Source organism: Streptosporangium subroseum, assembly GCF_900188345.1.
GTDB classification, from domain to species: domain Bacteria; phylum Actinomycetota; class Actinomycetes; order Streptosporangiales; family Streptosporangiaceae; genus Streptosporangium; species Streptosporangium subroseum.
The window spans coordinates 271140-326783 of the sequence record NZ_FZOD01000004.1 but is presented as its reverse complement, the minus strand read 5'-3'; the positions used below and the strand labels follow the sequence as shown (position 1 = coordinate 326783).

Below are 55644 nucleotides of genomic sequence, written 5' to 3'. Positions count from 1 at the left end.
CCGCGCTGGCGGCGCGGGCGGCGGAGCTGGGGGTGGGAATCGGGGCGATCAACTCCAACGTGTTCCAAGACGACGCCTACATGCTGGGCAGCGTGACCAACCCGGATCCGCGGGTGCGGGCCCGGGCGATCGATCATCTGCTGGAGTGCGTGGACATCATGGACGCCACCGGCTCATCAACGTTGAAGCTGTGGTTTTCCGATGGCACCAACTATCCGGGGCAAGACGACATCCGCTCCCGGCAGGATCGGCTGGCGACGGCGCTGGAGCGGGTGTATGCCCGGCTGGGGGAGCATCAGCGGTTTTTGCTGGAGTACAAGTTGTTTGAGCCGGCGTTTTATGTCAGTGATGTGCCGGACTGGGGGACGGCGTATGCGCATTGCCTGCGGTTGGGGGAGCGGGCGCAGGTGGTGGTGGATACCGGGCATCATGCGCCGGGGGTGAATATCGAGTTCATCGTGGCGTTTTTGCTGCGGGAGGGCAAGCTGGGGGGGTTTGACTTCAACTCGCGGTTTTATGCCGATGACGATCTGATGGTGGGGGCCGCGGATCCGTTTCAGTTGTTTCGGATCATGTTCGAGGTGATCGGTGGGGGTGGGTTGGAGGCGGACGCGAATGTGGCGTTCATGTTGGATCAGTGTCACAACATCGAGCCGAAGATCGCGGGGCAGATTCGGTCGGTGATGAATGTGCAGGAGGCCACGGCGAAGGCGTTGCTGGTGGATCGGGGTGCGTTGGCGGTGGCGCAGGCGGCGGGGGATGTGCTGGGGGCCAATGCGGTGGTGATGGATGCGTATAACACCGATGTGCGGCCGTTGCTGGGGCAGGTGCGCGGTGAGATGGGGTTGGATCCCGATCCGATGGCGGCGTATGGGCGGTCGGGGTATTTCGAGCGGGTTCGTGATGAGCGGGTCGGCGGCGCCCCCGCCGGCTGGGGCGCCTGACCCCCGGTCTCCGAGTTCGGGTCGTCCGAGCGTGGGCCGTCCGGACCGGGCCGTCCGGACCCGGGTCTCACCGGAGCCGGCATCCGGCATCGGCCAGGGCGAGATGGAGCGCGCCGTTCCTCGGCGCCTGTGGAAGGCAAGCAACTAGTGAGTGGGAGATGTCATGAATTCGGCTGTTGAGGAGCTTCTCCAGCGGTCGCGTGCTCTCGGTTCCGATCCGCGTAACACGAACTACGCGGGGGGCAACACCTCGGCCAAGGGCTCGGCCCCCGACCCGGTCACCGGGTCGGACACCGAGCTGATGTGGGTGAAGGGCTCGGGCGGGGACCTCGGGACGCTCACCGAGGGCGGCCTGGCCGTACTGCGGCTGGACCGGCTCCGGGCACTCGCCGAGGTGTATCCGGGGGTGGAGCGCGAGGACGAGATGGTCGCCGCGTTCGACTTCTGCCTGCACGGCAGGGGCGGCGCGGCGCCGTCGATCGACACCGCGATGCACGGCCTGGTGGACGCGGCGCACGTGGACCACCTCCACCCGGACGCGGGCATCGCGATCGCCGCGGCCGCCGACGGCCCCGAGCTCACGGTGCGGATCTTCGGTGACCGGGTGGTCTGGGTGCCGTGGCGGCGGCCCGGATTCCAGCTCGGCCTGGACATCTCCGCGATCAAGGCGGCCAACCCGCGGGCGATCGGCTGCATTCTCGGCGGGCACGGCATCACCGCCTGGGGCGACACCTCGGCCGAGTGCTCGGCCAACTCCCTGGACATCATCCGCACCGCCGAGACCTACCTGGCCGAACACGGCAGGCCCGACCCGTTCGGCCCGGTGATCCACGAGCCTCTGCCGGAGACCGTACGGCGGGAGCGGGCGGCCGCGCTGTTCCCGCTGATCCGCGGTCTGGCCTCGACGGACCTGCCCCAGGTGGGCCACCACACCGCCACCGCAGAGGTGCTGGACTTCCTGTCGCGTGCCGAGCACCCCCGCCTGGCCGCGCTCGGCACCTCGTGTCCCGACCACTTCCTGCGCACGAAGGTCGCGCCGCTGGTCCTCGACCTGCCAGGCGACGCGCCCCTGGACGAGGTGACCGCGCGGCTCCGCGAGCTGCACGCCCGATACAGGGAGCAGTACGCGGCCTACTACGCCCGGCACGCCGTCCCGGGCTCGCCCGCGATGCGCGGCGCGGACCCGGCGATCGTGCTGGTCCCCGGCGTGGGCATGTTCTCCTTTGGCAAGGACAAGCAGACCGCCCGGGTCGCGGGCGAGTTCTACGTCAACGCGATCAACGTGATGCGCGGAGCCGAGGCGGTGTCGTCCTACGCGCCGATCGAGGAGTCGGAGAAGTTCCGCATCGAGTACTGGGACCTGGAGGAGGCCAAGCTCCGCCGGATGCCCCCGGCCAAGCCGCTGGCGACCCGGGTCGCGTTCGTGACCGGCGGCGGTTCGGGCATCGGCGCCGCGACCGTGCGCAGGCTCTCCGCCGAGGGCGCGTGCGTGGTCGTGGCGGACCGGGACTTCGCGGCGGCCGAGAAGGTGGCCTCCGAGCTGGGCGAGACGGCGCTCGCCGTGGCGGTGGACGTGACCTCCGAGGAGCAGGTCACCGCGGCCGTACGGCAGGCGGTGCTGGCCTTCGGCGGGGTGGACCTCGTGGTCAACAACGCCGGGCTGTCCCTGTCGCGCTCCCTGCTGGAGACCACGCTCGCCGACTGGGACCTGCAGCACGACGTGATGGCCCGCGGGTCGTTCCTCGTCTCCCGCGAGACCGCCCGCGTCATGATCGAGCAGGGGAGGGGCGGGGAGATCGTCTACATCTCCTCCAAGAACGCGGTCTTCGCCGGTCCGAACAACGTCGCCTACGGCGCGGCCAAGGCCGACCAGGCGCACCAGGTCCGGCTGCTCGCCGCCGAGCTGGGCGGGCACGGCATCCGGGTCAACGGGATCAATCCCGACGGCGTGGTCCGCGGATCCGGGATCTTCGCCTCCGGGTGGGGCGCCAACCGGGCGGCCGTCTACGGCGTGGAGGAGGAGAAGCTCGGCGAGTTCTACGCCCAGCGGACCCTGCTCAAGCGCGAGGTGCTGCCTGAGCACATCGCCGCCGCCGTCTTCCAGCTCACCCAGCTCACCCAGACCACGGGCCTGCACATCCCGGTGGACGCGGGTGTGGCCGCGGCGTTCCTGCGATGAGGCGGTACGCGGCCGTCGACCTGGGCGCCTCCAGCGGGCGGGTCGTCGTCGCCGAGGTGGGCCCCGGCACGCTGAACCTGCGCGAGGTGCACCGGTTCGCGAACGTGCCCGTACGGGCGGGCGGCACGCTGCACTGGGACATCCTGCGGATCTACCGGGGGGTGCTGGACGGCCTGCGGGCCGCCGGCCCCGTGGACGGGATCGGGGTGGACTCCTGGGCGGTGGACTACGGATTGCTGGACGAGCGCGGCGCGCTGCTCGGCAACCCGGTGCACTACCGCGACGGCCGTACCGAGCAGGTGAGCAGCCGGGTCCCCTTCGAGGAGCTGTACGCCCGCACCGGCATCGCGCGCCAGCCGTTCAACACGATCCACCAGCTGGCCGCCGAGCCCCGGCTGGCCTCGGCCACGACGATGCTGCTCATCCCCGACCTGATCGCGTACTGGCTGACCGGGGAGATCGGCGCGGAGCTGACCAACGCCTCCACCACCCAGCTGCTCGACGCCAGGACCCGCGAGTGGGACGCGGTCCTGGCGGGCGGCCTCGGCCCCGCCTCGAAGATCCTCCCGCCGCTGCGGCGGCCGGGCGAGGTGATCGGCCCGCTGACGGCGGAGGCCGCGGACGAGACCGGGCTGCCGCCGGGCACCCCGGTCATCGCGGTGGGCTCGCACGACACGGCTTCGGCCGTGGCCGCGGTCCCGGCCGACGGCGAGCGGTTCGCCTACATCTCCTGCGGCACGTGGTCGCTGGTCGGTGTCGAGCTGGACCAGCCGATGATCAGTGAGGAGGGGCGGCGGGCCAACTTCACCAACGAGGCCGGTATCGACGGCACGGTCCGCTACCTCCGTAACGTCACCGGCCTCTGGCTCCTGCAGGAGTGCATCCGCGTCTGGGAGACCGGGGGCGAGCGCGTCGACCTGGAGGCGCTGCTCGGGCAGGCCGCAGGAGAGGCGCCGTTCCGGTCGACGGTGGACGCCGACGATCCGGTCTTCCACGCGCCCGGCGACATGCCGGGACGCCTCGCCGACTTCTGCCGCCGCACCGGCCAGCCGGTCCCGGAGACCCGGGCCCAGATCGTCCGCTGCGTGGTGGACTCCCTCGCGCTGGCGCACCGGGCGGCGCTCCAGGACGCCCGGCGGCTCACCGGGCAGGAGGTGGACGTGATCCACATCGTCGGCGGAGGTTCTCGCAACGCCCTGCTCTGCGAGCTCACCGCGGACGCCTGCGGTCTTCCGGTGGTCGCGGGGCCGGTCGAGGCCACCTCGATCGGCAACGTCCTGGTCCAGGCCAGGGCCGACGGCGCGATCTCCGGCACCCTCGCCGACCTGCGAGCCCTCATCCGGGGCACCCAGCGGCTGGAACGCCACGAGCCCCGGGCGGACGCCGCGGTGCCGGCCGCACGGGCGTTCGCGCGGCCGGCGCGGTAACAAGAACGGGAAGTCATGAGACGGGATTCAGGGCGGCCGTGAATCCCGTCTCAAGCGCCCGGCCGGTGTGCTGCCCCGTGAGGACGAGACGCACTGCCGGGGAGTCCGGTCGCGCTTCAGCCGGTGGGCTCTCCCGTGAGGTGGGCGCGGATCTGGCGGATGTGCTCGGGGGTGGTGCGGCAGCAGCCGCCGACGAAGGCGGAGCCCGCGGCGTTCCACTCGGCGGCGGCCTGACCGAACTCCATCGGGTCGGCCAGCCCGAGCCAGCTGTGGCTCGCGGCGTCCCAGAGCTCACCGGAGTTCGGGTAGACCATCGCCGGCTTGCCCTTGATCTGGCCGATCAGGCTGAGAATGTGGCGCGGCGCGGTGCAGTTGACGCCGACCGCGATCACCTGCGGGTCGCCGGCGAACAGCGCGGCGGCCTCCTTCAGCGGGGTGCCGTCGTTGATGCGCTCGCCGTCGCGGCAGGAGAAACTCACCCACGCCCGCATTTCCGGAGTCTCGGCGAGCAGCCGCTTCAGCGCCCTGGCCTCGGTGTAGGACGGGATGGTCTCGCACGCCAGCAGGTCGGCCTCGCTGCCGGCCAGGATGTGCCAGCGCTCCCGGTGCCAGTCGGTCAGGCCGTCCTCGTCGAGGTCGTAGTCGCCGGTGTATTCGGCTCCGTTGGCCAGATAGGCCCCGTAGGGACCGACGCTGGCGGCCACCGTGCCCGAACCGTGGGCGTCGCGGGCCTCGACGGCCAGGTGCACGGAGAGCAGGATCAGATCCTCGGCCTCGGCGGGACTCAGGCCTCGCCGGACGAATGCCGGAATGCTCGCCTGGTAACTCGCGGTGGTCGCCACCTCCGCCCCCGCGGCGAAATAGTCGAGATGCGCCTGCCGGATCACCGCGGGATTCTCCAGAAGGACTTTCGCCGACCAGAGCTCGTCGCGCAGGTCCGCGCCCAGCGCCTCCAAATGCGTGGCCAGCCCGCCGTCCAGAATCACCATGCCGCTACTTTATGGGGTTGCGGTCCCCGCATCGCCTCGACGAACTCCGCCGTGGTGCGGAGCCAGGGGCCACTCGATCGAAAAGAAGTGATTTAGGCCGAGAAAGCTGAGTTTTGGCTGGGAAATATTCCCGGAACGAGATCGTCGATCTTACGCAATAGATCCCGCTCACACTTGCCTCCAAAGATCTTGGAGGTTTCTTTGAGTTACAGCAGGCGTGGTTTTCTGACAGCGGTCGGCACGACGGGTGGCGCAGGCGCACTCTTCGCCACGATGGGTGCGCTCGGCCTCGCGCCCACCGCCGAGGCGATGACCCGTACGGCCTTCACTCCTCCGCAGCCGTCCGATTTCACCCTCACCGGCAGGGGCGCGAAGAAGGTGGTCGTGCTCGGCGCGGGCGTCGCGGGCCTGGCCACGGCCTACGAGCTGGGCAAGGCGGGCTACGACTGCACCGTGCTCGAGGCGCTGGACCGGGTCGGCGGCCGCAACTGGACCATCAGGGGCGGCGACAGGATCACCGAGCTGGACGGTTCAACCCAGATCTCCCGCTTCTCCGAGGGCGTCTACATGAACGCCGGGCCCGCCAGGCTCGCGCAGTGGATGGTCACCATGGACTACTGCCGCGAGCTGGGCGTTCCCCTGGAGGTCTTCACCAACTCCAACGCCCAGTCGTACATCTTCAACGAGGCGGCGGGGATGACCGCGCCGGTCCGCTGGCGTACCGCGAAGTCGGACGTCTACGGCTACATCTCCGAGCTGCTCTCCACGGCCACGGACAGCGGTGCGCTGGATGCCAAGCTGACCGCGCAGGACAAGGAGAGGCTCATCTCCTTCCTGAGAGGTTTCGGCGCGATCGGCACCAAGGCGAACGGCTTCGCCTACACCGGTGGCGAGCGCCGGGGGCACAGCGTCGATCCCGGCGCGGGCGAGCAGCCGGGCACCGTGCTGGGGCCCGTTCCCTCGCTCTCCGACGTGCTCGCCAGCGGGGTCGGCCAGCGCTTCTCCTTCGAGTTCGGGTACGACCAGGCGATGCTGATGTTCCAGCCGGTCGGGGGCATGGACTCCATCCCCAAGGCGATCGCCGCCGCGGTCGGCAAGGAGAAGATCCTGCTGAGATCGAAGGTCACGAAGATCACCGACCTGGCCGACGGCGTCGAGGTCGAGTACCAGGACAAGAACGGCAGGACGCGGAAGATCAAGGCGGACTTCTGCGTGGCCACGATGCCGCCGCACATCCTGGCCAAGACCCCGCACAACCTGGGCCCCGACGTGCAGGCCGCCCTGTCCATGCCGACCGTCACCTCGTCCGGCAAGATCGGCCTGGAGTACCGTCGCCGGTGGTGGGAGATCGACGAGAACATCTACGGCGGCGTCACCAACACCGACCTCGACCTGTCCGTCATGTGGTACCCCTCCTACGGGTACGGCACGCGGCGCGGCCTCGTCATCGGCTACTACCACAACGGGGCCAACGCGGATTCCTACGCCGCGCTCCCGCACCCCCAGCGGGAGAAGCGCGCGATCGAGCAGGGCATGAAGATCCACGGCGCCAAATACCGGGACGAGCTGGCCTCCTCGGTCTCGGTCGCCTGGAAGCTCCAGCCGCACATCGAGGGCGCCTGGGTCGGGTGGCCGTCCCGCACCGGTGGATACCAGCTGCTCAACAAGCCGGCCGGTCACGTCCACTTCGCCGGCGACTGGCTCAGCTACATGATCGCCTGGCAGGCGGGCGCCCTGGAGTCGGCCCGCAAGACCGTCACCGACCTTCACAAGCGCGTGCTCACGCACTGACCCGGCCGCACCGACCCGGCTTGGAGACGGTCCATAGGGCCGTCACCGATCTCCACCGGCGCGTGCCCACGCGCAGACCGGGCCCGCCCGCACGCTGTGCGGGCGGGCCCGGCGGGAATCAGCCGATCCGGCGCAGGGCCTCCGCCATGCCGGCCAGGCCCACGGGGCCGAGCTCCAGGGCCGCGGTGTGCCAGCGCTTGATGTCGAAACCGGGTCGCCGCGCGGCCTCGTCCCTGGCGGCCAGCCAGGCGCGCTCGCCGAGCTTGTAGGAGATCGCCTGGGCGGGCCAGCCGAAGTAGCGGACCACCTCGGCGTGGACGCGGTGCGGCTCACAACGGCCCCGGTCGCGGAGCACCTCGCACGCCTTCTCGAAGGTCCACTTCGAGCCGTCGGGCAGGGGCAGGTCCAGGTGGACGCCGATGTCGATGACCACCCGGGCGGCCCGCAGCGCCGACGCGGCGAGCATGCCCAGCCGGGTGCCCGGCTCGCTGAACCAGCCCAGCTCGTCGGCCAGCCTCTCGGCGTACAGGGCCCAGCCCTCGCCGTGCCCGCTCACCCAGGAGTTCTTGCCGAACCGCGACAGGCCGTCCCCGGCCACCCGGGTGGCGCCGAGCTGGAGGTGGTGGCCCGGCACCCCCTCGTGGAAGACCACGGTCAGCTCGCTCCAGACCTCGAACCGATCCCGTCCCTCGTCCACCGGCCACCAGGTGCGGCCGGGGCGGGACAGGTCCTCGCTGGGGGAGCTGTAGTAGGCCGCGCCCGAGGACGAGCCGAGGGCCAGGGTGACGTCCACCGTGCGCAGCGGCTCGGCGATGTCGAAATGAACGCCGTGAAGCTGGTCGATCGCCTGGTCGTGGCGCTCCTTCAGCCAGCCCAGGTAGGCGTCCCGGCCCTCGACGTACTGCGTCTCGTTGAGGATCGCGGTCGCCTCCTCCACCGAGGCGCCCGGCCGTACCAGCTCCGCCTCGGCGGCCAGCTCCGCTTCGATGCGGCCCAGCTCGGCCCAGCCCCATTCGTAGGCGTCCAGCAGGTCGATGTCGGCGCCCAGGCTGATCCGGGCGGCCACGGCGTAGCGTTCGGCGCCGACCGCGTCGGTCTCCGTCGCCCGGGGCGCGTAGTCCTCACGCAGGTAGCGGGCGGCCTCGGCGTAGGCGGCGTGCGCCGAAGCGGCGCCCGCGTCCAGCTCGCCCCTGACGGGCCCGTCGCCGTAGCCCGCCACGAAGTCCCGGTGGGTGGAGCCGCTCGCGAAGAGCTCGGCCTGCGCGGCCAGTTCCATCGCCTGGCGGCGGGCGGCCCTGAGCCCCTGGGCCAGTCCGGTCTCCAGGCTCGCCCGCCAGCCGTCCAGCATCTCCGGGACGGCCGCGAGCCGGGCCGCCGCATCGCGCCATTCGTCGTCGGTGCCGTGCGGCAGCAGGTCCACGCTGTCCCGCAGATCGGCGATCAGCCCGAACGGCGCCGCCACCGCGCGGAGCGGCTCGCCGATCTCGTACGAGGCGAGCTCGGCCTCCAGCCGCTCGCGCAGGTGCGCCGCGGCCCGCACATCCGCCTCGTCCTGAGGGCGCAGGGAGGCGAGTCCGCCCAGCGTCTCGACGATCAGGGCGGCCCGGGCGGCGTCGCCGTCCGGGCTGTAGTCGGTGGCCGCTGCGAACTCGGCATCGATACCGTCGTTTCCGGCGGCGACCGGGTCGAGCGCCGCCCAGCGAGAGACGTATTCATCGCAAAGGGTAAAGATCGGGCTGGTCATCCCGGCACCCTAACCGAGGTGACCTGGGGAGTCACTCCTTTATCAGCGGGTGTTCGCCCCGGGCCACGACGGTCACCTCTCCATCGGGACGGCGTTCCTCTCAGGGGCCGGGGCGGTCATCTGTTCCATCCGGGTGACGGCCGTCCCAGGTCACGACGGACACTCCTCCGTCAGGGTGGTGCTCCCCGGGGCGGCCGTCCTTCCCAGCCGGGTGAGGGCCGCCCCGGGCCACGACGGTCACCTCTTCCAGAACGCCCGGCGCCTTCCGGGTCCGATCAGCGCCTCCAGGCCTTCGACGGCCCGGCGCATGAGGGCGTCCACGTCTCCGCCGGCCTGCAGATCCCTGGCCAGGGCCTCCAGCTCCGCGTGGCCGCCCAGGTAGACGGCGAGGGCGGAGAGGCGGCTGCCCAGGTCCTCCAGGTGGCGCAGCCGGTCGGCGACCGGAAGGGACGCGACGGCGCGCAGCCGCTCCAGCTCCTCGGTGAGCTGTTCCCTGGGCAGCTCCTGCCGGGGCGTCCTCATCATCGGTGCGGGAGTGGGCAGCATCCGGGCATGCCCGCCGAAGCCGCCGGCGGCCTCGGCCTGCGGCACGCCGGGCCCCATCCCGCTCGCCGCGAACTTCGGCGCGGAACCCGGAGCCACCAGCCCGGGCGGGGGCACGGGAGCGGACGCGCTCGCGACCATCATGGTCTGCATCATCGGCATCGCGGCGGCGGACGGGTCCTCCCAGCCGCTGGGCAGTTCCACCGGCTGGATCACCCTGTGCCCGGGACCGCCCTCGGCGACCACCTGGCTGTCGACCGCGACGAACGCGGTGAACCGGCAGAGCACTCCGTACTTGAGCGAGACCTCGACGATCTCACCCTCCAGCGAGCGGTCGCCGCTCGCGTAGCGGTCCTCCAGCGTGCGCAGCCGGGCTCGGGCCCAGATCGCGCGCGCCGCGGGGTTGTCCACGACCGTCGCGGCGACCCGCCGCTCCCAGGGCTGGGCGGCTCCGTCCAGCCCGTGTACGGTCAGCGCCCCGCCGGCCGCGCCCCGATAACGCCCGAGGACGGTGAGCGGGACGCCCGGGTAGATCGAGCCGAGGTGGCTCACCGTGTCCGGGACCAGGTCGAGCCCGTCGGCCTTGAGGGACAGGTCGGTGACCAGGGGGGCGCCGATCCGGCGGTGGATGTGTTCCATCGCCTCGTCCAGCCGGTCCTCGGACTCCACCAGCTCGCACCGGCCTCCTCCCAGCCCGGCCAGCCTGCCCAGGAATCCGGCGTTGACCGCCCGGTCGATGCCGACCGTGTGCACCCGCACCCCGGCCAGCCGGGCGCCGGTCCGCTCCAGGATCTGGTCCTCGTTGCCGACCTGCCCGTCGGTGACGAGGACGAGGACCCGGTCCCTGGCGGAGTCGGCGAGCAGCGTGACGGCCTGCTCCAGCGGGGTGAGCATCTCGGTGCCGCCGCGCGCCTCCAGCCGGGCCAGGTGCTCCACGGCCCGGTAGCGGTTGCGGTCGGACGCCTCCGACAGTCCCTCGCCGAGTCCGTCCGGGTGCTCCACGACGCTGTCGAAGGAGAGCACCGCGAACCGGTCGCCCGAGGTGAGTGTGTCGACGATGCGGGCGGCGGCGCGCCGGGCGGCGACCATCTTCCAGCCGGTCATGCTGCCCGAGCGGTCGAGCACCAGCACGACGTCCTTGGGACCGGCCGTGGATCGCACCTGGCCGGGGACGACGGTCAGGGTGAACGTTCCCTCGTCTCCGTCGGGGGTCAGCGCCAGAGAGGTGGAGGCGTCGAACGACAGACGCAGGATGAAGTCGCGGTCCAGCCGCTCACCCGGCTGGAGGCGGATCGTGTTTCCCTCCTCCTGGACCACGTGCAGGCTGGAGCGGATCTCGCGCAGCTCCAGCCCGGCCTCCTCGACGGAGACCGTGAGCGAGAGCCGCACCGGGTTGGGGAATCCGGGCAGCAGCACCGGAGGCGTGATCCGGGAGGCGTCGGGGACCGCGTCGGTGTCCGGCGTCCAGCCGGCGCCCGCCTGCTCACCGTCGAGCGGGGTGCCGGGGACGTAGCGGGGGGCGACGACCAGCGGGAAGCGGAAGGTGGCCGCGCCGTCCTCGTAGGGGAGCGGCTGGTTGAGCGTGAGGTGCACGGTGACCCGCTCACCCGGCACGATGTTGCCGACCCTGATGGTGAAGACGTCCGGCCGGTCCTCCTCGGCGATCGCGGCCCGCCTGCCCTGGGAGATCGCCCGGTCGTAGTCGGCCCTGGCCTGGCCACGCTCCTTGAGGATCCCCTCGATGACCCGCCCGTCCGCCTCCATCCTGAAGGCGGTCACGGCGGCGCGGTCGGGCAGCGGGAAGACGTAGGTCGCCTCGAGCGCCACATCGTGGGGATTGCGGAAGCCCTGGACCACCTCGACCCCGGCGATCAGCCCGGACACGGCGGCGGTCACGTCCACGCTCTCCAGCGGCAGGTTGCCGCGCTCGGTGACGAGGGCTCCCAGCCCCGCGTCCGGGACCGGGGCGCACTCCTCCGGCCGTAGCGTTGCGATCGAAGTGATCATGATTGCTTTCCTTCCGGAGAAGTGAGACCGCGTTCGCGGAGGACCGCCAGGAGCGCCGCGGACGCGGCGGTGATCTCGGCGAGGTCGTCTGGTGAGGGGGTGCGGCCACCGCCGTCGAGCAGTACCGTCACCCCGGCCGCCAGCCGTACGCCGTGGACGATCACGGCGGGCTGAGCGGGCTGAGCGGGCTGAGCAGGTTGAGCGGGCGGGGCCGGGGATCGGGGCTCCTCGGCGACGGCCGGTGCGACCGGGGGAGGCCCGGAGGGGGCGGAGAGCGATGCGGCCGGTGCGACGGGGGGAGATCCGGAGGGGGCGGAGAGCGATGCGGCCGGGGCGGCGGGCGCCTCGGCCCAGAACCGGGGGCGTGGAGTCCTGGTCGCGACCGGCTCGGCCGTCTCGTCCGGTGTCTCCGGGAGGTGGGCGATCGCCTCCAGGATCTGGTCGGCCGCTCCGGTGAGCTCGGCCTGTATCTCGGCGATGGTCCGGCCGTCGGCCTGGCGGCGTTTGACGGCGATGAGCTGCAGCAGGTGGCGCCTGCCGTACAGGGCGACGCGGCCGCGGCGGGCCGACGGCGGGTCGAGCAGGCCGATCGTGGAATACCACCGGATCAGGCGTTCGTTGGGCACGTCCCTGACCCGCCCGTTGAGCCGGGCGGTGGGGGCCAGCGCCGTGGAGGCTCGCTCTGCCAGTTCACCGATGGTCCATTCCATGCACCCATAGTGACACTGTCATGATTACAGTGTCAACATAAGGAAGACATATCCGGTTCGGGGCGTTGAAATTCACAGGGATAACTTGAGGTCGAAACGGGGGGAGTACGCCTCATGTCCGCAATTACCAGCCCACTCAAGCCCGATGCCAAGAAGATCGTCGCCACCGCGCTCCAGGGGGCGCTCGTCGATCTTCTCGACCTGTCGCTCCTGACCAAGCAGGCTCACTGGAACGTGGTCGGTCACAACTTCCGCTCGTTGCACCTGCAGCTCGACGAGATCGTCGCGGCCGCCAGGGAGCATGCGGACGCCGTCGCCGAGCGCGCGGTGGCTCTCGGGATCAACCCCGACGGCAGGTCGTCCACGCTGGCCAAGACGACGGAGCTGGCGCAGCTGGAGACGGGCTACATCAACGACGGCAAGATCGTCGCCGCCATGACGGACATCCTCGGGTCCATCGTCGGCCGGATGCGCCAGCGCGTCCTCGACACCGATGAGCCCGATCCGGTGACCCAGGATCTTCTCATCGAGATCACGCATGACATGGAGAAGCACCACTGGATGATCGAAGCCCAGCGCTAGAACGCGGCGGAGCGCCCCGGCCCTCGCGGGCCGGGGCGCTCTCCGGTCGCGAAGCCGGGGGAGAGGCCGCGGCCGCGGTCCGTCAGCCCGCGTTCACCGTAAGGGCCATGCTCGGAGGGATCGCCCTGAACGCCTCGCCCATCCGAGCCTGGAGCGCTTCGCGCCCCGGATCGTCCCCGGTCTCGGACCACTCCTTCAGCGCCCAGCGCCAGGCCGCCACCATGAGTTCCAGCGGCAGGTGAAGCTGGACACGCTCGGGACCGTCCGGGCCGAGGCGCGCCGCCACGGTGTCGACCACCGTGCGGGTGACGTCGGCGCAGTGCTGAAGGCTGTGCGCGGTCAGCGACGGCGTGGCCTCCGCGAGGCGCCGGCTGGCCACGAATCGACGCTCCCAGCTCGGGTCCATTCCCGCGAGCGTGACCGCCAGCGCCTCCTGGTAGACCGTCAGGATCGGCCCGGCCAGCGGGCATGCCTCGATCTCCACGGCGTAGCCGGCCCACAACTCCTTCTCGGGAGCCAGCGCCACGTCCTCCTTCGAGCTGTAGTTGCGGAAGAACGTCCGCTTGGAGACCTCCACCGCATCCACCACGTCGTCCAGCGTGGTCGCGTCGAAGCCCTTCTCGGTGAACAGGCGAAGTGCGGCGTCCGCCAGCGCCTCCCGCGTCCGCAGCTTCTTCCGCTCTCGCAGCGAAAGGTCGCCGGGAGGGGGTCCTCCGGCCGGTGAAATCACAGTTACGAGTGTAGTGACGATGCGCGTCATAATAATCGCTACTTGACGGCAAATGCCACTCAGTGGCACATTCTCTCTCGTTGCCGCCGACTCTGCGAGGTTCGAACATGCGCGCCCAGATCATCGATCACGCTGCCCCGGGACACCTGACGCCGGCTCAGGTCCCCGATCCCGAGCCCGCTCCCGGCCAGGCTCTGATCCGGGTACGCGCCATCTCGCTCAACCCCGGCGAGGTCACTCACGTGCTGCCGTACGCCGAAGAGGGCGGCATCCCGGGCTGGGACGCGGCAGGCGTCGTCGTCCAGGCCGCCGCCGACGGCTCCGGCCCCAGAGAGGGAACCTCCGTCGTCACCCTGGGCGTGAGCGGTGCCTGGGCGGAGCTGCGCGCCGCGGACACCGATCTGCTCGGCGTCGTTCCCGACGGCGTCGAGCTCGGAGCCGCCAGCACGCTCCCGGTCGCCGCGACCTCGGCCCTTCGCGCCCTCCGGCGGCTGGGCCCGATCCTCGGCCGCCGCGTGCTGGTCACCGGCGCCGCGGGCGCCGTCGGCCGATTCGCCGTACGGCTCGCCGTGCTCGGCGGCGCCGAGGTCGTCGCCGCGACCGGCGACCCCGGCCACGCCGAGGAACTCCGTGCCCTCGGTGCGGCCCAGGTGATCACCGATGGCCCCGGATACGCGACCCGGCCCGTCCACGGCGTGATCGACACCGTCGGCGGCCCGTACCTTGTGGGCGCCTACGCCTTGCTCGCGGCCGGAGGGGTCCTCGTCGCGGTCGGCCATGCGGCCGGGCAGCCGGAGACGTTCACGTTCGGCGAGCTGTTCGGCGACGGCGGCCGCCACGACCGGTCACTGACGACTTTTTTCCTCCTGGACGGCACACCCGGGATCGGCGCCGACCTCACCTGGCTGGCCACCCGCCTCGGCAGCGGAGATCTGGAGCCGCAGATCTCCTGGCGCGGGTCATGGACCCGCATCACCGAGGCGACGAGCCTGCTCACCGGCGGCGGCCTGCGCGGCAAAGCCGTACTGGACATCGACCAGGTGCGCTGACGCGATCTCTCCGGCGGCACGGACGCCGCCGACCTCGCTCACCAGGACGCCTTACCGAGGACGGGACCGTTCTCGCCGCTCCCTTCCTGGTCGGAGTGGGGCGCGCCTGCCTCCCGAACCGCCGATGACCCCGGGTTCGGCGGCGGCCTTCGCGCCCTCGCCTGGGGATCGCCCGGTCCGGGGAGGCGGTGCTCAGAGAAGGTGACGGGCCAGGGCGGCCACCGGGTAGGGGGTGGAGAGCAGGTCGCGCAGGCTGTCCAGGTGGGCGCTGCCCGGGACGTCCAGATCGGCCAGGCCCGTCTCGCGGACGGTCAGCTCCCAGATCCGGTCGTCGGCGGTGCCCGCGGCGTGTTCGAGCTCCTGGAGCACGGTTGTCTCGCCCCTCTCCTTGACCAGCAGTGACAGCAGGTGCGGCCAGTGGATGGTCAGCGCCGCGAGCTTGGCGACCTCGCCGTCCGAGGCGGGCGCCGCTCCGGCGAGCGTGCGGCGGTAGGTCAGGAAGGAGTAGAAGCGGAAGACGTTCACGTAGCGCTTGATCTCGCGAGGATTGAAGAACGTCAGGGCCGGAAGCACGAACTCGATCGCCCGGTAGGCGTTCTCGTCGCTGTAGAGGTCGTCGAAGACGTGGTCGGCGGCCTCGCGCGTCGCCGAGCACAGCCCGCCGATCGCGTCGGAACACTCGATGCCCAGGGCCTCCTGCGCCCGCCAGGCCACCTCGTCGAGGTTCGCCGCCGTCGGCTGCAGCGCCCAGATCGCGTCCTCCAGCCGGCTCACCTGCTCCGGATCCGCCTGCTCCATCGCATGCGACCCGCCCGCGGCGAGCGGTACGTCGGACGCCGGGCGCGGCCGACGTACGGCCCCGTGCCACCATCGCGTGCCTCCCTGCGACCGCCGTACCGCCCTGGGCGGCGGTGGCACGGCCTCGCGCGAGGGCGGAACGCTCCGGTACGGCGGCGGCACGGCCGCGGTCGCCGGCTGGGCACGCCCGCCTGACAGATCCCTCCCCGCGGCGCGGGGCGTCGCGGTCTCGGCGGCACCGACGCCGGCGGCCTCGGGCATGCCCAGCAGCGCGCGCACGAAGCCGGGCAGCCGGTCGGCGTCGTCCAGCAGCGGCACGCTCAGCGGCAGCTGCACGATCTTCTCCAGGAACCGCCAGCCCAGCCCCGCGCGCCCGTCGGCCCGCAGCGTCTCCATCAGCTCCGGATAGGCGGCCTCCACGTGCGCGACGACCACCTCCGGCTCCATGGCCAGCACGAACACGCAGTTCGGGAACTCCCCGGCGAGGAACAGGTTGATCGCCTCGATGACCTGGGCCACCGTCCCGGGCGAGCACCGGTCCAGGTCGTCCACGAACACCACCAGCGGCCGCTCCTCGGTGGCGACCAGATCGAGCACCTGCCGCATGTCGGTCTGCACCAGGTGCAGGAAGCCGGTCCTGGACCGGTAACCGGGGTTGATCGCGACCTCGGTGACGAACCCGTCCGCCGCGCCGGGGGCGAGCAGGTCCGGCTGGCGGACCAGCCCGTGGAACGCGTTGTCCGCCGACTCGCCGAAGAACCTCGCCAGCCGTACGGCGCCCGCTCCCACCACGGCCACCGACCCGGCGGCGCCGACGGCGGCGGCGGCGCCGTCGAGGAAGGCGCCGAACGCGGGCAGCAGCGCGGCGCCGGCGACCAGGGCGCAGGTGAGGACCAGGACGGCGACCAGGCTGAGCGCGACCGGCAGCAGGCGGGTCATCGCCAGGTGGTAGGCGCGCCGGCGGACCGCCTCCCTGTCGATCCTGGACAGGTTGAGCTCCAGCCAGAACCGTTCCCGCTCCGCGCGGGGCAGCCGTTCGGTGACCTGACTGATGATCTCGTGGGCGAGCCCGGCCCAGACCTGCTCGCCGTTCTGGTACATCCACGGGTTGAACCAGACCGTCGGCCGCCAGTCCGACCGTCGCAGGGGAAGGGCGCCCGGTTCCGCCTGCCCGGTGCTCCCCTCGGGTCGCCGCCCGGCTCTGGTCAGCACCTCGGCGTTGGTCAGGGCCTTGTCCGTGCGGGAGCCGGGGAGATGGATCGGGGCGGGCCGATCCCCGGCGGCCCCGGGGTCCAGCAGATCCTGGATCATCCGCATCAGGGAGGTCTTGCCCGCGCCCCACGGCCCCTTGACGCCGATCGTGAGCGGGGGCCGGGTCTCGTGGTGGCGGACGAAGGCGGCGATGGCCTCGGCGTAGACCCGGTGCCCGAGCTGGTCCTCGGTGGTCCACCGGTCGGCGGTGAGCCTGGCCCGTGGCCGTACGGTGCGCAGCCCGGCCCGCCGGCGGCGGAGCACCGCGGAGGTCTGGGCCCGCTCCGCCGCCGACAGCCGCGAGTAGCCGAAGGCCCGCACGTCCGGGTGGACGAACATGGTCGTCTCGCCGAGCAGCCCCCACTGCCTGAGCTCGCCCGCGTCGCCGAGGACCTCGTCGATCGACTCGTCCTCGTCGAGGAGAGACGCCTTGCGCAGCAGCTCCCTGGCCGGTTCGCTCAGGTGGAGCTCGTAGACCCGCCGGACGATCTCGGTGCCGGAGGCGTGGGGAGCGGAGTCGCCGAGCCTGGACAGGAGGTGGGCGAAGGCGGCGTGAGCCGGGGCGGACGGGTCCCAGGCCGGGGTCAGGGCGACACCGGCGACGGCGCCGTAGGTGATCAGGATGGGGGTGCGGGCGGCCGAGGCCGCCGCGTAGTGGTGGAGCGCGTAGGCGTGCAGGTCGCCGATGGTGATCGTCCCGTCCCCGTCGAGATCGGCGGCCCGGGTGGCCAGGCCTTCCGCGAGGACGTCGGTCAGGGTGCGTACGGGGCCGAGAAGCGTCTCGTCGAACCTCAGCGTCAGGGTCAGGGCCGCCGCCACCACCTGTGGCTCCCCGGCCACGGCCAGCTGCCGGACCGGCGTGGCGGAGTCGTCCAGGGCGCTCCAGCCGAAATCCATGATCAGTAGTACGGCCGCCGCCAGCGACTCGCCGACCTGCCGGCCGAACGCGCCGATCATCGATCCCAGCTGCCCGGAGGTCCAGCCGTTGTCGGCGGGCAGCCGGATCACCAGCAGATCCCCCTCCTCCGCCGACCGGAGGAAGTCCCACACCCGCTCGCCGTCGGCGCGCGCACCCTCGCTGCACTCGGAGTCGACGGTGAAGCCCTCGGCGCGGAGCGCGTTCGCCAGGCGCACGTCGGGGCGGGCGGCGAAGGGAGCGCCGGGCAGGCCCTCGAAGGACCAGGCGGGCAGCGGGGACGGCATCGAGGACCGGACCGGTCGCGAGGGCGAGGACGGCGCCGAGACCGACGACAGATTCGAGGGTGTGGTGGGGGACGGGGTCGAAAGCGGGATCGGAGACGGGTTCGAGGGCGAGGCCGGGACCGAGAGCGCGGCCGGGTCCGGGTCCGGCGGAGCCGGGGAGGGGCCGGGGGACGGGGCCGGGACGCAGGTCAGGGCCGAGATCGAGCCCGGGGCCGCGTCAAGGAAGACCAGGGCCCTGTGGGTGCCCGCCCCGGGGGCGGTCTCGAGGATTGGATGTGCGAACGCGAGTCCCTCGCTCAACGGTTCCCCCGGTCTGGCGACGGTGTGAAGTGTGGATCTCACTCTGAACGCCCCCGGCCCGGAAAATGGCGATCTTGGCAATAGGGCGACCTGTTTTGACGAACGTTTGTTCCTCGGTTTCCGCAAAATTTGTACCGGGGGCGTCCCGGCGTTCACATGAGTTGGATCGACTGGCGGCGTACCGTGAGGGCAACGAGGAGGCGCCATGCTTCGCCGTACGTTCGTGCGCACCGGGACCCTGGTCACCGGGGCGGCCTTCGCCGGATCACTCTGGCAGGGGGCCGCGCGCGCCACCGCGCCACGCGCGGGCAGCCCCTACGGCCCGCTCGGCTCACCCGACGCCAACGGTGTCGCGCTGCCGGCGAGGTTCACCGGCAGGATCGTCGCGCGCACCGGGCACCGGGTCGGCGGGGTGCTGTGGCACCCGGCCCCGGACGGCGGTGCGTGCTTCCCCGACGGCGACGGCTGGATCTACGTGTCCAACTCGGAGATCCCGCTGCTCGGCGGCGCGTCGGCCATCAGGTTCGGACCCGGCGGGGCAGTCCGCGGCGGTTACCGGATCCTCTCCGGCACCAACCTCAACTGCGCCGGAGGCCGCACCCCCTGGAACACCTGGCTGTCGTGCGAGGAGATCCTCCGCGGCCGGGTCTTCGAATGCGACCCCTACGGTTCGCGCGCCGCGATGCCGCGCCTGGCCATGGGCAGGTTCAAGCACGAGGCCGCGGCCTGCGACCCCGACCGGGAGGTCGTCTACCTCACCGAGGACGAGCCGGACGGTTGCTTCTACCGGTTCGTGCCGTCCCACTGGGGCGACCTGACGGCGGGCCGCCTGGAGGTGCTCTGCGCCCCGTCCGAGACCGGCGCGGTGACCTGGCGGCGGGTGCCCAACCCGAACGCGTTGCTGGAGGCGACCCGCCACCAGATCGACGGCGCCAGGCACTTCACCGGGGGAGAGGGCTGCCACTACGCGGAGGGGATCTGCTTCTTCACCACCAAGGGCGACAACCGGGTGTGGGCCTACGACGCGGAGAACGAGCGCCTGGAGATCGTCTACGACGCCGACTCCCCGCTGAACGGTGTGGACAACATCACCGGCACCCCTTCCGGCGACCTCTACATCGCCGAGGACGGTGGAAACATGGAGATCAACCTCATCACCGTCGACCGGGTCGTCACGCCGTTCCTCCGGATCACCGGGCACGCCAAGTCGGAGATCACCGGCCCGGCCTTCTCCCCGGACGGCAGCCGCCTCTACTTCTCGTCCCAGCGCGGGGCCCGCGGTGACGCGGCCGGCACCGACGGCGTCACCTACGAGATCACCGGTCCGTTCCGCCGCTGAGCGACGCGGAGCCGGAGATCACGAGGGGCGGGGTCACAGGTCGCGCGTCCAGGTCTCCTCGGTGAAACCCTCGCCTTCCTCCGTCCCGACCAGTTCGAAGCCCGCCGTCCGGTAGATGCGCCTGGCGCCCAGCAGCACGTCCCTGGTCCACAGCGTGATCCGCCGGTAGCCGGCGATCCTGGCGAAGCGCAGGCACTCCTCCACGAGCCGCCCGCCGATCCCCATGCCCCGGGCGGACGGCTCGACCAGGAGCAGCCGGAGCTGGGCCGTCTCGTCGTCCTTGCGCACGCAGAAGACGCACCCGGCCCGCTCTCCGTCCACCTCGGCGATCCACCCGGCCTCCCGCGAGGGATCGTGGCCGTCCACGTAGTCGGCCACGATCCGGGCCACCAGCGCCTCGAACTCCAGGCCCCAGCCGTACTCCTGGTTGTAGAGCAGGCCGTGCCGGTAGACGACCCAGCCAAGATCGCCCGGGCGCGGCGGACGGATGACGTACGGCCGCGCCTTCGGGCCCTCGCCGAGGATCTCCTGGATCGTCCCCATGCTCGCGATCAGCCGGCGCCGGTCCTCCTCGGTCACCCCGTCCAGCAGCTCCCGCACCTCCGTGGCCGCGTGCTCGTCGAGGGTGGCGAACACGGCCCTGCCCGCCTCGGTCAGCCCGATCACCTGGCGCCGCGCGTCGGAGACGGACCGCTCGCGCACGACCAGCCCGTCCGTCTCGAACCGGCCGAGCATCCGGCTGAGGTATCCGGCGTCGAGCCCGAGCAGCCGCCGCAGCTCGCCGGCCTCCATCAGGTCCCGCCGATCCAGCTCGAACAGCACCCTCACCTCGGTCAGCGAGTAGGGGGCGTCCAGGACGTTCTGGTGAAGCACCCCGATGACACCGGTGTAGAAGCGGTTGAAAGCGCGGATCTCCGCCACCTGGTTTTCCATGCTTGACAGGATCAATGATTTCGTTGACTGAGTCAACGAAATATTCTCCGATCGTTCCAGCCGACGCGCATTCCGTTTCCGGGGGTCTCAGGGGGGCAGCCGGTGCCCGGCCGTCGTTCGGCTGCGCTAACTTCGCAGACTGGCTGAGAACAGATGATGAGCTGAGGGCGACGCATGTCGGCCTCCAGGACGGTTGGGAGCACGATGGCCGAGGTCGCGTACATCGGTGGATACACGCCGGATACCGGTGGGTCCGGGACAGGGATCACCCTGGTGGAGTTGGGGAGCCTCACACGGCTCGGCGAGACGGCGGCCTCGGGCCCGTCCTTCCTCGCCGCGCACCCCCTGCTCCCGGTCATATACGCCGTGGGGGAGAGCGAGCAGGGCACGGTCGGTGTTTTCGCGCGGGCCGCCGACGGCGCGCTGAGCCCGCTCGCCCAGCGGCCCAGCGGGGGGTCGTTCCCCTGCCACGTGGCCGTCGACCCGACCGGCACGCTGCTCGCCGTGGCCAACTACGGCGACGGCACGGTCAGCGTGCACGGTATCGACGAGTCCGGGCTCCTCACCGACGTGTGGACCTTCTCCCACGGGGAGCCCACCCACGCCCACCAGACGGTCTTCGGCCCCGACGGCGTGATGTACGTGAGCGACCTGGGCGCCGACGAGGTGCGCCGCTATCTGGTCACGGACCAGGTGGTGCCGCATCCCGACGGTCCGGTACGGCTCGCGGCCGGCATGGGTCCCCGGCACATGGCCAGGAGAGGGGACCATTGGTACGTGGCGGGGGAGCTGGACGGCACGGTCCGCGTGTACGACGCCGGATGGCGTGAGATCAGTGCCGTCGAGGCCAGCGGCGCCGAGGGGAAGAACCAGCCCTCGCACCTGGAGGTGTCGGGGGAGTTCGTCTATGTCGCCAACCGGGGCCCCGACACGATCTCGGTCTTCTCGGGACCCGGCCTGGAGAGGGTCGCGGAGGTTCCCTGCGGCGGTGACTGGCCGCGGCACTTCGCCGTCGCGGACGGCCGGATGTACGTGGCCAATCAGCGCTCGGACGGCGTCGCCGTACTGCTCATGAAGGACGGGATCCCGCGGGTCGGCGGGGAGGTGTTCGCGGTCGGCTCGCCCTCGTGCGTGCTGCCGCTGTCCTGACGCCGGGATCCGGCCGAAGGCCCTGACACCGTCGGGAAGCCGTTCCGATATCAAGATCCGTCCAAAATCCCGTGGCTCCGCGCGGGGCAGGCCTCTCACCCGGACATGCTGCTGTCCATGCGTCGAATGTCCGCGTATCTGGCCGCCCTGGCGGTGACCTCGCTGGTCGCCGGATGCGCGGTCCTCCCTCGCGCGGGCGGGCTTCCCAGCCCGCCCGCCACCCCGGCCGCGGTTCCGTCCACGGCTCGGGCCGCGCCGGCCGGCTCCCCCACCTCGGTGGAGAACGCCAGGAAGGGCAACCCGCGCTGGCGGACGCGCAGGCCGGGCGCGGAGCACGAGATCGAGGGCTTCGCCGACCGGGTGAGCGTGCTGCCGGGGGAGAGCTTCCGGCTCTACGTCTCGACCACGGCCGCCCGCTACACCGTGCGGGCCTTCCGGGTGGGCTGGTATGGCGGAGCCGGAGCCAGGAAGGTGTGGGAGTCGGAGCCCCTGCCCGGCAGGCGGCAGGCCCCGCCCGAGACGATCGCCGCCACCCGCACGGTGACCGCCGCCCACTGGAAGCCCGGACCGGCCGTGGACACCTCCGGCTGGCCCGAGGGCTCCTACCTCCTCCGGCTGGACGCCGACACCGGAGCCGGGCGCTACGTCCCCGTCACCGTCAGATCCGCCTCCACCCGGGGCCGCCTGGTCGTCGTCAACGCGGTCACCACCTGGCAGGCCTACAACGACTGGGGCGGCCGCAGCCTTTACCGGGGGCCCGGCGGTTTCGAGGACAGATCCCGGGCGGTCAGCTTCGACCGTCCCTACGACACCTCGGGAGCCCGGCTCTTCCTGGACATGGAACGCGACGCCATCGAGGTCGCCGAACGCAGCGGCGTTCCGCTCGCCTACCTCACGAACCGGGAACTCGACGACGACCCGCACATCCTCGACGGCGCCACGGGGCTGATCTCGCTGGGCCACGACGAGTACTGGTCGGCGCACATGCGGCGCACCGTCGAGGCCGCTCGCGACCGGGGGACCAACCTCGCCTTCCTCGGCGCCAACGCCGTCTACTGGCGGATCCGCTTCGCCAGGACGCCGCTGGGCGCGGGCCGCCTGGTCGTCTGCGGCAAGGACGACGCCGAGGACCCCGGCACCCGCCTGTGGCGCGAGGACGAGCCGGAGAGCTCGCTGACCGGCCCGATGTACGACTGCTTTCCCGCCGAGGCCGCCTACGTGGTCTACGACCCCGGCCACTGGATCTTCAAGGGGACCGGGGTCAGGCGCGGCACCGCCTTCCCCGGCATGGCCGGGGTGGAGACGGACAAGGTCTTCTCCGGCGTACCCCGTCCGATGGAGATCCTGTCGATCTCCCCCCTCAACTGCGGCGGCAGGTCCACGATCGCGCACAGCGCCTACTACACCGTGCCCAGCGGCGCCGCGGTGTTCAGCTCGGGCACCATGCGCTGGGTGTGCGCGTTGCGCGGCGCCCGCTGCGGCCACGGCGTCACCGGCCACGCTGCGGCCTTCGTCCGCAGGGCCACCACGAACATCCTGCGGACCTTCGCCACCGGCCCCGCCGGGCGTCTCCACCCGGCCGAGGACAACCTCGAACCCCTGGGACTGGGCGGCCCGTGGGATGGTTGAACCAGGAGCGGGTCCGGTCCGTGATCTGGAACCGTCTGACCCATGAGACCGTTGGGTGCAGGAGCGGGATCGGTTTACGGTCACGACGAGCGCGGTGCCCACGTCGCTCCGGTATCCATTGCCGGAACCGACATGTGAGGGCTCATTCGGTTTGGTCTAGACCATTGGCCCGCTCTGGAGGCAGAATGCGTTGCGTCGGTGGCGGAAATCGCCCGCCGGACGCATCACCACGCTTACCCTTGCCGTCTTGCCTCGGAACCATTACCGGAGGATGCCATGCGTATCGGAGTGCTAACCGGGGGCGGCGACTGCCCCGGCCTGAACGCCGTTATCCGCGCCGTTGTGCGCAAAGGCGTGACCGTTCACGGACATGAGTTCGTTGGATTTCGTGACGGCTGGCGAGGTCCGCTCGAGGGCGACACCATGCAGCTGGACGTCCAGGCCGTGCGGGGCATCCTGCCGCGCGGCGGCACGATCCTCGGCTCGTCGCGGACCAACCCCATCAAGATCGACGGTGGCGTTGAGAAAATCAAGGAGAACCTGGCGCAGGGTGGGATCGACGCGCTGATCGCGATCGGCGGTGAAGACACCCTCGGGGTCGCCAAGCAGCTCTTCGACAAGGGCGTGAAGGTCGTCGGCGTGCCCAAGACGATCGACAACGATCTCAACGCGACCGACTACACCTTCGGGTTCGACACGGCCGTCAACATCGCCACCGAGGCGATCGACCGGCTGCACACCACCGCCGAGTCCCACCACCGCGCGCTGATCTGCGAGGTCATGGGCCGCCACGCGGGCTGGATCGCCCTGCACGCGGGCATGGCCGGCGGCGCCAACGTCATTCTCATCCCGGAGAAGCCCTTCGACATCGACAAGGTCTGCGCCTACGTCGAGTCCCGCTTCAAGACCCGGTACGCCCCGATCATCGTGGTCGCCGAGGGCGCCCACCCGATGGAGGGGCAGATGGCGCTGCAGGCGGGCGAGCTCGACTCCTTCGGACACGTGCGTCTGGGCGGGATCGGCGAGATGCTCGCCAAGGAGATCGAGAAGCGGACCGGCAAGGAGGCCCGGACCACCGTGCTCGGCCACATCCAGCGCGGCGGCACTCCCACGGCCTTCGACCGGGTGCTGGCCACCCGGTTCGGCCTGCAGGCCATCGACGCGGTCCACGACGGCGACTTCGGCGTCATGGTCGCGCTGCAGGGCACCGACATCGTGCGGGTCGGCCTCGACGAGGCGACGAAGGAGCTCAAGACCGTTCCGGTCAGCCGTTACGAGGAGGCCGAGGTCTTCTTCGGCTGACAGGCGTGAGGGGGCGCTCTCGAGGTCATGCCGGCAGGCACCTTGCGAGCGCCCGGTCCCATCCTCGGTGGCGCGGCGAGCGGCCGGCGGCCCGCACCTCCTCTCCGGTACGGCTCGCGTCTCGACGGAGTGGTCCGCGTGGCGCAAGCTGTACATCATCGGCCGGTCGAGCCGGACGGTGAGGGCCGCCTCGGCGCGCCGGAGGGCAGGATCGGCGGGTGATGGGGATCGACGGGTCGTTCTGGCGGGCGATCGCGGTCTTCCGCGTCGCATCCCTTGTGTACGCGGCGGTTCTGCTCGTCGGCGCCGGAGGATACGCGCGCCCGATGATCGGCTTGCTGGTGATCGGCGTCATGGCGCTGTGGACCGTGGCGACGATCTTCGCCTACTCCATCGAGGAGTTTCGCGGCTGGCCGCTGCTCGCCCTCGACATGCTCGTGACCCTGGGCTGCCTGCTCAGCACCCCGCTGGTGCAGGGCGTCTACCAGCAGGACAGCCTGCCGATCACCGCGACCTGGATGGGCGGTGCGGTGCTGGCGTGGGGCGTGCACGGCGGGCGGCGGGCGGGGGCCGCGGCGGCCCTGATCGTCTCACTGACCGACCTGTGGCTGCGCGGGGCCGGCGGGCTGGACTTCGAGAAGCTGCCGGTCAACGGCACCGTGCTGTTCTTCCTCGCCGGGGTGGTGGTCGGGCACGCCGCCCGGCTGACCAGGAAGGCGGAGGAGCGCGTGCAGCAGGCGATCGAGCTGGAGGCCGCCGGTCGCGAGCGGGAGCGGCTCGCCCGGGGCCTCCACGACTCGGTGCTCCAGGTGCTCGCCCTGGTCCAGCGGCGTGGCCAGGAGCTGGGCGGCGAGGCGGCCGAGCTGGGCAGGCTGGCGGGTGAGCAGGAGGCCGCGCTGCGCGAGCTGGTCAGGCTCCGGCCCGAACCGCCCGCCGCCGGCGTCGCCGACCTGCGCACCCTGCTGCAGAAGTACGGCTCGGCCTCCGTCACCGTCTCGGCTCCGGCGACCCCGCTGACCCTGCCCGCGGCCGTCGCGGGGGAGATGGCCGCGGCCGTCGGCGCCGCTCTGGACAACGTCACCCGCCACTGCGGGACGCAGGCCCCCGCCTGGATCTTCGCCGAGAGCGACGGCGGCGTGATCACCGTGACCGTCAGGGACGAGGGGCCGGGCATTTCCCCCGGCCGCCTGGAGGCCGCCGCGGCGGACGGCCGGCTCGGCGTCGCCCAGTCCATCCGGGGGCGCATCGCCGATCTGGGCGGTACGGTCACCGTGGTATCCGGTCCCGGCGGGGGCACCGAGGTCGAGATGTCGGTGCCGGCTGATCTTTAATCAGGGAGTTCGGATGCGCGTGATGGTGGTGGACGACCATCCGATGTGGAGGGACGGACTGGCCAGGGATCTGGCCGAGGCCGGCTATGAGGTCGTGGCCGCGGTCGGGGAGGGACGGCAGGCGGTCCGGGTAGCCGCGGCGGTCCGGCCCGAGCTGGTCGTGCTGGATCTGCAGCTGCCGGATCTGTCGGGGGTGGAGGTGGCCAGAAGGCTGGCGGCGTCGGACCCGCCTCCCCGGGTGCTCGTGCTGTCGGCCAGCGGAGAGCAGGACGACGTGCTGGCGGCGGTCAAGGCAGGCGCGTCAGGGTATCTGCTGAAATCCGCAAGCAAGGAGGAGTTCCTTGAGGCGGTGAGGCGCACCGCCGGGGGCGACGCGGTGTTCACTCCCGGGCTGGCGGGGCTCGTCCTGGGGGAGTATCGGAGGCTGGCGGCCCAGCCCGCTCCCGACGTGGCGCCACGCCTGACCGAGCGGGAGACGGAGGTGCTCCGCCTGGTCGCCAAGGGCCTGTCCTACAAGCAGATCGCCGAACGACTCGTGCTGTCTCATCGGACCGTGCAGAACCACGTCCAGAACACGCTGAACAAGCTGCAGCTCCACAACCGTGTCGAGCTCGTCCGCTACGCCATCGAGCAGGGACTCGACGAACCGCTCGGCGAGCCATAGGGGTCACGGGCTCGCTAAAGTGGCCGCTGGCGCCTTAGCTGAATCTGGCCGCGCTTTGTTGCGTTATGACGATCGAGATCTCGTTCGAGCCGACGCCGTCGTTTCCGGCCGCCCGGGCCGCCGCGAGAGTGCCGTGATCTTCCGTCGTTTCGCCTGATGGGCCGTGATGCCGATGGCCGACCATATGCGCCGGGTGCGAGTTGTACAGGTGACCTGCCGTCTCGCCGGAGTGCAAAAAGCGTTTGAGGAGTCCGGTGTTAACCGGATACGGCCCGCACACGGGATTCCGGTCGCATCGCAATAACCTCTGGAACATTCAACTTTGAGATTTGGATATCTCCGGGAAAACGGAGCGTCAAGGCGAATTAACTCAGGGTGATTAAATGCTCACTCTCGGTTTTTGCTGCAAATCCGAGAGTAATCTGACCGAACCGAGAGCTTTGCCTCCTTGATGCACCACCCCGGTGCCCTGCAACTAACGTGGAATTCATGTCCGGCTCCGTGCCGGCGTTCTTGCGATACCGATGCGGCGTTGTGCCGGTCCGGGTGTCGTGCGAAATCCAATCAAGATGACATGGGGTGTTCTACATGTCCAAGGTCAGAAACGCTCTCGCCGCCGGTGCAATGGTGGCCTCCGCCCTCGTCGTCCCCGTGACGATGCCGGCCCAGTCCGCCAGCGCTGGCACCCCGACCCAGGCATCCAGCGGCACGAACACGACCCTCGTCCAGAGGCCCTGCCGCAACGCCAGGAACCCCGACAGATGCAGGGAAAGAAGGAACAACAACAATAACAACAATAACAACAACGGAGGCCGCGGAAACAACAACAATAATAACAACAACAATAATGGAGGTCGCGGGAACAATAACAACAACAATAACAACAACAACGGCGGCGGAAACAACAACAACAACAATAACAACAACGGCGGCGGAGGAAACAACAACAACAATAACAACAACAATGGGGGCGGGAACAACAACAACAATAACAACAACAACTGATAATCCGCGGAACGGCCTGGATGCCCTTCTGGTCGGCCCCAGAGGTCTGGAGAGAGGGGCCGGGCCGCGAATCAGCGGTTGAGCTGAGACCGTCCGGTGTGAATCCGCCGAGATGGCCGGGCCGGAGGTGCGGTCCGTGAGATCCGTTCGGGGGTGCTCATGACCGCCGTCTGTGCCGCAACGCCGTCCGCAAAGACTCCCTGCGAAACCATTTCGGAATGGAAGTGACCTTCATTGCCGTCGGAGAATGAGCAGGCGTCCGGGAAGGGTGTCAGAGTCGAATCCGGCGTCGGCGTAATCGTCGAGGCCGGCGGCGGCCGCGTGAAGACGATCTCAGAGTCGGTGAAGGCGGTCCCGCGGACCCGATAGATCGTCGGGTGGGCACGGGGTCGTCACACATACAGCCATCACAGCCATCACAGCCAACACGGCAGAACGAGTGAACTTCGGCCTCGCCGACGAACAACAGTTCGTCGGCGGGGCTCTGCCGTGCGGCTGTGCGTTCGCGTCCCGCGTTTCCCGCGCATCCGCCCGAGGCCGGCTTCGAGGTCCTGGCCGCCGTGGGCGGGCGCGCGGCGGTCCGGATGGCCGTGATTCCTGGGGATTCCCGGGGGACCGTACGGACCGCGGCCAGACGTGCCGCTGCTCCGCGGGCGGGCGGAACTCCTCCGATGCGCCCCGGGCAAGGCTCCGGCGGGTCGCGGGGCCTACTAAAGTAACGAGGTCGAGACGTTGTCTTTAGGTGGTCCCGCGAGACACTTGACGATGGTTCCACTTTCCCCTCGAAGCTCCACCGGAGGTTGCACCATGACCATGTCCGCTCTGGGCGAGCCCTGTGTTCTGCTCAAACTGGGCGAGGTCGTCCTCAAGGGAAACAACCGAGAGCTCTTCGAGCAGAGGCTGCAGGCCAACCTCAAGGCCGCCCTGAAGGACATCGGCGTCAAGGTCGACGTGCGGCAGCGCCACGGAGTCATCGCGCTCTTCCTCCCCGAGGGCACCGGCGTCGAGATCGCCGACGCGGTCGCCGAGCGGGTCAGCCACGTCCCCGGGCTGATCTGGATCCACCGGGCCTGGAAGGTCGCCAAGGACCCCTCGACGATCACCAAGGCCGCGATCGAGCTGCTGGCCGACCGCGACGACGTCAAGCGCGGCGTCTCCTTCGCGGTCCGCTCCCGCCGCCGCGACAAGCGTTTCCCGCTGACCTCGATGCAACTGGACCGCTCGGTCGGCGGAGAGCTCAACGACATCTACGGCCTGCCGGTCGACCTGAAGAACCCCGAGCTCGTGGTCTCCATCGAGGTCGACCGCGACGAGGCGTTCGTCTTCACCGGCGGTCTGCCGGGCCAGGGCGGGCTGCCCGTCGGCAGCAGCGGCCGGGGCCTCGTCCTGATGTCCGGAGGCATCGACTCCCCGGTGGCGGCCTACCGGATGATGCGCCGCGGCATGCGGGTCGACTTCCTGCACTTCTCCGGCATCCCGTTCAGCACCTCCGAGTCCATTTACAAGGCGTACGCGCTGGTCCGGGCACTGGACAAGTTTCAGGGCAAGTCCCGGCTATGGGTCGTCCCCTTCGGCAAGGCGCAGCAGTCCATCAAGGCCTCCGGCCAGGAGCGCCTGGCGATCATCACTCAGCGCCGCCTGATGCTCAAGACCGCGGAGGAGGTCGCCCACCGCCTCCGCTCCGCGGCTCTGATCACGGGTGACTCCCTCGGCCAGGTGGCCTCCCAGACCCTGCAGAACATCACCGCCCAGGACGACGCGGTCGACCTGCCGATCCTGCGCCCGCTCATCGGCTTCGACAAGACCGAGATCATGGCGGAGGCCCGCCGCATCGGCACCCTGGAGATCTCCGAGCTTCCCGACGAGGACTGCTGCACCCTCCTCGCCCCCCGCCGCGTCGAGCTCGCCGCCAAGGTCGCGGATCTCAAGCAGATCGAGCGGCGCATGGACGCCGAAGATCTCGCCGTCCAGCTTGCCGGCTCCCTCCAGGAATACAAGCTGGAGGACTGAGAGCGGACCTTCCGGTACGGCAGGCGGTCTGTGGCGCCGGCCGTACCGGAAAAGCGTGGGTGCCAGTGGCGGATCGACGCGAGGCCGGGCACGGGGCGACGGTCAGGCGGGGGTCAGGGCGTCGCCGGCTGCGATCTTGCCCAGCAGCGGCGGGAACTCGCGCATCACGCGCGCCAGCTCGTCCAGGTCGCCGTCGACCAGCGCCTGGGGGCCGTCGCAGAGGGCCTGCTCCGGGTGGGGGTGAACGTCGATGATCACGCCGTCGGCGCCGACGGCGATGGCCGCCCGGGTGAGCGGCAGGACAAGATCGCGGTGGCCGCCGGAGTGGGACGGGTCGATGATGACCGGCAGGTGTGACAGCCGCTGGGCGACCGGGACCGCGGAGACGTCCAGGGTGTTGCGGGTGGCGGTCTCGAAGGTGCGGATGCCGCGCTCGCACAGCACGATGTCGAGATTGCCGCGCTGGGCGATGTACTCGGCGGCCATCAGCCACTCCTCGATGGTGGCGTTCATGCCGCGCTTGAGCATGACCGGCTTACCGATCCCGCCGACCGCCTGGAGCAGCGCGAAGTTCTGCGCGTTGCGGGTGCCGACCTGCAGCATGTCGGCGTAGGAGGCGACCAGTTCCACGTCGTGGGCGTCGACGACCTCGGTAACGATGGGCAGTCCGGTCTGCTCGCGCACGTCGGCGAGGATCCGCAGGCCCGCCTCGCCGAGACCCTGGAAGGCGTAGGGGGAGGTACGGGGCTTGTAGGCGCCGCCTCGCAGCAGGGTGGCCCCGGCGGCCCTGGCCATCTGGGCCGCCTCCAGCGTCTGCTGCGGGGTCTCCACCGCACACGGGCCGGCGATCAGCGTGACCGTGCCGGGGCCGATGGGCACGCCGCCGACCCGGACGGTGGAGCGCTCGGGATGGTTGTCCCGGCTCACCAGCTTGTAGGGCGCGGTCACCCGCATCACGTCGGCCACCCCGCGCATGCCGCGCAGGTTGAGCGTCGCGAACTGGGCGACGTCGCCGACCAGGCCGATGATCGTACGACTCACTCCCCGGCTGACGAAGGCGTCGCCGCCCGCCGTATCGATGATCTCCACGATCGCCTCGACGTCTTCCTGGGTGGCGTCGGGGCCCATGACGATGACCATGTCTCTCCTCTGGTGCTCGGTAGTCGATAGGGGGTTGGAAACGCAGAAGGCCCCGAGTCCGAAATCCGGACCCGGGGCCTTGAAGTTCGCCTGGCTGTCAGCGCAGCATCTGGGGGCGAACGGTCCGACCTACGGGTCCGTCGCCATACCAAAACCAGAACACAGTACGCATCGCGGGTAAGGATAGCGCACCGCGAGATCGTGCCCGTGACCTGGAGAGGGAGGGGGCCGTCAACCGGGTGCCCCAGGGCGACGCGGCGCGGTGCGTCGTCCGCCCAGGCGGAGCTGGGACGCTACCCTGAGGCCCGCCCGGTCGACGGTCGACGTGGGCGGCGGAGGTGGCGGCCGAGGGAGCGATCCCGGCGACCACGGCGATCACGGCGGAGGCGGCGGTGGCTGAGGCGGCGATCCCGGCGATCACGGCGATCATGGCGATCACGGCCGAGGCGGCGGTGGCCGGGCGTGACAGCCGGCCGGGCTCCGGAGCGGTGATCTGATCGGCGGGGAGCTTTATCCGGTGGCCGCCGGACCGGCGGAAAACTCGCGGTGGCAGGATTGCCCCGTGTTACCGGGGAAACGGCGAGGGGAGTGATGGTGGAGCAGTCCGAACCTCCACGGGAGGACACTCGTCTGCCTCCAGGCCAGTACGTCCCCCGAGGACGGCCGGTGATCCATTACGGCCGGGTGCCCACGTTCCGCCCGGCCACGTGGGAGTTGCACGTCATGGGGGCGACCGCTTCGGGTGAACAGCACCGGTTCACCTGGTCGCAGTTCTCCGAGCTGCCACGCACCACGATCCTGGCCGACTTCCACTGCGTCACGAAGTTCTCGATCATGGGAAACGAGTGGAGCGGGGTATCGGCGGCGACGTTGATGAAACTGGCCCCGCCCGCGCAGGACGTGAAGCACGTGATGATCTGGGCCGAGTACGGCTACAGCGCCAACGTGCGGATGAGCGACTTCGCCAGCAGCCAGACGATGTTCGTCCTGGAGCTCGACGAGAAGCCGCTGCCCCCCGAGCGGGGTTTCCCCGTCAGGCTGGTCGTCCCGCACCTGTATGCCTGGAAGAGCGTCAAATGGGTGCGCGCCGTGGAATACCTGCTGGAGGACAGGCGTGGCTTCTGGGAGGAGCGCGGCTACCACAACATCGCCGACCCCTGGCGCGAGCAGCGCTATTCCTATCAGGAGGAACCGGGCGAAGGGCCGCTGTGATCAGGGTTTTCCCCTGATTGTCCGGGGCGGTTGGCCGTGGTTGGCTACGGTTCCCCCATGTCGACCAGTGGCTGGATGCTGCTCTGCGTCACCGGCACCTTTCTCGGATTCATCCTGCCCCGCCGCCGGCCCGTGCTCTCCCGCCGTCCGGACGATCTGCCGGACGAGGCCACCTTCGTCACCCTGCACATCGCGGCGATGGCGGCTCCCTCGCTGCGAGCCGGGCTGACGCGCGACTCCGCGCGCAAGGCGGTCTGTCACCTGCGGATCCTGCTGGGCACCAGCGCCGTCGCGGTGTCGGACGCCGGCGGCGTGCTCGCCTGGGACGGTGGGGCGGACTGTCAGCGGGCCCACGCATCCGAGCACGCCCGGATCGCGCTCGCCTCGGGACGTCCGCACGTGGTCATCGGAGACGCCTTCACCTGCGACGCCCCGGGTTGCCCGATCCGGGGCGCGGTGGTCGTGCCCCTCGTCGTCGACGGGCGGGCGGTGGGCGCTCTGGCGGTCTATGACACCGCGTTGAGCGCGGTGCTGGTGCGGACCGTCACGGAGGTCGCCCGATGGGTCTCCGGTCAGCTGGAGCTGGCCGAGTTCGACTCCTCCCGGCGGCGTGCCATGGAGGCCGAGCTGCGGGCGTTGCGCGCGCAGATGTCCCCGCACTTCGTCTACAACGCGCTGACCACCATCGTCTCCTTCGTCCGCACCGACCCCGAGCGGGCCCGGGAGCTGCTGATGGACTTCGCCGACTTCACCAGATACGCGCTGAGCGGGGCACGGGACTTCACCACCCTGGCCGAGGAGCTCCACTGCGTGGACCGGTATCTGCTGCTGGAACGTGCCCGGTTCGGCGACCGCCTCCGCTTCACCGTCCGGGTGGCGCCGGAGGTGCTGTCGATGCCGGTGCCGTTCCTATTTCTGCAGCCGTTGGTGGAGAACGCCGTCAAGCACGGGGTCGGAGCCGCCACCGGACCCGGCGAGGTGCGGGTGGTGGTCGAGGACGCGGGTTCTGAGGCGCACATCAGCGTGGAGGACGACGGGCGGGGCATGTCGCCCGAACGGGCCAGGTCGCTGCTCGGCGGCGACTCCCGTCGCGGGCGGGGCGAGGGCGGAATCGGGCTGGCCAACGTCGACGCCCGGCTCCGCCAGATCTACGGCGAGGACTACGGTCTCGTCGTGGAGAGCGAGCTGGACGCGGGCACCAAGATAAACCTGCGAGTGCCCAAGATTCACCCTTGGTAATAGCTATTTGTAGTCAAACTATTACCTGAAGTTGCCATGCGGCTTGCGGTGGAAGTGGTTCAGGGGGCAGCGTGGGGTCATGTTGCGAGTCCTGGCCGTTGACGATGAGGTTCCCGCCCTGGAGGAGATCGCCTACCTCCTCCGCCAGGACCCCCGGATCGAGCACGTGTCCACCGCTCCCGGCGGCGTCACGGCGCTCCAGGACATGGTTCAGATGATCGGGACCGGGGAGCGGCTCGACGGGGTCTTCCTCGATATCCGCATGCCCGGCCTCGACGGTCTCGACCTGGCCCGGCTCATCGGTGGCTTCCCCAACCCGCCCCGGCTGGTGTTCGTCACCGCCCACGAGGAGTGCGCCGTCCAGGCCTTCGAGCTGGAGGCGGTGGACTACCTGCTCAAGCCGGTCCGGGCCGACCGGCTGGCGGAGGCCGTGCGGCGCCTGGAGTCCGCGATACCGGCGGCGGCCGACTCGGCCCCGGAGGACGTCATCCCGGTCGAGCTCGCCGGACGGACCAGGTTCGTGCCCCAGCAGGCGGTCTGGTTCGCCGAGGCGAAGGGCGACTACGTACGGCTGCACACCGTGGAGGGCAGCTATCTGGTGCGCATGCCACTGGCCGCTCTGGAGCGGCGCTGGGCCGGGTCCGGCTTCATCCGGGTGCATCGCAGCACGCTGGTCTCGGTGCGGCACGTGAGCGAGCTGCGTTTCGACGGCGGCCGGGTGATGCTGCGCGTGGGCACCGAGACGCTGCCGGTCAGCCGGCGCCACACCCGTGAGGTCCGTGAGCAGCTCGTCCGTCAGCTCCGGGATCGGCCGCTGGCCTCCATCGCGGTCAAGGGCCGGCCGCTGCCGTCCTCCGCCATGGCCAAGGACTGGCAGCTGCCCTCCGGTGCGACCAGATAGAACGCCGGCCGGCACGATCGCCGGGCGGTCGCGACGTCGTGGCCGCGCCGGTCATGTCCGTGGCCTTCCACCTCTCGCCGCCCGCGCCGGGCCCCGCGGCCGGTCCTTCCGTCTTCTCACCCTCGTATCCGGGTCCCCGTGGTTTGCGGCCGATCCATCCCCCGGCACGCCCCCGGCCCGGCCGCGGGCCGACCTTGACGCCGCCGTCCCGCACGCGCTGCGCCGTCCCGTACGCGTCGCGTCGCGCCGTCCGCCGTTCCGCATGCGCTGCGCCGCGCCGTCCCGCACGCGGCGCGCCGCCTGCCGTTCGGCGCACATCCGCACTCACGGTGGTGGCATCGCCGGGAGCGCCCCGCCGGGGCTCGCCGTGGTCATCGCCGGAAAACGCGTTTCCCGGAAGACGGAACCTCTCCGGGGAGCCCGAAAACACATCCCCCGGAAGAGGGAACACATCCCGGGGGCCGGAAAACACATCCTCCAAGAGTCGGAACCCACATCCTGGAAGCAGGAACACACATCCCTCGGGAGTCCGCAAGCCCATGAATCGACCGTTCGTCGTTCGTGGACGACCGTTCGTCGTGTCGATACCTTCCGTACATCGACGGCTACACACCGTTAAACGCGCTGGCCAAAAAGCAGGACTCACTCTTCTGAGTGCCCCTCTAGTGTTCCCTCATCGGAGAGCGAGACCCGCCACATCGGGGGGACAGAGCCGAAAGGCTCGCAAAAGACCTGATGTGCGGGAAATTCGGGTGAACGTCGACATATAGTCACCCGGCTGCTGGGTCCCTGACCGGGGGGTAGGGCCCACCGATCTCCGGTGTGACGGGACGCCTGTGCTAGCCCACGGGCCGGACCGTGATCCGGCCACACGGGGGCGGCCGGATCGCGAAGATGGGCGTCCCGTCTCGCCCGCTGACCGTCCGGCCCAGGTCAGCGGGCAGTCAGTCGATGACAGCCGACGGACTGCCGATGACGGGGCCGCGGCCGGCGAATCCGGCCCGACGGTCATTGCTCGACACCGGCGGGCGGAACCCCCGGATGGCGGGCCGCGGTCCGCCATCCGGCCCGGTGATCCGGGCTTCAGTCGTCGCGGAGCTTCTTCAGCAGTTCGATGTCCTCGCGGTGCTTCTCCGCGCCGCCCGGCGTCTCGATGCAGATCGACACCCCCGCGACCACCGGGTGGCGCATCATGTCGGCGAAGGGCCGCATCCCGATGTGACCCGAGCCGATGTTCTCGTGCCGATCCTTCTTGGAGTCGCACACGTCCTTGGAGTCGTTGGCATGGACCAGCTTGAGCCGTCCCGGGGCGATCGCGTGCAGGGCGTCGAAGGTCTCCTTGACGCCCTCGGGCGTCGACAGGTCGTGGCCCGCGGCGAAGGCATGGCAGGTGTCCAGGCAGATGCCCGCCTTCGGGTGCCAGTCGAGGGCGGCCAGGTAGGGCTCCAGATCATGGACGGTCGCGCAGAGCATCGCTCCCTGCCCGGCCATCGGCTCCAGCAGCAGGTCCGGGCCGTCCTCGGGGATCTCCTCAAGGAGCGGCAGGAGATGCTCGTGCAACTGGCGCAGGGCGTCGTCGCGGTGTTGGGTGACCGCCGATCCGGTGTGGATCACCAGGCCCTTGGCGCCGATCGCGTGGGCGCGCAGCAGGCCGTGTCGCACGGTGGCGACCGATTTCTCCAGGGTGTCGGCGCTGGGAGAACCCAGGTTGACGAGATACGGCGCGTGCACGAAGGACAGCATGCCGGACTCGCGCAGCTCCGCGTCCTGGGCGGGGTTGCCGACGGCGAGCGCCCAGCCGCGCGGGTTGGTGACGAACACCTGGATCATCTCGGCGCCGATGTCCGAGGCGTATCGCAGGCCGCCCTTGGCCAGGCCGCCGGTGACGGAGACGTGTCCGCCGATAGGGGAGAGAGGAGTCATGGTGACATCAAGCTTAGGCCTTGACCCCGACCGTTTTCCGGACCCCGCGCGGTGGGGGCGGGCGTGTCCGGGGCCGCCGGGCACACCGATCGGCCCGAACGAGTTACACCATCAGGAATCCGGATCAGCTACGCCACAGGGAAAAAGTCACCGCGATTTGCTGGACCGCGCATGGTGGTGGTGTATGTACTGCTCACATGCCGAATGTGAACTCCGCGCCGCCGGTGGCGGGGCTGGCCGGATTCAACGCGCTGAGCGCGGCCGAGGCCGAGGCCGAGCTGCTGACCTGCTGCGCGTCCCGGGCCTTCGCCCGTGAGGTGACCGCGCTGCGCCCCTACCGCGATCTCGACCTGCTGGCCGGGGCGGCGGAGGCCGCCGTGCGGGATCTGGAGTGGTCCGGCGTGCGCGAGGCGCTGGCCGCCCATCCCCGGATCGGCGAGTCCCGTAAGGGCGGGCCGTCGCCGGGGGCCGACCGGGCCTCCCCCGCGGACTCCGGCGAGTCGTCCGGCGGCGAGGGCCCGGCGGCCTCCCGGGAGCCCGGCCGCTCCGGCAGGGAGTCGGGCTGGTCGCGTCAGGAGCAGTCCGGGGTGGGCGCGGCCGGACGGGAGGTCCTGGAGGAACTGGCCGAGGGCAACCGCGCCTACGAGGAGCGGTTCGGCCACGTCTATCTCATCTGCGCCACGGGCCTGTCGGCCGAGGAGATGCTGGCCCGTCTCCGGGGGCGGCTGGGCAACGACGAGGAGACGGAGCGGGACGTCGTCAGGGCCGAGCTCGCCAAGATCACGCGGCTGCGGCTGGCGAAGCTGCTGGGAGGCGCCGCGTGAGCCTGTCCACGCACGTGCTGGACGCCGCCCTGGGCAGGCCCGCGGCGGGCGTCGCCGTACGCCTGGAGAAGGACGGCCAGGTGCTCGCCGAGGGGGTCACCGACGCCGACGGCCGGATCGGGGGCTGGACGTGCGGGGCCGGCGCGCATCGGATCGTCTTCGACACCGGCGCCTACTTCGCCGCCCGCGCGGTGGACGCCTTCTACCCCCGGGTCTCGATCGACTTCACGGTCGTGGACCCGGCTGAGCACCACCACGTGCCCCTGCTGCTCAGCCCGTTCGCCTACTCGACCTATCGAGGGAGCTAGCTTGACCTCCTCTCCACGGCCGAAGCCCGGGGGCTCCACACCGGAAGGATTGAGATGACCGTCATTCTCGGCCCAAACCGCTACGGCAAGGCGGAGACCCGCCTGGTCCGCGTCGTCAGGGACGGCGTCGTCCACCACATCAAGGACGTCACCGTCAGCTCGGCGCTCTCCGGCGACATGGAGGACGTCCACCTCACCGGTGACAACGCCTCGGTCCTGACCACGGACACGCAGAAGAACACCGTCTACGCCTTCGCCAGGAAACACGGCGTGGCCGAGATCGAGGACTTCGCGATCCTGCTGGCCCGCCACTACGTGGAGTCCCAGCCCACCGTCCACCACGCCCGCGTGGAGATCGAGGAATACTTCTGGGACCGGATCCCGGTGGCGGACGACTCCGCGCCGGGGGCCGACGGCAAGCGGCACTCCTTCGTCCGCTCCGGCCGTGAGGTGCGCACCTGCCTGGTCCACCACGACGCCGACGGCACCACCACCGTGGTCTCCGGGCTGAAGGACCTGGTGGTGCTCAACTCGACGGACTCGGAGTTCTCCGGCTACATCCAGGACGAGTACACCACCCTTCCGCCCACCCGGGACCGCGTCCTCGCCACCGCGGTGTCGGCTCGCTGGCGGCACCTTTCCGAGGCGTCCCCGTACGGGGAGTCATACGCTGAAGTGCGCGGATGCCTTCTCGGGGCGTTCGCCGAGACCTACAGCCTGTCGTTGCAGCAGACGCTCTACGCGATGGGCGAGCGGGTGCTGAACACCCGCGAGGAACTCTGCGAGGTGCGCCTGGCGATGCCGAACAAGCACCACTTCCTGGTGGATCTCACGCCGTTCGGGCTGGACAACCCGGACGAGGTGTTCTATGCCGCCGACCGTCCCTACGGGCTGATCGAGGGCACCGTGCTCCGCGACGACGCCCCCGCCGCCCTTTTCGCCTGGGAGTGACGATGGATTTCCTGCGACCCGCCACGTGGGCGGAGGCGCTGGCCGCCAAGGCGGACCGGCCGGAGGTGGTGCCCATCCAGGGCGGCACCGACATGATGGTCGAGCTCAACTTCGACGTGCGCCGACCGGCCGGGCTGCTCGACCTGAACCGGGTCGCCGAGCTCTCCGAGTGGAGTTCGGAGCCTGACGGCAGACTCCGGGTCGGCGCGGGCGTGTCGTACGCCCGGCTGATCTCCGAGCTGGGAGACCGGCTCCCCGGCCTCGCGCAGGCCTCCCGCACGGTCGGCTCGCCGCAGATCCGCAACCGGGGCACGGTCGGCGGCAACCTCGGCGCGGCCTCGCCCGCGGGGGACAGCCACCCGCCGCTGCTCGCCACCGGCGCGGTCGTCGAGGTCGAGTCCGCCGGCGGGGGAGTGCGGATGATCCCCGCCGCCGAGTTCTACCTCGGGGTCAAGCGCAGCGCCCTGGAGCCCGACGAGCTGATCCGGGCGTTCTGGATGAGCCCGGCGAGCGGCCCCCAGTACTTCTCCAAGGTCGGCACCCGCAACGCCATGGTGATCGCGGTCTGCTCGTTCGCGATCGCGCTCCACCCCGGCGAGCGCCGGGTGGGCACCGGTATCGGCTCGGCCGCCCCGACCCCCCGCCGCGCCGTCGCGGCGGAGGAGTTCCTCGCCGCCGAGCTGGACTGGGAGGCGCGGCTCGACCCCGCCGTGCTCGGGCGTTTCGGGGAGCTGGCCTCCGAGGCCGCCTCGCCGATCGACGACGTGCGCGGCACCGCCGAGTACCGGCGTCACGCCATCGCGGTGATGGCGCGGCGCACCCTCACGTGGGCATGGAACGAGTTCCGTTCGGGACACTTCGAGAGGAGAGCCGGCTGATGCGTCTCACCTTCACCGTCAACGGCCGCCAGGAGACCGCCGACGACGTCTGGGAGGGCGAGAGCCTCCTGTACGTCCTGCGCGAGCGGGTGGGCCTGCCGGGCTCCAAGAACGCGTGCGAGCAGGGCGAGTGCGGCTCCTGCACCGTCTACCTCGACGGCATCACCGTCTGCGCCTGCCTGGTCGCGGCCGGCCAGGCAGAGGGCCGGGAGATCCGCACCGTCGAGGGCCTCGCCGACGGCGACCGGCTCGACGCGGTCCAGGAGGCCTTCGTCGAGTGCGGCGCCGTCCAGTGCGGTTTCTGCACGCCCGGGCTCGTCGTCCAGGCCCACGACCTGATCGAACGGATCCCGCGGCCGTCCGACGCGGAGATCCGCGAGGCCCTGGCGGGCAACCTGTGCCGGTGCACCGGCTACGAGAAGATCCTCGACGCCGTACGGCTCGCCGCGACACGCAAGGCAGGCATCAGATGAGCGCCATCCTGATCGAGAACGTCCACATCGCCCCGGTCGTGGGCGAGGAGATCCCCTCCGGGCACATCCACGTCGAGGGCGACAGGATCGTGGCGCTCGGCGCGGGGCCCGCCCCCGTCGTGGCGGGCGCCACCCGGATCGACGGGACCGGCTGCCTGGCCACCCCCGGCCTGGTGAACACCCACCACCACCTCTACCAGTGGGCCTCCCAGGGGCTGGCCCAGGACGCCACCCTGTTCGAGTGGCTGACGGCGCTGTACGACGTGTGGGCCGCCATGGACGCCGAGGTCGTCAGGGGCGCGGCGGGCGCGGGCCTGGGCTACCTCGCGCTGTCCGGCTGCACCACCTCCAGCGACCACCACTACATCTTCCCGAAGGGACGCGGCGACCTGTTCGCCGCGGAGATCGAGGCGGCCGGGGAGATCGGCCTCCGCTTCCACCCCGCCAGGGGCTCGATGGACCGGGGCAGGTCACAGGGCGGCCTGCCGCCGGACGTCGTGGTCGAGCGGCTCGACGAGATCCTCGACGCGACGGCGGAGGCCGTCGACACCTACCACGACCCGTCCTTCTCCTCCAAGCTGCGCGTCGCGGTCGCCCCCTGCTCGCCGTTCAGCGTCAGCGCCGACCTGATGACCCAGGCCGCAGCGCTCGCCAGGTCCAAGGGCGTGCGCCTGCACACGCACCTCGCCGAGACCCTCGACGAGGAGGAGCACTGCCTGGAGCAGTTCGGCCTGCGCCCGGTCGACTACATGGAGAAGCTCGGCTGGCTCGGCCCGGACGTGTGGTTCGCCCACGCCGTTCACCTGAGCGACGGCGACATCGACAAGTTCGTCCAGACCGGCACCGGTTCCGCGCACTGCCCTAGCTCCAACGGCCGCCTCGGCGCGGGCATCGCCAGGGTCTCCGACATGCTCAGCCGGGGCGCGGTCGTCGGCCTCGGGGTGGACGGCAGCGCCTCCGCCGAGCTGACCTCGCTCTCCGGCGAGATGCGGCAGGCGCTGCTGTTCCAGCGGGCCAGGTACGGGCCCACCGCGCTCACCGCCCGCCAGGCCCTGGAGCTCGCCACCCTCGGCGGTGCGAAGAACCTGGGCCGCCAGGAGGAGCTCGGCTCCCTGGAGGCCGGCAAGCTCGCCGACATCGCCCTCTGGAGGACCGACGGCGCCTTCGCCTCGGCCGTCGTCGACCCGGTCTGCACCCTGGTCTTCGGCTCCCGGCAGCCGCCGCTGGCCCGGCTCCTGGTGGGTGGCGAGACCATCGTCGAGGACGACGAGCTGCGCACGGTCGCCCAGGACGAGCTCGGCCGCGCGGGGGGCCTTGCGCACCGCCGCCTCATGCGCCTGGCCGCGGAGCGGGGCTTCATCGCCGGTGAGGAGGCCGGTTCCTGATCGGCCTCGGGACGTCGATCCCCCGCGGGTTCGCCGTCGGTGGCCGGCAGGGGCGCAGGGCGGCAGGCGGCCGTGGAATCCGGCCGTGGACGGGGCCGGGGCGTTCAACCCCGTTCCCGGGCAAGTGTGATGATGGTTCTCCATCTCGCCGGGTTCCGGCACCCGCCCCCGCCCACTCGTATCGTGCGGGAACGGATGCCCGCCCGTCCTTCATCAGGGAGCAGCGTTGTCTGAGTTGTCAGGACATATCGTGATCGCACCGGACAAGTTCAGGGGATCGCTGACCGCCGCCGAGGTCGTCGCCCGGGTGGCCGCGGGTCTCGGCCCCGGCGTCACCACCGTCGCGCTGCCGGTGGCGGACGGCGGCGACGGGACCGTGGACGCGGTCGTGGCCAGCGGGTTCACCCGTGTCGAGGTCGAGGTCGCCGGTCCGGTGGGGGAGCCGGTCCAGGCCTCCTACGCCTGGCGGGACGCCTCTGCCGGAGGAGACGTGGCGACGGCGGTCGTCGAGCTGGCGGAGGCCTCGGGGCTGCGGCGGCTGCCGGCCGCCGAGGGGGCGTCCGCCGGGACGGACTCGCCCGCACGCGGCGACGTCAAGCTCGCGGCGCTCACCGCGACCAGCTACGGCACCGGCGAGCTGATCGCCCATGCCGTACGGCGGGGCGCCGGGCGGGTCGTGCTCGGGCTCGGCGGCAGCGCCTCCACCGACGGCGGCGCCGGCATGATGCAGGCGCTCGGCGTCCGCTTCCTGGACGCGGAGGGACAGGAGCTGCCGTTCGGCGGGGCCGCCCTCCGTGATCTCGAAAAGATCGATACCTCGGGGCTCGTCGAGATCGGCGGCGTCGAGTTCGTCGTCGCGGGCGACGTGGACAACCCGCTGCTCGGCCCGCACGGCGCCGCCGCCGTGTACGGCCCGCAGAAGGGTGCGAGTCCCGAGGACGTGAAGCTGCTCGACGCGGCCCTCGCCAGGCTCGCCGCCGTCGCCGCGCACACCCACGGCCTGGTCGGCGCCATCGAGCACGACGGCGTGGTCCGTTCGATGGGCGTGGCCGCCCAGCCGGGCGCGGGCGCCGCCGGAGGGGTGGGTTTCGCCGCGCTGGCCTTCCTGGCGGCCGACTTCCGCCCGGGCATCGGGTATCTCCTCGACCTGCTCGGCTTCCACGACCTGCTCCGGGGCGCCCGCCTGGTCATCACCGGCGAGGGCTCGCTGGATGAGCAGACCCTGCGCGGCAAGGCGCCGGCCGGGGTCGCGGCCGCCGCCGCCAAGGCCGGGATACCGGTCGTCGCGGTCTGTGGCCGCAGGACCCTCGGGGACGACGAGCTGAACGCGGCGGGCATCACGGCCGCCTACGCGCTCACCGACATCGAGCCCGACCCGGCCGCGTGCATGTCCGACGCGGGCCCGCTGCTGGAGCGGCTCGCGCAGAGGGTCGCGAAGGATCACCTTTGAGCCTGGAGGACGGCGACGTGATGGATCTGGTCATCCGCTCCCGCCGGGCCGTGCTGCCCGGCGGGGAGGGCCCGGCGGCGGTCGCCGTACGGGACGGGAGGATCGCCGGCCTGCACGCCTACGACGCGCCCCTCGCCGCCGCCGAGCAGGTCGATCTCGGCGGCGTCGCGCTGCTGCCCGGTCTCGTGGACACCCACGTGCACGTCAACGAGCCGGGCCGGACCCACTGGGAGGGCTTCGCCTCCGCCACCCGGGCGGCGGCGGCGGGCGGCGTGACCACAATCGTGGACATGCCGCTCAACTCGCTGCCGCCGACGGTGAACGTGGACGCGCTGGCCGAGAAGAGGAGGGCCGCGGCCGGGCAGTGCCTGGTGGACGTCGGCTTCTGGGGCGGTGCGATCCCCGGAAACCTCAAGGATCTGAGGCCGCTGCACGAGGCGGGCGTCCGGGGGTTCAAGTGCTTCCTGTCGCCCTCGGGCGTCGAGGAGTTCCCGCCGCTGACCCCGGGCGAGCTGCGGGCCGCCATGGTGGAGATCGCCTCCTTCGACGGCCTGCTGGTCGTCCACGCCGAGGACCCCGCGCTGCTCGGCGACCCGGCCGGACCGGGATACCGGGAGTTCCTCGACTCCAGGCCGGGGGAGTCCGAGCGCCGGGCGGTCGAACGGGTCGCCGCGCTGGCGGGGGAGACCGGCGTGCGGGCGCACATCCTGCACGTGTCGTCCGCGCTCTGCCTCCAGCCGCTGGCCAGGGCGCGGGAGGAGGGCGTCAGGATCACCGCGGAGACCTGCCCGCACTACCTCACGTTGATGGCCGAGGAGATACCGCAGGGCGCGACCCAGTTCAAGTGCTGCCCGCCGATCCGATCCTCGGCCAACCGCGACGAGCTCTGGCGAGGCCTCGCCGACGGGGTGCTGAGCTGCGTCGTCTCCGACCACTCACCGTCCACCCCCGATCTGAAGGTGCCCGACTTCGCCGCGGCGTGGGGCGGGATCTCCTCCCTTCAGCTCGGCCTGACGGCCGTCTGGACCGAGGCCTCGCGGCGCGGGCACACCCTGGAGGAGATCGTCCGGTGGATGGCCGGGAATCCGGCCGCGCTGGCAGGTCTCCACGGCAAGGGCGTCATCGCCGTGGGCGCCGACGCCGATCTGGTCGCCTTCGACGCCGATGCCGCTCACACCGTGGACGTGTCCTCCCTTCACCACAAGAACCCGGTCACGCCGTATCACGGCAGGACGCTCACGGGGGTGGTCCGCACCACCTGGCTGCGCGGCCGGGTCGTCAACCCGGCGGTGGGCCCGGCCGCGGAGGGCCCGCCGGGAAACCTCCTCTGACCGCTCCGGTCCCGGAGCCCGTTCCACCTAGAAAGGGTTTTCCATGAGTGAGTTCACCGCCCTGCCCGACCTCGCCCTGCGATCTCTCGGCGGTTCGGTCATCGCAGCCAACGACGAGTCCTTCGCCGAGCGGGAGAGCCTGATCCGGCCCGGCCGTCCCGGCTTCCAGCCGCACACCTTCGGGGCCAAGGGCCAGGTCTACGACGGCTGGGAGACGCGGAGGCGGCGCGAGCCCGGCCACGACTGGGCACTGGTCCGGCTCGGCCTGCCCGGCGTGATCCGCGGCATCGTGATCGACACCGCCTGGTTCAGGGGCAACTACCCGCCCCACGCCTCCGTCGAGGCGGTCGCGATGGAGGGTTACCCCACGGTCGCCGAGCTGGAGGCCGCCGACTGGACGGAGATCGTGCCCAAGAGTGAGATCAAGGGCGACGCCGAGCACTTCTTCGAGGTGGCCGACGAGCGCCGCTACACGCACGTCCGGCTGAACATCTTCCCCGACGGCGGCGTCGCCCGCCTGCGGGTGCACGGCGAGGTCAGGCCCGACCTGGCGCTCTACGACGGTCTCAGCCTGGACCTGGCGGCGCTGGAGAACGGCGCGCTGGTCACCGCCTGCTCCAACCAGTTCTACTCCTCGCCCAACAACGTCCTGGCCCCCGGTCTCGCCCGCCACCAGGCCGAGGGCTGGGAGACCGCCCGCCGCCGCGACGGGGGCAACGACTGGCTGGTGATCCGCCTCGCGGGCGCCGGGGTCATCAGGCTCGCCGAGATCGACACGACCAACCTGCTGTTCAACGCCCCCGGCGCGGTCTCGATCGAGGGCACCGCGGACGGGACCACGTGGTTCGGGCTGCTGCCCAGGACGCGCCTGCAGCCCGACACCCCGCACCGCTTCCGCATCGGGGACGCCCCCGCGGTCACCCACGTCAGGGTGGACATCCACCCCGACGGCGGTCTCGCCCGCATCCGCCTGCACGGCTCCCTGAGCGAGAGCTGACCCCCGCTCCCGGGGCCCGGCTCACCGGGCTCACTCGGCTCACTCGGCTCACCGGGCTCACCGGGCTCACTGCCAGAGGGTCGCCTCGGTGCCGGGCGGAACCTGCTGTCCGGCCTGCGGAATCTGGGCCAGAACCCTTCCCCGGCCCAGGCCCCTTTTCACCTTCACCTTGAATCCCGCGGCCTGCAGCTCGCCTCTGGCCGCCTGGATGTCCTTGAACAGCACGTTCGGCACGACAACGACGACGCCGCCGTCCGTGGCGTTCTCGCCGTTGTTCTCCCACGGCCAGTGCCATTCGGGGTTGGTGCACTGTGACAGGGTCAGCCGGATGGCGGCGCCCTTGTCGATCTCCGCGTTCGGCTGCGGGTCCTGGGCGATGACCGTGCACGGCTGGGCGGCATCGGTCTGCTCGACGAATTCGGGGACGAACCCGCCGCTGCGCGCCGCGCCGTCGGCCTGGTCGCGGGGCATGCCCTTGAAGTCGGGGGTGAGCAGGCCCGCACTCATGATCAGACCGACCTTGCTGCCCTCCTTGACCAGGTTTCCCACGGCCGGGCTGCTCCGCATCACCTGGCCACGCGGCACGGTCTCGCTGGCCTGCTTCTTGACGGCGTTGACGACGAGCCCGGCCTCGGCCAGTTTGCTCCTGGCCTCCGCCTCGCTGATGCCCACGGTGTTCGGCACGGCGATCCGCTTGGGGCCCGCGGAGGCGATGAGGACCAGCTTGGGGTTCTCGTCGGTCATCTCGACGCCCCCGGCGGGTTCTGTCCGCAACACGTTGCCCTTGGCCATCTTCTCGTCGTTCTCCGCCTTGCCGGCCTCGACCTTGAAGCCAAGCCGCTCGGCCTCGCTCGTGGCGATCGTGATGTTCTTGCCCACCAGGTTCATGGGCACCTTGATGGAGTCGGTCTGGGAGGACAGCCAGGCGGTCACCCCGACCCCGGCCACCATCACCACGGCCAGCGCGATGAGGAACCAGAGCGGCCGAAACCTCGTCCGGGTCTTGGCCGGAGGCGGGGCCTGGCGGCCCGTGGCGGGACCGGTCAGCAGGTCGGTGCGGGGCTGGACCAGCGTGTGGTTGGCCGGCGCCGGCGGTGGCACCGTCAGACCGTGGCCCTGCGGCGGGCCGACCGGGGCGGACGGCACCGGGCCGCTCTCCCTGGGCAGCATCCGGTGCGCCTCGACGGCCGCGACCAGCAGCGCGGTGGCGTCCGCCGGACGTGACGCGGGGTCGCGGGCCGTCGCACGGGCCACCAGCGTGTCGAGCAGCGGAGAGGAGCCCGGCAGCAGGGCCGAGGGCAGGGGCACGGTGTCGTGCACGTGCCGGTAGGCCACCGACATCGGGGTCTCGCCCTCGTACGGCTGGCGGCCGGTGAGGAGCTCGAACAGCATGATTCCGGACGAGTAGACGTCGCTGCGGGCGTCGGTGGCGCCGGAGGTCACCTGCTCGGGCGACATGTAGCCGATGGTGCCGATCATGACGCCCGTGCGCGTCTGGTTGGTCGCCTCGATGGCCCGGGCCAGGCCGAAGTCCACGACCTTCACCCGGCCGTCATCGCTGAGCAGTACGTTCTCCGGTTTGACGTCCCGATGGACGAGCCCGGCCTGGTGCGCGGCGCCCAGCGCGGCGAGCACCGGGATCATGACTTCGAGGGCCTCGCGAGCGGGCAGCCTGCCCCGGTCGCGAAGCACGTCGCGCAGGGTGCGCCCCGGGACGTACTCCATCGAGAGATAGACGTTGTCGCCGTCGGTGCCCTGGTCGAAGACGTGCACCACGTTCGGGTGCGAGAGGCTCGCCACCGACTTGGCCTCGCCGATGAACCGCCGCACGAAGGAGGGATCCTCCGCGAGCGAGCGATGCATCACCTTCACGGCGACCGTGCGGTCGAGCCGGATGTCCAGGGCCAGATAGACGGTCGCCATGCCGCCCCGGGCGATCCGGGACTCAACGCGGTAACGCCCGTCGAGGAGTTTCCCGACGAGAGGGTCCGTAAACGTCGTGTCCACGAGCCCGAGTTTAAGGGCGGTTTGGCGTCCGCAGGATCCTTGTGTCGTAAACCGATGCCGAGACGTGGCGGTTTTCTATGGATTGAGGGGAGAAGAGGCTTCTGCGTACCGACGTCGGGGTATGCGCCCCGCCAACCGGGCCAGACGTCCCGCACCGACCGCCGAGCGCATGGCCTGCGCCATCAGGTCCGGACGCTGTGCCCTGGTCACCGCCGTGGCCAGCAGAACCGCGTCACAGCCGAGTTCCATCGCCAGTGCGGCGTCGCTGGCCGTACCGATCCCGGCGTCCAGGATCACCGGCACCTTCGCGAACTCCACGATGAGCTCGATGTTGTGCGGGTTGCGAATTCCCAATCCCGAACCGATCGGCGCGCCCAGCGGCATCACCGCGGCGCAGCCCACCGCCTCCAGCCTCCGCGCCAGAACCGGATCGTCACCGATGTACGGCAATACCACGAACCCGTCGGCGACCAGTCGCTCGGCCGCGTCGAAGGTCTCGATGGGATCGGGCAGCAGGGTGCGCTCGTCGGCGATGACCTCCAGCTTGACCCAGTTGGTCTCCAGGGCCTCCCTGGCCAGCCTGGCGGTCAGCACGGCCTCCCCGGCGGTGAAGCAGCCCGCGGTGTTCGGCAGGACCTTGATGTCGCGCTTGCGCAGCACGTCGAGCACCGAGCCTCGCGCCCCCGGGTCGAGCCGCCGCATCGCGACGGTGGTCAGCTCGGTCCCCGAGGCGGCGAGCGCCTGGTCCAGGATCTCCAGCGAGGGCGCGCCCCCGGTGCCCATGATCAACCGGGAGGAGAACCTCTCCCCACCGATCATGAAGTCGTCGTCCATGCCCACGCTGCCGATGTCGGCTGTGACGCCTATATCTGTCATCTGCTCCGTCATCCTCCCTGCACGGCGGTGAGCACCTCGACCCGGTCGGCCTCCACGAGCGCCGTGGAGTCCCAGGCCCCCCGCGAGACGACCTCGTCGTTCACCGCGACGGCCACGCCGCCGCTGACCCCGGTCAGCTTCTGTACGGCCTGCCTCACGGTGGCTCCCCGGGGCAGCTCGTGCGCGGTGCCGTTGATGGTCACGTTCATCTGGATCCTTCTGGCGTGGAAACCCCGGGCTCCGGCGTCGGGGATGTCGGCGGTGCCTCCTGGAAGCGGAGGGGCGAGCAGATCGCCGAGAGTCCCCGGTCGGCCTCGCCCGAGCAGAGGTCGGCGGTGAGCGGAGCGAGCAACACCCCGGCGCGATGGTGCCCGGTGGCCAGGGACAGGCCGGGCAGGGAGGTGGGACCGATCAGCGGCAGGTTGTCCGGGGTGCCGGGACGCAGCCCCGCGACCACGTCGGCGACCTCCAGCTCGGTCACGCCGGGGACGAGCTCCCGCGCGTCGCGCAGCAGCTCCCAGAGCCCTCCGGCGGTGACCCGGGTGTCGAAGCCCATCTCCTCCTGGGTCGCCCCGACGACCAGCTCTCCGTCGCCGCGAGGCACCAGGTAGACGTGCGAGCCGTGCACCACGCCGCGCACGCACCGCTGGAGGATCGGCGTGGGAGAGCGCAGCCGCATGATCTGGCCCTTGACCGGCCGCACCGGCGGCAGCACCTCGGGTGGCAGCCCCTCCAGCGCTCCCGACCAGACCCCGGCGGCCAGGATCACCCGGCCGGCCCCGACGGACTCGCCGGTCGCCAGCCGCACTCCGGTGACCGTCTCAGGAGAGGCCTCCAGCCCCGCCACACGGGAGCGGATCAGCGCGCAGCCCAGTCGCTCCAGCGCCGCCAGGAGAGCGCCCGTGACCCTCCTGGGGTCCACCCAGGCGTCCCCACCGGCCAGCAGGCCACCGCGGACGGACGGGGCGAGCATGGGCTCCAGGCGGCGGCACTCGCGGCCGGTGAGCCGCTGGGCGGGCAGCCCGAGCTTGCCGATGAAGGTGGCGAGCTCGTCCAGCGCCGCCAGGTCGTCGGAGTCGAAGGCCACGTCCAGCGTGCCGTCGGTGCGGTAGTCGAGGTCGTGGCCGCTGGCCACTTCGAGCTCGGCCGCGAACGCGGGCCATCTCTCGAGGGAGGCCAGACCCAGCTGGAGCAGGGGCTCCTCGGTGTAGGTGACCTCGCTGACCGGTGCGAGCATGCCCGCCGCCGCGTGCGAGGCCCCGGAGGCCGGTGCGGGATCCACCACCGCCACCCTCAGGCCGGAGGCGGCCGTGCGCCAGGCCACCGACAGCCCGATCACGCCCCCGCCGATGACGAGTACGTCGAAGTGGTCTGCCATACGTGCTCCGCTCCCTTCGCCGGCATGACCCGGATCAGGTTCGTGGCGGTCGAGGGCCCGCATGCGGTCGCGCTCGAATCCCTGCTCGCCCCGTGATGTGCGAAATCGCGCTTCGGGCACGCCGTGCCGTCTCTCGCGCACATCACCAGGATCGCCTGGGTCCTCGCGGCTCCGCAGCCCTCCTCTCAGCCCGGTGCGTCCCGGGCTCCCGCGCGTCTTATCCCTCCTACCTTAAGGGCTCCGACAACACATTCATCGCGCAAGATGTGAGCTAAATACCGTTTTCGTTATCAACGACCGTTGGTAGGAGGTTGGCTCGGCCACTTAGGGTCAGGAAGTGTGAATCATGTCGTGGTGGTTGGCGCCGGCCTGGCCGGTGTGCGCAGCGTCGAGGCGTTACGGGCCCGCGGGTTCGGCGGCACGATCACGTTGCTGGGAGAGGAGCAACACCGGCCGTACGACCGCCCTCCCTTGTCGAAGGGGGTGCTCATCGGCAAGACCGACTCCACGATCGTCGACTCCGACCTCGACGCGCTGGAGATCGACTTCCGCCCCGGCGTGTCCGCCAAGGGGCTCCACACGGGCGTGGTGGAGACCACCGAGGGCGAGCTGGCCTATGACGGCCTGGTCATCGCCACCGGCGCCCGCCCCGTCCGGTTGCGCGGCGACGGCCCCCAGCACGTGCTGCGCACCATCGACGACGCGCTCGCGTTGCGCGCCCTGCTCACCGAGGGGGCGAGGGTCGCCGTGATCGGCGCGGGCTGGATCGGCGCCGAGGTCGCGACCGCGGCCCGCAAGGCGGGTTCCACGGTGACCGTCGTCGAGGCCGCGAGCTTCCCGCTGGCCACGGCGCTGGGCCCGATCGGCGCGCACACCGCCTCCTGGTACGCCCAGGCGGAGGTGGATCTGCGCCTCGGCATCACGGTCGCCTCGGTCGATCAGGGAGGGCTCACCCTGGGCGACGGATCCGCGGTCGAGGCCGACGTGGTCGTCACCGGCGTGGGCGTGCGGCCCGCGGTCGAGTGGCTGGCCGGTTCCGGCATCGCGCTGGACAACGGGGTCGTCACCGACGAGCACCTGCGCACCTCGCTGCCGGACGTGGTCGCCGTGGGTGACTGCGCCGCCTGGTGGTCGCGCCGCTACGGCCGCCGCCTCCGGGTCGAGCACTGGGACACCGCCCTGGGCGCCCCGGACGTGGCCGTGGCCGCCCTGCTCGGCGCCGACGCGGTCTACGACCCGGTGCCCTATTTCTGGTCCGAGCAGTTCGACAACATGGTGCAGTACGCCGGGTACCACGACGGCGCCCGTCTGGTCCTGCGCGGCGACCCCGCCGCCGGGGGCAAGGCCAACTGGGGGGCCTGCTGGACAAACGAGGACGACACGCTCGCCGCGGTGCTCGCGGTGAACCGCCCCCGGGATCTGCTCCAGGGCCGCCGTCTCATCGAGGGCGGGCAGCGCCTCGACGTCCACCGCCTGGCCGACCCTGCGGTAGCGTTGCGCGATTGTACGGTGGCGTAACCTCGCCGCCGGGTGTTTGGCGAAGGGCTCGATGTGGTAGTGGTGGATTCGTGACGCTTTCTGTTGCGCAGATCGACCGGGAAACCGACCAGTTGGTGGGCGAGTGGCTCACCCTGACCGAGGTGGCCAGAAGGCTCAACCTGAGCGCCGGTCGCGCCAAGCAACTCATCAAGGACCGCAAGCTCATCGGTGTGCGACGAGGCGGTGGCGAACCCCAGGTTCCCGCGGCCTTCATCGCCGCGGACGGCGATCTCGTCAAGGGCCTGTCGGGCACCCTCACGGTGCTGCTCGACGCCGGCTACGACGACGTCGAGTCGCTCCGGTGGCTTTTCACTCCCGACGACACCCTTCCGGGGTCACCGGTGGACGCGTTCCGCGCGGGCCGCCATACCGAGGTCAAGAGACGTGCGCAAGCCCTCGGTTTCTGACGCCCGCCTGTATCTGTGCACCGACGGGCGTCGTGACCGGGGAGATCTCGCCGATTTCCTCGACGCGGCCCTCGCGGGCGGGGTCGACATCGTGCAGCTGCGCGAGAAGGGCCTCGAGGCACGCGAGGAGCTCAGGCTCCTCGAGGTCTTCCGCGAGGCCTGCGACAGGCACGGCAAGCTGCTGGCCGTCAACGACAGGGCGGACATCGCGTACGCGATCCGTCCTGACGTGCTCCACCTCGGCCAGGACGACCTGCCGGTGCCGATCGTGCGCGACATGCTCGGCGACGACATCCTCATCGGGCGTTCCACTCACGCCCCCGAGGAGGCGTCCGCCGCGGCCGTCGAGGCCGGCGTCGACTACTTCTGCTGCGGCCCGATCTGGCCGACGCCCACCAAACCCGGGAGATCCGCCCCGGGTCCCGGCCTGCTCAGGCATGCCGCGGTCCTGGACACCGACCGGCCCTGGTTCGGCATCGGCGGCATCGACCTCGCCAACCTGGACGAGGTCATGTCGCATGGCGTGCGCCGGGTCGTGGTCGTACGGGCCATCACCGAGGCCGACGACCCCAAGGCGGCGGCCGAGGAGTTCCGGCGGCGGCTGACCGCTCCGCGCTGAGCGCGGGGCGGTCGATCGCTCCGAGCTTCCTCGAGGAGGACGCTGAACCACGGCCTGCCCCGTCCGGGCAGGCCGCCTCGGGGGCGTGGCGCCTTCGGGGGTCAGGTACGGCGCGACGTCGCGGCCACGGCCAGGTCGGCCAGGGCCACGCGGGCCTCGGCGGTGATCGGTGCCCCGTCCAGCGAGCCCAGGGCGTCCTCGAGGTAATTCTTGATCATCGCCTCGCACGCGACGAGCGCCCCGGTCTCCTCGATGATCTGGCGCAGCCGGTCGACGCCCGCCACGTCCAGCGCCGGGTCGCCGAGAGTGCGGCGCACCACCTCCGCCTGGGCGGGGGAGGCCGCGGCGAGTGTGCGGGCGATGAGCATCGTCCGCTTGCCCTCGCGGAGATCGTCGCCCGCCGGCTTGCCGGTCTCGTCGGGGTCGCCGAACACGCCGAGGATGTCGTCGCGGAGCTGGAAGGCGATGCCCACGCACCGCCCGTACTCCTCGCAGAGCCGGTCGATCCACGGCTCGCGGGCCTGCGCGGCCAGCACCAGGCCGAGCCGGAGCGGTTGCTCCACCGAGTATTTCCCGCTCTTGAAGAGGGCGACCCGCAGCGCGCTGTCGAAGGTGTTCTCGCCGTGGGCCTGCTCCAGCAGGTCAAGATACTGACCGCACATGAGCTCGGTGCGCATGTGGTCGTGAACATCCTGGGCCGCGGCGAGCGAGGCGGGCGGCAGGCCGCTGTTCCGCCACATCTCGCTGGACCAGATGAGCATCAGGTTGCCCAGCAGGATGGCCGCGCCCTCCCCGAACTGCTCGGCCGAGCCGTGCCAGCCGGCCTCGCTGTGCAGCGCCTGGAACCTGCGGTGCGCGGAGGGCATGCCCCGGCGCAGGTCGCTGGCGTCCATCACGTCGTCGTGCACGAGGGCGCTCGCCTGGAGGAGTTCGAGTGAGGCGGCGGCGGTGAAGATCGCGGGGTCGTCGCCCCCGCCCGCACCGCGCCAGCCCCAGTAGCAGAAGGCGGGACGCAGCCGTTTCCCGCCGGCGAGGAAGTCCTCGGCGGCCGAGATGAGGGGAGCCAGCTCGGGAGCGCTGACCTGGGGCCGACGCTCGTCGACGAACCCCCGGAGAGAACGATCCACTTCGGACCGAATGGTGTCGAGCGCGGCTGCGGAAGTGGTCATGCACTGAGATTAACCGGCCGGAGGAACCACTCATATGGGTGAGGAGGGGAAAGATCGCGATTGTTGGCGGGCGCCGAAGCGGGTATGCAAAGCGGACATCTCAGGTGGGCATCGGGCTTGGGGCCGACGGCGGCCTCCGAGGCGGACTCCGGAACGGGCCCCGAAGGCGTATCGGAGCGGGCACCGGACACGGGTGCCGGGGCGACCGGGCCAGTACCCTAGGGGTATGGCTCTGGGTCGCCCGTCAATCCTTCCCGATCGTGTTCCCACCGTCCGCGAGCTCCTCGCCGCCGGTGGCCGGTCGTTCTCCTTCGAGTTCTTCCCACCGAAGACCGATGAGGGGGAGCGGCAGCTCTGGCGCGCGATCCGCGAGTTGGAGTCGCTGCACCCCACGTTCGTGTCCGTCACCTACGGCGCCGGCGGAGGCACCCGTGACCGCACGGTCGACGTCGTGGAGCGGCTCGCCCACGAGACCACGCTGACCCCGGTCGCCCACTTCACCGCGGTCAACCACTCCGTCCGCGAGCTGCGCCACCTGATCGGCAGGTTCGCCGGGGCGGGCGTCCGAAACATCCTCGCCGTGCGGGGCGACCCGCCCGGCGACCCGATGGGCGAGTGGGTGCCTCACCCCGAGGGCGTCCTCTACGCCGACGATCTGGTCCGGCTGATCCGCCAGTCCGGAGACTTCTGCGTGGGCGTGGCCGCCTTCCCCTACAAACACCCGAGGTCGGGCACGGTGGAGGCCGACACCGAGCATTTTGTGCGCAAGTGCCGCGCGGGCGCCGACTACGCGATCACCCAGATGTTCTTCGAGGCCGACGACTACCTGCGGCTGCGTGACCGGGTGGCGGCCAAGGGCTGCGACACCCCGATCATCCCCGGCATCATGCCCGTCACCCAGATGAGCACGATCGCCAGGTCCGAGCAGCTCTCCGGCGCGCCGTTCCCGCCCCGCCTGACGGCGAGGTTCGAGGCGGTCGCCGACGACCCCGCAGCCGTGCGCGAGCTCGGCATCGAGCACGCCGCCGAGCTCTGCCAGACCCTGCTCGACGAGGGTGCGCCCGGGATCCACTTCATCACCTTCAACCGTTCAAGCGCGACCAGGGAGGTCTTCCAGGCCCTCGACTTCGCGCCCAAGGCGGTCTCGCTGGCCGGCCGGTGACGTACGGCATCCCACGTCTCCGGCGCCTGGGGAAGCGGTCGTTCGTGACCCCTCCGGCGCGGGGACCGCGGACCCCGGCCCCGTAGAGAAACCTCCGGGCCCGGCCCCGTAGGGAAACCGTATGGGGGCGTAGCGACGGTCGGTGCACCTTTCGGTAAGGTGCACCCCATGTCGTCGCCAGACAGTGCAGCCAGTACAGCGGGAACGGGGAGCGCCGGATCGGGCGCGCCCCCGGATTCCGGCACGCGCGCGGGTCTGGGACGCTGGCTGCTCAGTGGTCTCCAGCATCCGGACCACAGGGCCGCCGGGCCGCACGCGGAGGAGGTCCCGCACGCGCAGCACTCGTGGTGGCAGGTCATGTGCCTCACGGGTGTCGACTACTTCTCCACGCTCGGTTACCAGCCGGGGATCGCAGCGCTCGCCGCCGGGACCCTCAGCCCGATCGCGACCCTGCTGCTGGTGGCGCTGACGCTCTTCGGCGCCCTGCCGGTCTATCGCGCGGTCGCCAGGGAGAGTCCCAACGGCCTGGGCTCCCTGGCGATGCTGGAGAGCCTGATGCCCGGCTGGCGGGGCAAACTGCTGGTGCTGTTCCTGCTCGGGTTCGTCGCCACCGCGTTCATCGTGACGATCACCCTGTCGGCGGCGGACGCCACCGCGCACGTCCTGCACAACCCGTTCGTGCCGGAGTTCCTGAGCGGCTGGCAGATCCCGGTGACGCTGGTGCTGATCGCGGCCCTGGGCGGGGTGTTCCTCGTCGGGTTCAGCGAGGCGATCTCCATCGCGGTGGTCCTGGTGGCCGTTTACCTGAGCCTGAACGTGGTCGTCCTGGTGGTGGCCGTACAGCACGTGATCGCCAACCCCAGCTTGATCGCGGACTGGCAGAACGCGCTGACCACCGAGCACTCCAGCCCGATCGCGCTGATCGCCGTCTCGCTCTACGTGATGCCGAAGCTCGCCCTGGGCCTGTCGGGGTTCGAGACCGGGGTGGCGGTGATGCCCCTGGTCAGAGGCAGCCTGGCGGAGCGGATCGGGGGCGCGAAGAAGCTGCTGACCACGGCCGCGCTGATCATGAGCGTCTTCCTGATCGCCTCCAGCTTCCTCACCACCGTGCTGATCCCGGCGCAGGAGTTCCAGGAGGGCGGCAAGGCCAACGGCCGCGCCCTGGCGTACCTCGCCCACGCCTATCTCGGCGACTGGTTCGGCACCGCCTACGACATCAGCACCATCGGCATCCTCTGGTTCGCCGGGGCCTCGGCGCTGGCGGGCCTGCTCAACATCGTGCCGCGCTACCTCCCCCGCTACGGCATGGCGCCGGACTGGTCGCGGGCGACCCGGCCGATGGTGCTCGTCTTCACCGCCATCTCATTCGCGATCACCTTCTTCTTCGGCGCGGACGTGGAGTCCCAGGGCGGCGCCTACGCCACCGGCGTGCTGGCCCTCATCCTGTCGGCGGCCGTCGCCGTCACCCTGTCCGCGTGGAAGAACGGCCGGACGAGGACCGCGATCCCGTTCGGGATCGTCGCGCTGATCTTCGCCTACGCGATGGTCGCGAACATGATCGAGCGCCCGGACGGACTCGTGATCGCCTTCTTCTTCATTCTCGCGATCGTCGTCACCTCGCTGGTCTCCCGCGCCACCCGCTCGACCGAACTGCGCGTCACCCGCATCACCCTGGACGACCAGGCCCGCCGTTACGTGAACGAGGCGGCCGAGATCCACCTCATCGCCAACGAGCCGCATGCCCGCGACTGCAAGGAGTATGTGGACAAGGCCCGTGAGGCCTGGGAGCTCCACCGGCTCCGCAGCAACGAAGGTCTGCTGTTCCTGGAGGTGACGGTGCCCGACGCGTCGGAGTTCGAGAGCGAG

Annotated in this window: 46 protein-coding genes (1 of these 46 cut by a window edge); 32 read left to right on the top strand and 14 right to left on the bottom strand. The window is 70.9% G+C overall.

Annotated elements, in window-relative coordinates:
* The 3 genes from CHC08_RS06635 to CHC08_RS06625 form a co-directional block, all read left to right on the top strand.
* A partial coding sequence (locus CHC08_RS06635; protein ID WP_089206293.1) for an apurinic/apyrimidinic endonuclease family protein occupies positions 1–944 on the top strand: 944 nt, incomplete at its 5' end.
* 163 nt (positions 945–1107) lie between these two features.
* Positions 1108–3123: a bifunctional aldolase/short-chain dehydrogenase gene (locus CHC08_RS06630; RefSeq protein ID WP_089206247.1), complete on the top strand. Its 2016-nt coding sequence runs from the start codon at positions 1108–1110 to the stop codon at positions 3121–3123.
* A complete protein-coding gene (locus tag CHC08_RS06625; RefSeq protein WP_089206246.1) occupies positions 3120–4550 on the top strand; it encodes a rhamnulokinase in 1431 nt (476 codons plus the stop codon). Before CHC08_RS06630 ends, CHC08_RS06625 begins: the two co-directional genes overlap by 4 nt.
* Positions 4551–4666: 116 nt before the next feature.
* Here the strand turns inward: CHC08_RS06625 and mmuM are convergent, their stop codons facing one another.
* Positions 4667–5539 (bottom strand): homocysteine S-methyltransferase, encoded by an 873-nt coding sequence (mmuM, locus tag CHC08_RS06620; RefSeq protein ID WP_089206245.1) that lies wholly within the window; start codon positions 5537–5539, stop codon positions 4667–4669.
* A gap of 201 nt (positions 5540–5740) precedes the next feature.
* Here mmuM and CHC08_RS06615 point away from each other — a divergent pair, with 201 nt between their 5' ends.
* Positions 5741–7330, top strand: a complete 1590-nt coding sequence (locus CHC08_RS06615) for a flavin monoamine oxidase family protein (RefSeq protein ID WP_338055661.1) — start codon at positions 5741–5743, stop codon at positions 7328–7330.
* Positions 7331–7448: 118 nt separating this feature from the next.
* On the opposite strand, the gene CHC08_RS06610 is transcribed toward CHC08_RS06615, so the two are convergent.
* From CHC08_RS06610 to CHC08_RS06600, 3 genes are all read right to left on the bottom strand, one after another.
* Positions 7449–9074 (bottom strand): DUF885 domain-containing protein, encoded by a 1626-nt coding sequence (locus CHC08_RS06610; RefSeq protein WP_089206243.1) that lies wholly within the window; start codon positions 9072–9074, stop codon positions 7449–7451.
* Between the two features lie 237 nt (positions 9075–9311).
* Positions 9312–11624, bottom strand: coding sequence for a VIT domain-containing protein (locus tag CHC08_RS06605; protein ID WP_089206242.1), 2313 nt, complete (start codon positions 11622–11624; stop codon positions 9312–9314).
* Positions 11621–12334 carry a MerR family transcriptional regulator gene (locus CHC08_RS06600; protein WP_089206241.1) on the bottom strand — a complete coding sequence of 238 codons (714 nt, stop codon included), beginning with the start codon at positions 12332–12334 and terminating at the stop codon, positions 11621–11623. The genes CHC08_RS06605 and CHC08_RS06600 overlap by 4 nt, the downstream gene beginning before the upstream one ends.
* A 114-nt stretch (positions 12335–12448) precedes the next feature.
* Between CHC08_RS06600 and CHC08_RS06595 the strand changes: the two genes are divergently transcribed.
* The gene (locus CHC08_RS06595) at positions 12449–12916 is read left to right on the top strand and encodes a Dps family protein (protein WP_089206240.1); all 468 of its coding nucleotides are present in this window, start codon (positions 12449–12451) and stop codon (positions 12914–12916) included.
* A gap of 82 nt (positions 12917–12998) precedes the next feature.
* Here CHC08_RS06595 and CHC08_RS06590 read toward each other — a convergent pair whose 3' ends face one another.
* A complete protein-coding gene (locus tag CHC08_RS06590; RefSeq protein WP_245878160.1) occupies positions 12999–13646 on the bottom strand; it encodes a TetR family transcriptional regulator in 648 nt (215 codons plus the stop codon).
* Between the two features lie 107 nt (positions 13647–13753).
* On the opposite strand from CHC08_RS06590, the gene CHC08_RS06585 reads away from it, so the two are divergent.
* Complete coding sequence (locus CHC08_RS06585) at positions 13754–14695, top strand: zinc-binding dehydrogenase (protein ID WP_089206238.1); 942 nt, start codon at positions 13754–13756, stop codon at positions 14693–14695.
* Between the two features lie 192 nt (positions 14696–14887).
* Here the strand turns inward: CHC08_RS06585 and CHC08_RS06580 are convergent, their stop codons facing one another.
* Entirely contained in the window at positions 14888–18247 is a 3360-nt protein-coding gene (locus CHC08_RS06580) for a P-loop NTPase fold protein (protein ID WP_143653125.1), read from the bottom strand.
* A 205-nt stretch (positions 18248–18452) separates the two neighbouring features.
* Between CHC08_RS06580 and CHC08_RS06570 the strand changes: the two genes are divergently transcribed.
* Positions 18453–19586: an alkaline phosphatase PhoX gene (locus CHC08_RS06570; RefSeq protein WP_089206235.1), complete on the top strand. Its 1134-nt coding sequence runs from the start codon at positions 18453–18455 to the stop codon at positions 19584–19586.
* A gap of 33 nt (positions 19587–19619) precedes the next feature.
* Here the strand turns inward: CHC08_RS06570 and CHC08_RS06565 are convergent, their stop codons facing one another.
* Positions 19620–20519 (bottom strand): bifunctional helix-turn-helix transcriptional regulator/GNAT family N-acetyltransferase, encoded by a 900-nt coding sequence (locus CHC08_RS06565; RefSeq protein ID WP_179281914.1) that lies wholly within the window; start codon positions 20517–20519, stop codon positions 19620–19622.
* A 204-nt stretch (positions 20520–20723) separates the two neighbouring features.
* On the opposite strand from CHC08_RS06565, the gene CHC08_RS06560 reads away from it, so the two are divergent.
* The 7 genes from CHC08_RS06560 to thiI all read left to right on the top strand — a co-directional run bounded on the left by CHC08_RS06560 (position 20724) and on the right by thiI (position 29609).
* Positions 20724–21668, top strand: a complete 945-nt coding sequence (locus tag CHC08_RS06560) for a lactonase family protein (protein ID WP_179281913.1) — start codon at positions 20724–20726, stop codon at positions 21666–21668.
* Between the two features lie 117 nt (positions 21669–21785).
* On the top strand, positions 21786–23297 hold the full coding sequence (locus CHC08_RS06555) for a N,N-dimethylformamidase beta subunit family domain-containing protein (protein ID WP_218825141.1): 1512 nt from the start codon (positions 21786–21788) through the stop codon (positions 23295–23297).
* Between the two features lie 276 nt (positions 23298–23573).
* Positions 23574–24599: a 6-phosphofructokinase gene (locus CHC08_RS06550; protein WP_089206233.1), complete on the top strand. Its 1026-nt coding sequence runs from the start codon at positions 23574–23576 to the stop codon at positions 24597–24599.
* A gap of 221 nt (positions 24600–24820) precedes the next feature.
* On the top strand, positions 24821–25930 hold the full coding sequence (gene macS / locus CHC08_RS06545) for a MacS family sensor histidine kinase (protein ID WP_089206232.1): 1110 nt from the start codon (positions 24821–24823) through the stop codon (positions 25928–25930).
* A 22-nt stretch (positions 25931–25952) separates the two neighbouring features.
* Positions 25953–26594: a response regulator gene (locus CHC08_RS06540; RefSeq protein WP_218825145.1), complete on the top strand. Its 642-nt coding sequence runs from the start codon at positions 25953–25955 to the stop codon at positions 26592–26594.
* Positions 26595–27182: 588 nt separating this feature from the next.
* Positions 27183–27599: a hypothetical protein gene (locus tag CHC08_RS49345; protein WP_179281912.1), complete on the top strand. Its 417-nt coding sequence runs from the start codon at positions 27183–27185 to the stop codon at positions 27597–27599.
* Between the two features lie 807 nt (positions 27600–28406).
* Positions 28407–29609 carry a tRNA uracil 4-sulfurtransferase ThiI gene (gene thiI, locus CHC08_RS06530; protein WP_089206230.1) on the top strand — a complete coding sequence of 401 codons (1203 nt, stop codon included), beginning with the start codon at positions 28407–28409 and terminating at the stop codon, positions 29607–29609.
* A 102-nt stretch (positions 29610–29711) separates the two neighbouring features.
* Here thiI and aroF read toward each other — a convergent pair whose 3' ends face one another.
* Positions 29712–30749, bottom strand: coding sequence for a 3-deoxy-7-phosphoheptulonate synthase (gene aroF, locus CHC08_RS06525; RefSeq protein ID WP_089206229.1), 1038 nt, complete (start codon positions 30747–30749; stop codon positions 29712–29714).
* A gap of 338 nt (positions 30750–31087) precedes the next feature.
* On the opposite strand from aroF, the gene CHC08_RS49340 reads away from it, so the two are divergent.
* From CHC08_RS49340 to CHC08_RS06510, 4 genes are all read left to right on the top strand, one after another.
* A complete protein-coding gene (locus CHC08_RS49340) occupies positions 31088–31246 on the top strand; it encodes a hypothetical protein (RefSeq protein ID WP_179281911.1) in 159 nt (52 codons plus the stop codon).
* Between the two features lie 94 nt (positions 31247–31340).
* On the top strand, positions 31341–31961 hold the full coding sequence (locus tag CHC08_RS06520) for a molybdopterin-dependent oxidoreductase (RefSeq protein ID WP_089206290.1): 621 nt from the start codon (positions 31341–31343) through the stop codon (positions 31959–31961).
* Positions 31962–32018: 57 nt separating this feature from the next.
* Positions 32019–33200 carry a histidine kinase gene (locus CHC08_RS06515; protein WP_089206289.1) on the top strand — a complete coding sequence of 394 codons (1182 nt, stop codon included), beginning with the start codon at positions 32019–32021 and terminating at the stop codon, positions 33198–33200.
* Positions 33201–33279: 79 nt separating this feature from the next.
* Positions 33280–34101, top strand: a complete 822-nt coding sequence (locus tag CHC08_RS06510) for a LytR/AlgR family response regulator transcription factor (RefSeq protein ID WP_089206228.1) — start codon at positions 33280–33282, stop codon at positions 34099–34101.
* A 1083-nt stretch (positions 34102–35184) separates the two neighbouring features.
* Here CHC08_RS06510 and CHC08_RS06505 read toward each other — a convergent pair.
* Positions 35185–36024 (bottom strand): deoxyribonuclease IV, encoded by an 840-nt coding sequence (locus CHC08_RS06505; RefSeq protein WP_089206227.1) that lies wholly within the window; start codon positions 36022–36024, stop codon positions 35185–35187.
* Positions 36025–36221: 197 nt separating this feature from the next.
* Here CHC08_RS06505 and uraD point away from each other — a divergent pair, with 197 nt between their 5' ends.
* From uraD to alc, 9 genes are all read left to right on the top strand, one after another.
* Entirely contained in the window at positions 36222–36848 is a 627-nt protein-coding gene (gene uraD / locus CHC08_RS06500; RefSeq protein ID WP_089206226.1) for a 2-oxo-4-hydroxy-4-carboxy-5-ureidoimidazoline decarboxylase, read from the top strand.
* Positions 36845–37156 carry a hydroxyisourate hydrolase gene (gene uraH, locus CHC08_RS06495; protein ID WP_089206225.1) on the top strand — a complete coding sequence of 104 codons (312 nt, stop codon included), beginning with the start codon at positions 36845–36847 and terminating at the stop codon, positions 37154–37156. Before uraD ends, uraH begins: the two co-directional genes overlap by 4 nt.
* Before the next feature lie 54 nt (positions 37157–37210).
* The gene (gene pucL, locus CHC08_RS06490) at positions 37211–38107 is read left to right on the top strand and encodes a factor-independent urate hydroxylase (RefSeq protein WP_089206224.1); all 897 of its coding nucleotides are present in this window, start codon (positions 37211–37213) and stop codon (positions 38105–38107) included.
* Positions 38108–38109: 2 nt separating this feature from the next.
* Positions 38110–38985, top strand: coding sequence for an FAD binding domain-containing protein (locus CHC08_RS06485; protein WP_089206223.1), 876 nt, complete (start codon positions 38110–38112; stop codon positions 38983–38985).
* Positions 38985–39458 (top strand): (2Fe-2S)-binding protein, encoded by a 474-nt coding sequence (locus CHC08_RS06480; RefSeq protein WP_089206222.1) that lies wholly within the window; start codon positions 38985–38987, stop codon positions 39456–39458. The genes CHC08_RS06485 and CHC08_RS06480 overlap by 1 nt, the downstream gene beginning before the upstream one ends.
* Complete coding sequence (locus tag CHC08_RS06475; protein ID WP_179281910.1) at positions 39455–40843, top strand: 8-oxoguanine deaminase; 1389 nt, start codon at positions 39455–39457, stop codon at positions 40841–40843. Before CHC08_RS06480 ends, CHC08_RS06475 begins: the two co-directional genes overlap by 4 nt.
* Positions 40844–41090: 247 nt before the next feature.
* On the top strand, positions 41091–42293 hold the full coding sequence (locus tag CHC08_RS06470) for a glycerate kinase (RefSeq protein WP_245878169.1): 1203 nt from the start codon (positions 41091–41093) through the stop codon (positions 42291–42293).
* Positions 42294–42313: 20 nt separating this feature from the next.
* Complete coding sequence (gene allB, locus CHC08_RS06465; protein WP_089206287.1) at positions 42314–43624, top strand: allantoinase AllB; 1311 nt, start codon at positions 42314–42316, stop codon at positions 43622–43624.
* 43 nt (positions 43625–43667) lie between these two features.
* The gene (gene alc / locus CHC08_RS06460) at positions 43668–44621 is read left to right on the top strand and encodes an allantoicase (protein WP_089206220.1); all 954 of its coding nucleotides are present in this window, start codon (positions 43668–43670) and stop codon (positions 44619–44621) included.
* A 66-nt stretch (positions 44622–44687) separates the two neighbouring features.
* Here alc and pknB read toward each other — a convergent pair whose 3' ends face one another.
* From pknB to thiO, 4 genes are all read right to left on the bottom strand, one after another.
* Positions 44688–46628, bottom strand: a complete 1941-nt coding sequence (pknB, locus tag CHC08_RS06455; protein ID WP_089206219.1) for a Stk1 family PASTA domain-containing Ser/Thr kinase — start codon at positions 46626–46628, stop codon at positions 44688–44690.
* A 75-nt stretch (positions 46629–46703) separates the two neighbouring features.
* Positions 46704–47462 (bottom strand): thiazole synthase, encoded by a 759-nt coding sequence (locus CHC08_RS06450; protein ID WP_089206286.1) that lies wholly within the window; start codon positions 47460–47462, stop codon positions 46704–46706.
* Positions 47463–47512: 50 nt separating this feature from the next.
* The gene (gene thiS, locus CHC08_RS06445; RefSeq protein WP_089206218.1) at positions 47513–47713 is read right to left on the bottom strand and encodes a sulfur carrier protein ThiS; all 201 of its coding nucleotides are present in this window, start codon (positions 47711–47713) and stop codon (positions 47513–47515) included.
* Positions 47710–48882: a glycine oxidase ThiO gene (thiO, locus tag CHC08_RS06440; RefSeq protein ID WP_089206217.1), complete on the bottom strand. Its 1173-nt coding sequence runs from the start codon at positions 48880–48882 to the stop codon at positions 47710–47712. Before thiO ends, thiS begins: the two co-directional genes overlap by 4 nt.
* Positions 48883–49233: 351 nt before the next feature.
* Here thiO and CHC08_RS06435 point away from each other — a divergent pair, with 351 nt between their 5' ends.
* From CHC08_RS06435 to thiE, 3 genes are read left to right on the top strand one after another with little or no spacing between them, the layout of a single operon-like run.
* Positions 49234–50400, top strand: coding sequence for an NAD(P)/FAD-dependent oxidoreductase (locus CHC08_RS06435; RefSeq protein ID WP_245878168.1), 1167 nt, complete (start codon positions 49234–49236; stop codon positions 50398–50400).
* A gap of 50 nt (positions 50401–50450) precedes the next feature.
* Positions 50451–50828: an Rv2175c family DNA-binding protein gene (locus CHC08_RS06430; protein WP_089206215.1), complete on the top strand. Its 378-nt coding sequence runs from the start codon at positions 50451–50453 to the stop codon at positions 50826–50828.
* Entirely contained in the window at positions 50806–51447 is a 642-nt protein-coding gene (gene thiE / locus CHC08_RS06425) for a thiamine phosphate synthase (protein WP_089206214.1), read from the top strand. Before CHC08_RS06430 ends, thiE begins: the two co-directional genes overlap by 23 nt.
* A 101-nt stretch (positions 51448–51548) precedes the next feature.
* On the opposite strand, the gene CHC08_RS06420 is transcribed toward thiE, so the two are convergent.
* On the bottom strand, positions 51549–52616 hold the full coding sequence (locus CHC08_RS06420) for a polyprenyl synthetase family protein (RefSeq protein WP_089206213.1): 1068 nt from the start codon (positions 52614–52616) through the stop codon (positions 51549–51551).
* Positions 52617–52842: 226 nt separating this feature from the next.
* Between CHC08_RS06420 and metF the strand changes: the two genes are divergently transcribed.
* Both metF and CHC08_RS06410 read left to right on the top strand, forming a co-directional pair.
* A complete protein-coding gene (gene metF / locus CHC08_RS06415) occupies positions 52843–53778 on the top strand; it encodes a methylenetetrahydrofolate reductase [NAD(P)H] (RefSeq protein ID WP_089206212.1) in 936 nt (311 codons plus the stop codon).
* Between the two features lie 168 nt (positions 53779–53946).
* Positions 53947–55644, top strand: the 5' portion of a protein-coding gene (locus CHC08_RS06410) for an APC family permease (RefSeq protein WP_218825140.1). 273 nt of this gene lie beyond the right edge of the window; 1698 of the gene's 1971 nt are visible here — the first part of the coding sequence; the start codon lies at positions 53947–53949; its stop codon lies beyond the right edge, outside the window.

Excerpts from the sequence above, each read along its gene's own strand:
- alc (WP_089206220.1), top strand. The coding sequence starts at position 43,668 with ATGAGTGAGTTCACCGCCCTGCCCGACCTCGCCCTGCGATCTCTCGGC.
- CHC08_RS06480 (WP_089206222.1), top strand. The coding sequence starts at position 38,985 with ATGCGTCTCACCTTCACCGTCAACGGCCGCCAGGAGACCGCCGACGAC.
- CHC08_RS06600 (WP_089206241.1), bottom strand. The coding sequence starts at position 12,334 with ATGGAATGGACCATCGGTGAACTGGCAGAGCGAGCCTCCACGGCGCTG.
- thiO (WP_089206217.1), bottom strand. The coding sequence starts at position 48,882 with ATGGCAGACCACTTCGACGTACTCGTCATCGGCGGGGGCGTGATCGGG.
- uraD (WP_089206226.1), top strand. The coding sequence starts at position 36,222 with ATGCCGAATGTGAACTCCGCGCCGCCGGTGGCGGGGCTGGCCGGATTC.
- CHC08_RS06520 (WP_089206290.1), top strand. The coding sequence starts at position 31,341 with ATGGTGGAGCAGTCCGAACCTCCACGGGAGGACACTCGTCTGCCTCCA.
- CHC08_RS06515 (WP_089206289.1), top strand. The coding sequence starts at position 32,019 with ATGTCGACCAGTGGCTGGATGCTGCTCTGCGTCACCGGCACCTTTCTC.
- CHC08_RS06505 (WP_089206227.1), bottom strand. The coding sequence starts at position 36,024 with ATGACTCCTCTCTCCCCTATCGGCGGACACGTCTCCGTCACCGGCGGC.
- CHC08_RS06565 (WP_179281914.1), bottom strand. The coding sequence starts at position 20,519 with ATGGAAAACCAGGTGGCGGAGATCCGCGCTTTCAACCGCTTCTACACC.
- thiI (WP_089206230.1), top strand. The coding sequence starts at position 28,407 with ATGACCATGTCCGCTCTGGGCGAGCCCTGTGTTCTGCTCAAACTGGGC.
- metF (WP_089206212.1), top strand. The coding sequence starts at position 52,843 with ATGGCTCTGGGTCGCCCGTCAATCCTTCCCGATCGTGTTCCCACCGTC.
- CHC08_RS06540 (WP_218825145.1), top strand. The coding sequence starts at position 25,953 with ATGGTGGTGGACGACCATCCGATGTGGAGGGACGGACTGGCCAGGGAT.
- CHC08_RS06475 (WP_179281910.1), top strand. The coding sequence starts at position 39,455 with ATGAGCGCCATCCTGATCGAGAACGTCCACATCGCCCCGGTCGTGGGC.
- CHC08_RS06605 (WP_089206242.1), bottom strand. The coding sequence starts at position 11,624 with ATGATCACTTCGATCGCAACGCTACGGCCGGAGGAGTGCGCCCCGGTC.
- CHC08_RS06595 (WP_089206240.1), top strand. The coding sequence starts at position 12,449 with ATGTCCGCAATTACCAGCCCACTCAAGCCCGATGCCAAGAAGATCGTC.
- CHC08_RS06450 (WP_089206286.1), bottom strand. The coding sequence starts at position 47,462 with ATGGACGACGACTTCATGATCGGTGGGGAGAGGTTCTCCTCCCGGTTG.
- CHC08_RS49345 (WP_179281912.1), top strand. The coding sequence starts at position 27,183 with ATGTCCAAGGTCAGAAACGCTCTCGCCGCCGGTGCAATGGTGGCCTCC.
- mmuM (WP_089206245.1), bottom strand. The coding sequence starts at position 5,539 with ATGGTGATTCTGGACGGCGGGCTGGCCACGCATTTGGAGGCGCTGGGC.
- CHC08_RS06510 (WP_089206228.1), top strand. The coding sequence starts at position 33,280 with ATGTTGCGAGTCCTGGCCGTTGACGATGAGGTTCCCGCCCTGGAGGAG.
- CHC08_RS06610 (WP_089206243.1), bottom strand. The coding sequence starts at position 9,074 with ATGACCAGCCCGATCTTTACCCTTTGCGATGAATACGTCTCTCGCTGG.
- CHC08_RS06630 (WP_089206247.1), top strand. The coding sequence starts at position 1,108 with ATGAATTCGGCTGTTGAGGAGCTTCTCCAGCGGTCGCGTGCTCTCGGT.
- macS (WP_089206232.1), top strand. The coding sequence starts at position 24,821 with ATGGGGATCGACGGGTCGTTCTGGCGGGCGATCGCGGTCTTCCGCGTC.
- thiS (WP_089206218.1), bottom strand. The coding sequence starts at position 47,713 with ATGAACGTGACCATCAACGGCACCGCGCACGAGCTGCCCCGGGGAGCC.
- CHC08_RS06570 (WP_089206235.1), top strand. The coding sequence starts at position 18,453 with ATGCTTCGCCGTACGTTCGTGCGCACCGGGACCCTGGTCACCGGGGCG.
- CHC08_RS06625 (WP_089206246.1), top strand. The coding sequence starts at position 3,120 with ATGAGGCGGTACGCGGCCGTCGACCTGGGCGCCTCCAGCGGGCGGGTC.
- CHC08_RS06555 (WP_218825141.1), top strand. The coding sequence starts at position 21,786 with ATGCGTCGAATGTCCGCGTATCTGGCCGCCCTGGCGGTGACCTCGCTG.
- CHC08_RS06485 (WP_089206223.1), top strand. The coding sequence starts at position 38,110 with ATGGATTTCCTGCGACCCGCCACGTGGGCGGAGGCGCTGGCCGCCAAG.
- CHC08_RS06560 (WP_179281913.1), top strand. The coding sequence starts at position 20,724 with ATGGCCGAGGTCGCGTACATCGGTGGATACACGCCGGATACCGGTGGG.
- allB (WP_089206287.1), top strand. The coding sequence starts at position 42,314 with ATGGATCTGGTCATCCGCTCCCGCCGGGCCGTGCTGCCCGGCGGGGAG.
- aroF (WP_089206229.1), bottom strand. The coding sequence starts at position 30,749 with ATGGTCATCGTCATGGGCCCCGACGCCACCCAGGAAGACGTCGAGGCG.
- CHC08_RS06550 (WP_089206233.1), top strand. The coding sequence starts at position 23,574 with ATGCGTATCGGAGTGCTAACCGGGGGCGGCGACTGCCCCGGCCTGAAC.
- CHC08_RS06420 (WP_089206213.1), bottom strand. The coding sequence starts at position 52,616 with ATGACCACTTCCGCAGCCGCGCTCGACACCATTCGGTCCGAAGTGGAT.
- CHC08_RS06585 (WP_089206238.1), top strand. The coding sequence starts at position 13,754 with ATGCGCGCCCAGATCATCGATCACGCTGCCCCGGGACACCTGACGCCG.
- pucL (WP_089206224.1), top strand. The coding sequence starts at position 37,211 with ATGACCGTCATTCTCGGCCCAAACCGCTACGGCAAGGCGGAGACCCGC.